52 protein-coding genes (2 of these 52 cut by a window edge) are annotated in these 56,663 nt (G+C 68.1%); 26 read left to right on the top strand and 26 right to left on the bottom strand.

The features are described from left to right. A protein-coding gene (locus tag AC30PD_RS18585; RefSeq protein WP_489537165.1) for a hypothetical protein crosses the window boundary here: on the bottom strand, positions 1–158 show its 5' end (the start). The gene continues 232 nt to the left of window position 1, outside the view; 158 of the gene's 390 nt are visible here — the first part of the coding sequence; its start codon is at positions 156–158; its stop codon lies beyond the left edge, outside the window. Positions 159–168: 10 nt separating this feature from the next. Next, entirely contained in the window at positions 169–1,533 is a 1,365-nt protein-coding gene (locus AC30PD_RS18580; RefSeq protein ID WP_489537164.1) for a hypothetical protein, read from the bottom strand. 222 nt (positions 1,534–1,755) lie between these two features. On the opposite strand from AC30PD_RS18580, the gene AC30PD_RS18575 reads away from it, so the two are divergent. Both AC30PD_RS18575 and AC30PD_RS18570 read left to right on the top strand, forming a co-directional pair. Continuing rightward, on the top strand, positions 1,756–2,289 hold the full coding sequence (locus AC30PD_RS18575; protein WP_489537163.1) for an SCO family protein: 534 nt from the start codon (positions 1,756–1,758) through the stop codon (positions 2,287–2,289). 10 nt (positions 2,290–2,299) lie between these two features. After that, complete coding sequence (locus AC30PD_RS18570; RefSeq protein ID WP_489537162.1) at positions 2,300–3,772, top strand: ATP-binding protein; 1,473 nt, start codon at positions 2,300–2,302, stop codon at positions 3,770–3,772. Here the strand turns inward: AC30PD_RS18570 and AC30PD_RS18565 are convergent. Beyond that, complete coding sequence (locus tag AC30PD_RS18565) at positions 3,717–4,394, bottom strand: response regulator (RefSeq protein WP_489537161.1); 678 nt, start codon at positions 4,392–4,394, stop codon at positions 3,717–3,719. The two genes, AC30PD_RS18570 and AC30PD_RS18565, sit on opposite strands and share 56 nt — an antisense overlap. A 309-nt stretch (positions 4,395–4,703) precedes the next feature. Here AC30PD_RS18565 and AC30PD_RS18560 point away from each other — a divergent pair, with 309 nt between their 5' ends. The 8 genes from AC30PD_RS18560 (at position 4,704) to AC30PD_RS18525 (ending at position 19,809) form a co-directional block, all read left to right on the top strand. After that, complete coding sequence (locus tag AC30PD_RS18560; protein ID WP_489537160.1) at positions 4,704–10,655, top strand: hypothetical protein; 5,952 nt, start codon at positions 4,704–4,706, stop codon at positions 10,653–10,655. 21 nt (positions 10,656–10,676) lie between these two features. Then, positions 10,677–11,939: a multicopper oxidase domain-containing protein gene (locus AC30PD_RS18555; protein WP_489537159.1), complete on the top strand. Its 1,263-nt coding sequence runs from the start codon at positions 10,677–10,679 to the stop codon at positions 11,937–11,939. A gap of 22 nt (positions 11,940–11,961) precedes the next feature. Beyond that, positions 11,962–13,371: a multicopper oxidase domain-containing protein gene (locus AC30PD_RS18550; RefSeq protein ID WP_489537158.1), complete on the top strand. Its 1,410-nt coding sequence runs from the start codon at positions 11,962–11,964 to the stop codon at positions 13,369–13,371. Between the two features lie 20 nt (positions 13,372–13,391). Beyond that, positions 13,392–15,572, top strand: coding sequence for an Ig-like domain-containing protein (locus tag AC30PD_RS18545; RefSeq protein ID WP_489537157.1), 2,181 nt, complete (start codon positions 13,392–13,394; stop codon positions 15,570–15,572). 141 nt (positions 15,573–15,713) lie between these two features. Beyond that, positions 15,714–16,214 (top strand): hypothetical protein, encoded by a 501-nt coding sequence (locus AC30PD_RS18540; RefSeq protein ID WP_489537156.1) that lies wholly within the window; start codon positions 15,714–15,716, stop codon positions 16,212–16,214. A 28-nt stretch (positions 16,215–16,242) separates the two neighbouring features. Further along, positions 16,243–17,649, top strand: coding sequence for a S8 family serine peptidase (locus tag AC30PD_RS18535; RefSeq protein WP_489537155.1), 1,407 nt, complete (start codon positions 16,243–16,245; stop codon positions 17,647–17,649). Next, complete coding sequence (locus AC30PD_RS18530; RefSeq protein ID WP_489537154.1) at positions 17,633–18,271, top strand: SCO family protein; 639 nt, start codon at positions 17,633–17,635, stop codon at positions 18,269–18,271. Before AC30PD_RS18535 ends, AC30PD_RS18530 begins: the two co-directional genes overlap by 17 nt. Positions 18,272–18,273: 2 nt before the next feature. Next, the gene (locus AC30PD_RS18525) at positions 18,274–19,809 is read left to right on the top strand and encodes a c-type cytochrome (RefSeq protein ID WP_489537553.1); all 1,536 of its coding nucleotides are present in this window, start codon (positions 18,274–18,276) and stop codon (positions 19,807–19,809) included. A 12-nt stretch (positions 19,810–19,821) separates the two neighbouring features. Here the strand turns inward: AC30PD_RS18525 and AC30PD_RS18520 are convergent, their stop codons facing one another. The 13 genes from AC30PD_RS18520 to AC30PD_RS18460 all read right to left on the bottom strand — a co-directional run bounded on the left by AC30PD_RS18520 (position 19,822) and on the right by AC30PD_RS18460 (position 30,737). Continuing rightward, positions 19,822–20,523, bottom strand: a complete 702-nt coding sequence (locus tag AC30PD_RS18520) for a response regulator (protein ID WP_489537153.1) — start codon at positions 20,521–20,523, stop codon at positions 19,822–19,824. After that, positions 20,520–21,068, bottom strand: a complete 549-nt coding sequence (locus tag AC30PD_RS18515; RefSeq protein WP_489537152.1) for a type II secretion system protein — start codon at positions 21,066–21,068, stop codon at positions 20,520–20,522. The genes AC30PD_RS18520 and AC30PD_RS18515 overlap by 4 nt, the downstream gene beginning before the upstream one ends. Further along, positions 21,065–21,553 (bottom strand): type IV pilin protein, encoded by a 489-nt coding sequence (locus AC30PD_RS18510; RefSeq protein WP_489537151.1) that lies wholly within the window; start codon positions 21,551–21,553, stop codon positions 21,065–21,067. Before AC30PD_RS18510 ends, AC30PD_RS18515 begins: the two co-directional genes overlap by 4 nt. A 5-nt stretch (positions 21,554–21,558) precedes the next feature. Then, positions 21,559–22,035: a prepilin-type N-terminal cleavage/methylation domain-containing protein gene (locus AC30PD_RS18505; RefSeq protein ID WP_489537150.1), complete on the bottom strand. Its 477-nt coding sequence runs from the start codon at positions 22,033–22,035 to the stop codon at positions 21,559–21,561. A gap of 10 nt (positions 22,036–22,045) precedes the next feature. Then, on the bottom strand, positions 22,046–24,268 hold the full coding sequence (locus tag AC30PD_RS18500; protein WP_489537149.1) for a secretin N-terminal domain-containing protein: 2,223 nt from the start codon (positions 24,266–24,268) through the stop codon (positions 22,046–22,048). Then, a complete protein-coding gene (locus tag AC30PD_RS18495) occupies positions 24,265–24,834 on the bottom strand; it encodes a hypothetical protein (RefSeq protein ID WP_489537148.1) in 570 nt (189 codons plus the stop codon). Before AC30PD_RS18495 ends, AC30PD_RS18500 begins: the two co-directional genes overlap by 4 nt. After that, a complete protein-coding gene (locus tag AC30PD_RS18490; protein WP_489537147.1) occupies positions 24,831–25,412 on the bottom strand; it encodes a hypothetical protein in 582 nt (193 codons plus the stop codon). The genes AC30PD_RS18495 and AC30PD_RS18490 overlap by 4 nt, the downstream gene beginning before the upstream one ends. Further along, positions 25,409–25,951, bottom strand: a complete 543-nt coding sequence (locus AC30PD_RS18485) for a hypothetical protein (protein ID WP_489537146.1) — start codon at positions 25,949–25,951, stop codon at positions 25,409–25,411. The genes AC30PD_RS18490 and AC30PD_RS18485 overlap by 4 nt, the downstream gene beginning before the upstream one ends. Further along, positions 25,948–26,709, bottom strand: a complete 762-nt coding sequence (locus AC30PD_RS18480) for a hypothetical protein (RefSeq protein ID WP_489537145.1) — start codon at positions 26,707–26,709, stop codon at positions 25,948–25,950. The genes AC30PD_RS18485 and AC30PD_RS18480 overlap by 4 nt, the downstream gene beginning before the upstream one ends. Further along, positions 26,687–28,414 (bottom strand): GspE/PulE family protein, encoded by a 1,728-nt coding sequence (locus AC30PD_RS18475; protein WP_489537144.1) that lies wholly within the window; start codon positions 28,412–28,414, stop codon positions 26,687–26,689. Before AC30PD_RS18475 ends, AC30PD_RS18480 begins: the two co-directional genes overlap by 23 nt. 16 nt (positions 28,415–28,430) lie before the next feature. Further along, entirely contained in the window at positions 28,431–29,540 is a 1,110-nt protein-coding gene (locus AC30PD_RS18470) for a type II secretion system F family protein (RefSeq protein ID WP_489537143.1), read from the bottom strand. 6 nt (positions 29,541–29,546) lie between these two features. Next, on the bottom strand, positions 29,547–30,014 hold the full coding sequence (gene gspG / locus AC30PD_RS18465) for a type II secretion system major pseudopilin GspG (protein ID WP_489537142.1): 468 nt from the start codon (positions 30,012–30,014) through the stop codon (positions 29,547–29,549). A gap of 162 nt (positions 30,015–30,176) precedes the next feature. Beyond that, a complete protein-coding gene (locus tag AC30PD_RS18460; protein WP_489537141.1) occupies positions 30,177–30,737 on the bottom strand; it encodes a lytic transglycosylase domain-containing protein in 561 nt (186 codons plus the stop codon). A 251-nt stretch (positions 30,738–30,988) separates the two neighbouring features. Between AC30PD_RS18460 and AC30PD_RS18455 the strand changes: the two genes are divergently transcribed. Both AC30PD_RS18455 and AC30PD_RS18450 read left to right on the top strand, forming a co-directional pair. Continuing rightward, a complete protein-coding gene (locus AC30PD_RS18455) occupies positions 30,989–31,657 on the top strand; it encodes a response regulator transcription factor (RefSeq protein ID WP_489537140.1) in 669 nt (222 codons plus the stop codon). Positions 31,658–31,818: 161 nt separating this feature from the next. Further along, on the top strand, positions 31,819–32,253 hold the full coding sequence (locus AC30PD_RS18450; protein WP_489537139.1) for a hypothetical protein: 435 nt from the start codon (positions 31,819–31,821) through the stop codon (positions 32,251–32,253). Here the strand turns inward: AC30PD_RS18450 and AC30PD_RS18445 are convergent. Both AC30PD_RS18445 and AC30PD_RS18440 read right to left on the bottom strand, forming a co-directional pair. After that, complete coding sequence (locus tag AC30PD_RS18445; protein ID WP_489537138.1) at positions 32,186–32,920, bottom strand: hypothetical protein; 735 nt, start codon at positions 32,918–32,920, stop codon at positions 32,186–32,188. The genes AC30PD_RS18450 and AC30PD_RS18445 overlap by 68 nt on opposite strands. A gap of 97 nt (positions 32,921–33,017) precedes the next feature. After that, positions 33,018–33,734, bottom strand: a complete 717-nt coding sequence (locus AC30PD_RS18440; protein WP_489537137.1) for a restriction endonuclease — start codon at positions 33,732–33,734, stop codon at positions 33,018–33,020. Between the two features lie 160 nt (positions 33,735–33,894). Here AC30PD_RS18440 and AC30PD_RS18435 point away from each other — a divergent pair, with 160 nt between their 5' ends. From AC30PD_RS18435 to AC30PD_RS18390, 10 genes are all read left to right on the top strand, one after another. Then, positions 33,895–34,524 (top strand): glycosyltransferase family protein, encoded by a 630-nt coding sequence (locus AC30PD_RS18435; RefSeq protein ID WP_489537136.1) that lies wholly within the window; start codon positions 33,895–33,897, stop codon positions 34,522–34,524. A gap of 105 nt (positions 34,525–34,629) precedes the next feature. Next, on the top strand, positions 34,630–35,058 hold the full coding sequence (gene mrtJ, locus AC30PD_RS18430; RefSeq protein ID WP_489537135.1) for a JDVT-CTERM system glutamic-type intramembrane protease MrtJ: 429 nt from the start codon (positions 34,630–34,632) through the stop codon (positions 35,056–35,058). Between the two features lie 26 nt (positions 35,059–35,084). Then, a complete protein-coding gene (locus tag AC30PD_RS18425) occupies positions 35,085–38,165 on the top strand; it encodes a beta strand repeat-containing protein (RefSeq protein WP_489537134.1) in 3,081 nt (1,026 codons plus the stop codon). Positions 38,166–38,199: 34 nt separating this feature from the next. Beyond that, the gene (locus AC30PD_RS18420; protein WP_489537133.1) at positions 38,200–38,709 is read left to right on the top strand and encodes a TlpA family protein disulfide reductase; all 510 of its coding nucleotides are present in this window, start codon (positions 38,200–38,202) and stop codon (positions 38,707–38,709) included. A 37-nt stretch (positions 38,710–38,746) separates the two neighbouring features. After that, positions 38,747–38,980 (top strand): DUF4266 domain-containing protein, encoded by a 234-nt coding sequence (locus AC30PD_RS18415; RefSeq protein WP_489537132.1) that lies wholly within the window; start codon positions 38,747–38,749, stop codon positions 38,978–38,980. Continuing rightward, on the top strand, positions 38,967–40,166 hold the full coding sequence (locus AC30PD_RS18410) for a DUF3570 domain-containing protein (protein ID WP_489537131.1): 1,200 nt from the start codon (positions 38,967–38,969) through the stop codon (positions 40,164–40,166). The genes AC30PD_RS18415 and AC30PD_RS18410 overlap by 14 nt, the downstream gene beginning before the upstream one ends. Before the next feature lie 3 nt (positions 40,167–40,169). Beyond that, complete coding sequence (locus AC30PD_RS18405; RefSeq protein ID WP_489537130.1) at positions 40,170–41,117, top strand: FAD:protein FMN transferase; 948 nt, start codon at positions 40,170–40,172, stop codon at positions 41,115–41,117. Between the two features lie 28 nt (positions 41,118–41,145). Beyond that, a complete protein-coding gene (gene dsbD, locus AC30PD_RS18400; protein WP_489537129.1) occupies positions 41,146–43,029 on the top strand; it encodes a protein-disulfide reductase DsbD in 1,884 nt (627 codons plus the stop codon). Continuing rightward, the gene (trxB, locus tag AC30PD_RS18395) at positions 43,026–43,970 is read left to right on the top strand and encodes a thioredoxin-disulfide reductase (RefSeq protein WP_489537128.1); all 945 of its coding nucleotides are present in this window, start codon (positions 43,026–43,028) and stop codon (positions 43,968–43,970) included. Before dsbD ends, trxB begins: the two co-directional genes overlap by 4 nt. A gap of 52 nt (positions 43,971–44,022) precedes the next feature. Beyond that, positions 44,023–44,751: a hypothetical protein gene (locus AC30PD_RS18390; protein ID WP_489537127.1), complete on the top strand. Its 729-nt coding sequence runs from the start codon at positions 44,023–44,025 to the stop codon at positions 44,749–44,751. A gap of 38 nt (positions 44,752–44,789) precedes the next feature. Here the strand turns inward: AC30PD_RS18390 and AC30PD_RS18385 are convergent, their stop codons facing one another. The 3 genes from AC30PD_RS18385 to recG all read right to left on the bottom strand — a co-directional run bounded on the left by AC30PD_RS18385 (position 44,790) and on the right by recG (position 49,081). After that, the gene (locus tag AC30PD_RS18385; protein WP_489537126.1) at positions 44,790–45,992 is read right to left on the bottom strand and encodes a DUF5666 domain-containing protein; all 1,203 of its coding nucleotides are present in this window, start codon (positions 45,990–45,992) and stop codon (positions 44,790–44,792) included. A gap of 1 nt (position 45,993) precedes the next feature. Next, positions 45,994–46,845, bottom strand: a complete 852-nt coding sequence (locus AC30PD_RS18380) for a DUF6502 family protein (RefSeq protein WP_489537125.1) — start codon at positions 46,843–46,845, stop codon at positions 45,994–45,996. A 169-nt stretch (positions 46,846–47,014) separates the two neighbouring features. Continuing rightward, positions 47,015–49,081, bottom strand: a complete 2,067-nt coding sequence (recG, locus tag AC30PD_RS18375; RefSeq protein ID WP_489537124.1) for an ATP-dependent DNA helicase RecG — start codon at positions 49,079–49,081, stop codon at positions 47,015–47,017. A 50-nt stretch (positions 49,082–49,131) separates the two neighbouring features. On the opposite strand from recG, the gene queA reads away from it, so the two are divergent. From queA to AC30PD_RS18360, 3 genes are all read left to right on the top strand, one after another. Next, the gene (gene queA / locus AC30PD_RS18370) at positions 49,132–50,169 is read left to right on the top strand and encodes a tRNA preQ1(34) S-adenosylmethionine ribosyltransferase-isomerase QueA (RefSeq protein ID WP_489537123.1); all 1,038 of its coding nucleotides are present in this window, start codon (positions 49,132–49,134) and stop codon (positions 50,167–50,169) included. Positions 50,170–50,192: 23 nt separating this feature from the next. Beyond that, entirely contained in the window at positions 50,193–51,320 is a 1,128-nt protein-coding gene (tgt, locus tag AC30PD_RS18365; protein ID WP_489537122.1) for a tRNA guanosine(34) transglycosylase Tgt, read from the top strand. A 105-nt stretch (positions 51,321–51,425) separates the two neighbouring features. Then, positions 51,426–51,848 (top strand): CBS domain-containing protein, encoded by a 423-nt coding sequence (locus tag AC30PD_RS18360; RefSeq protein ID WP_489537121.1) that lies wholly within the window; start codon positions 51,426–51,428, stop codon positions 51,846–51,848. 52 nt (positions 51,849–51,900) lie between these two features. Here the strand turns inward: AC30PD_RS18360 and AC30PD_RS18355 are convergent, their stop codons facing one another. From AC30PD_RS18355 to AC30PD_RS18340, 4 genes are read right to left on the bottom strand one after another with little or no spacing between them, the layout of a single operon-like run. After that, a complete protein-coding gene (locus AC30PD_RS18355) occupies positions 51,901–53,787 on the bottom strand; it encodes an MFS transporter (protein ID WP_489537120.1) in 1,887 nt (628 codons plus the stop codon). A 39-nt stretch (positions 53,788–53,826) separates the two neighbouring features. Further along, entirely contained in the window at positions 53,827–54,603 is a 777-nt protein-coding gene (locus tag AC30PD_RS18350) for a DUF2145 domain-containing protein (RefSeq protein WP_489537119.1), read from the bottom strand. Further along, positions 54,600–55,019, bottom strand: coding sequence for a hypothetical protein (locus AC30PD_RS18345; protein ID WP_489537118.1), 420 nt, complete (start codon positions 55,017–55,019; stop codon positions 54,600–54,602). Before AC30PD_RS18345 ends, AC30PD_RS18350 begins: the two co-directional genes overlap by 4 nt. Further along, the gene (locus tag AC30PD_RS18340) at positions 55,016–55,441 is read right to left on the bottom strand and encodes a YiaA/YiaB family inner membrane protein (protein ID WP_489537117.1); all 426 of its coding nucleotides are present in this window, start codon (positions 55,439–55,441) and stop codon (positions 55,016–55,018) included. The genes AC30PD_RS18345 and AC30PD_RS18340 overlap by 4 nt, the downstream gene beginning before the upstream one ends. A 154-nt stretch (positions 55,442–55,595) precedes the next feature. Here AC30PD_RS18340 and AC30PD_RS18335 point away from each other — a divergent pair, with 154 nt between their 5' ends. Then, positions 55,596–56,336, top strand: a complete 741-nt coding sequence (locus tag AC30PD_RS18335) for a helix-turn-helix domain-containing protein (RefSeq protein WP_489537116.1) — start codon at positions 55,596–55,598, stop codon at positions 56,334–56,336. A 15-nt stretch (positions 56,337–56,351) separates the two neighbouring features. Here the strand turns inward: AC30PD_RS18335 and AC30PD_RS18330 are convergent, their stop codons facing one another. Beyond that, positions 56,352–56,663: the 3' end of a 23S rRNA (adenine(2030)-N(6))-methyltransferase RlmJ gene (locus AC30PD_RS18330; protein ID WP_489537115.1), read on the bottom strand. Its footprint extends 531 nt past the window's final position; 312 of the gene's 843 nt are visible here — the last part of the coding sequence; its start codon lies beyond the right edge, outside the window; the stop codon is at positions 56,352–56,354.

Below are 56,663 nucleotides of genomic sequence, written 5' to 3'. Positions count from 1 at the left end.
AGCTTGAGCGTCCCGGCGAACTGCTTTTCACCCAGAAAGACATCGCGGATCTCTTCGCTGCTGAGGCTCACGCTCGGGTGCGCGATCACTTCGCCTGCGATCGCACTGCCATGAGCCAGCATGGCGATCGACAGGCACGCGAAGACAAAGCGTTTCATCGCCCGCCGCTCAGAAGGCGATCGAGTACTGCAGCGAAGCGCGCCGGAAGCTGGCACCCGGCCACGAGGTCGACACTCCGTTCTCGTCGAGCAGCAGCGCTGGCGCCTCCTTGGTGTGGCTCAGCTCGAACTTCAGCGACGACCGGGAGCCCAGTGCATAGCGCGCCCCGACCACACTTCGCCGGTAGGACTTGCCTGCAAGCTGGGTCCGGAAGTAGTTGTCCTGAGAGTCCAGCGACGCCTGCTCGTAGCGCACGAATGGCGTCAGCGAACCGTAGGTGCGGCCGACATGAACGAACCAGGCCCGGCTCGACCGAGCGGCACCGCCCGCCTGCTCGGTGTTCCTGAAGCCGTAGTACTCGCCGATGGCTTCCCAGTCGTCGGCGTCATAGCCGAAGTAGGCACCACCCATGCGCAGACGGGTCTGGCCGAGCGTGGCACCGGAATTCGCATTCGCGGTCACGGTGGAGCCGAAGCCGTGTAGGCCGGTCGTCAGCCCGCCGAGAGGCCCGGCCAGTTGGTACCCCAGGTTGAAGCCGAGCATCTTGCCGCTGCTGTCGTCGGTGAACGTGTTCGGGTCGAGGCGGCCGTTGTTGATGCGCGGCCCGTTGCTCAGGTAGCTGTCATAGGTGAGCTTTCCGCCACCGAGCCGGGTCTTGCCACTGGCCCAGAGGCCGACGGAGTGCGCCGGGATGATGCCGCCCTTGTCTTCGAATTCCACGAACCGGGGGCGGTAGATCGATGTCTGCAGGTTGGCCCCGTGGTGGTACGAGGTGTTCCACAGCCCGATGGGCGTGTGGAAGCGCCCGGCCCACACCGTGAGAGCGTCGCTCACGGTGTAGCCCAGTTGAAGGCGCTCTATCTCGACTTCGCCCTTGCCGTCGCGCTCGAACTCGAAGGCAATCTCTGCCAGGGCCTTGACGCGGTCGCCGAACTGCGGCGTCAGATACAGGTCCAGCGTTCCGACGCTGAACCCGCGCAGCTTCTGCGTGTCGGCGCCGCTCGACCAGCCGGCGCCAACGTCGGCAAAACCGTGCAGCGGCAAGCCGGTGTCCTGCTCACGCTTGCTCAGGCCCGCGGATATCTGCGTGACACTTTCCTGCAGGAGCACGATGTCCTTGGACTGCTCGACGTGTGCTGCGATGGGCTCGCGTTCGGCGGTGGTCGCTGCCTGGCTCTTTGCGCGACGCTCGAGTTCGGCCACGCGCGCGGCCAGCGTCTCGATCAGCTGCACGCTGCGCTCCAGGCGCTTCTCGAGCGCCTTGATCTTGTCGGCCTGGTCGTCGGCGTGTGCGGGCGGTGCCAGCAGAAGACAAGCGGCGGCCACTGCACCTGTCGGCACCAGGAGTCTGGTGAACCAGTGTCTGCTCATCATCGCAAGTCCCCTTCGGAGTCGATCCGGGCCGAACGGCGGTCGGCGTGGCCCGACAAGTCTAGCGAGACCGTCTTGATTTCGGGGCACCGAAACCCGCGGGCGGGGCTGTTCGAGCGGAGCAGCTTGCCGTATCTTTCACGCGTTCGCGCTCGCGTCGCTTGCCGCCGATGCGGCGTCACTCGCCAATTGCGTTAGGCTTTGTCAAGAACCCGCCCTGCCGTCATGCACCCGATTCGCCTGCTTTGCGCCGCAGCCGCCATCGTCATCATTGGTGGCTGGTCGGACAGCGCGCGTGCGCAGGATCTCTACCGCACCGAGGGGCGCTGGCTCGATGACCAGTCGCATTCCTTCAGGCTCGAGCAACTGCGCGGAACGCCCACGGTGGTGACGATGGCGTACGGCGCCTGTCGGCGAGTCTGTTCGACCAGCCTGCGCGTGCTCGAGCAATTGCAGGCGCTGGCCGACGAGCGCCATGCCACGATCAACGTCGTCGTCATCGGGCTCGACCCCAGCCAGGACCGGCCTGCCGACTGGGCCGGGTACCGCGCCGCGCGAAAACTGAACCGCGCGAACTGGCAGTTTCTCTCTGGCGACGAAGCGTCGACGCGCCGCATCGCGAACCGGCTCGGCGTGCGCTACTGGCGCTATGGCGAGCACACCATGCACGATTTCAAGGTCGTGCTGCTGTCGGCCGAAGGCGCGCCCGTTCGAAGCATCGACAGCTTCGATCAGGAACTGGCCGTGCTCTTGCCCTGAGGCGCTCACCATGATCGACCGGGTCTACTCGTGGTCTCTGCGCTGGCGCATGGCGCTGATCGCCGCTTTTGCGATGCTCGCTTCGCTGCTGTTCGGCGGCGTGGCGATCTACTCGGCTGCCAGCATCCAGGAAAACCAGATGCTCGATTCGCGGCTCGAACATCTGGCCGCGACCGTGCTGTCTTTCGTCGAAGAAGAGCTGAACGAAGAAGACGCCTCCGGGGCGATGAAGTACCACAACCTCAAGACGCGGCCGACCGCCGCGCTGCTGTACCGCTACCAGGTGTGGTCACGCGACGGTGCGCTGCTGATGCGCACCCACGAAGCCGCTTCAGACAGGCCGCTGATGTCGCTGTCGCGGCTGGGCTTCGACACCGTCGAGCTCAAGGGTGAGGAATACCGCGCTTTCTCGCTGCCCACGAAAGACCGCAAGTTCGTGATCCAGGTGGCCGAGAACATCGAAGAACGCTGGTCGCAGACCGGGCTCATGACAGCGTACTACGTGGGCTTCCTGCTCATCCCCTTCGCACTGGTGTTCGGCGCCACGTGGGTGCTGTTGCGTCGCTCGCTCGGATCGATCGACACCATGGCCAACCAGCTGCGGCACCGCAACCCGCTCGACCTGACCCCGCTGAGACTCGACGCCCCCCCGAAAGAGCTGATGCCGATCCTGGGGTCGATCGACACCTTGTTCCTGCGCGTCGGCCATGCACTGTCGGCCGAGCGCCGCTTCACGTCGGTGGCCGCGCACGAGATGCGCACGCCGCTGGCCGGCCTGCGGGCCTGGGCGCAGCTGGCCAGCTCGGCACGCAACGACGACGAGTTGCAGGAAGCGCTGCAAATGCTGCGTACCGGTGTCGACCGCGCCTCGCACATGCTCGATCAGCTGCTCGATCTGGCGCGCATCGAGGGCGTGCCCACCGACTCTGGCTTCGTCGCGGAGCTCGTGAACATCCCCGACACCTACCAGAAGGTGATGCAGGACCTGGGGCCACGGTTGGCGGCCAAGGCGGTCATGCTCGGCACGCGCTTTTCAGTAACGAGCCTGTCCGGGCACGGCTTTGCGTTCTCGGTCCTGATGCGCAACCTGGTCGCCAACGCCGTGCTCTACAGCCCCGCCGGTGGCCTGGTCGAGGTCCAGACCTGGTCGCAGGGCCACAGCATCGTGTTGACCGTCGACGATGCCGGCCCGGGCATTCCGGCCGCCGACCGCGAGCGCGCTTTCGAGCGCTTCAATCGGCTGGGCCAGACCCACACCCAGAGCGAAGGCGTGGGTCTGGGCTTGTCGATCGTGCTCTCGGTGGTCGAACTGCACGGCGCGAAGATCCGACTTCTGGAGTCGCCGCTCGGCGGGCTCCGCGTCGAGGTGCTGTTCCGCGCCCTGCCTGCGCGCAGCGTGCAGGCGCCGGCCGAAACGCCCGAGCTCTCTACTCGGTCGGCGGTTCGGCCCCCAGCTGATAACCCAAGCCCCGCACGGTCCTGATCAGCGTCGGATCGAACTTGCGCCGCAGGTGGTGGATGTACACCTCGACCGCATTGCTCTCGATCTCGTCGCCCCAGCCGTAGAGCGTCTCTTCGAGGCGCTCGCGCGACAGGATCTGGTTCTTCTTACGCACCAGCGTCTCGAGCAGCCAGAACTCGCGGTTCGTGAGGGGCACCAGCTGGCCCTTCCAGGTGGCGGTGCGGCGCGCCGGCTGCAGCCGCAGCGGCCCATGCGACAACACGTCGCTGCCGCTCTGCGCCTGCTGCACCCGACGCATGATCGCGCGCAGCCGGGCGTTGACTTCGTCGAGATCGACCGGCTTGACGAGATAGTCGTCGGCGCCCAGTTCAAGCAGGCGCAGCCGGTCCAGAAGGCCGCCGCTGGCGGTGATCACCACCACCGAGAGGCCGGCACTGCGATCGCGGATCTGGGCCAGGCAGGCCTCGCCGCTGCCGCCCGGCAGGTTCAGGTCGAGCAGCACGCAGTCGTATTCGGCCGAGCGCATCGAGCCCACGAGCTCGGTGGCGGTCTGGATCCAGTCGACGGCATAGCCAGCGCGCAGCAGTGATTTCTGCAGCGCGCCACCGAACAGAACGTCGTCTTCAACCAGGAGCAGTCGCATGGTGTGGGGCCGGGGTGCAAGACCCGGCGCTGGAATGGCCCGGGCTTCTGGCACCGGTTCGTGGCGCCTCGACAAGGCAATTGTCCAAGGCCAGGGCGAGCGTACCTTCGCCACGATTAAGGACCGATAAGACGCGCGGGTTACAGCCTGTTGCAGCACCCCGCGACTCGGGGGGCATGGGGTGGCTCCCTACCGTTTGATGCGGGTCAGCGCCCCGATTCCTCGCGCTGTCGCCTTTCTAAAGTGGCGCCGAAGGTAAAGAAGCCGGCCGCCCTTTGGCCCGGCTGCTCCGGGGCTACAGGGGGAATCATGGAATCACCGACCGTTCGTGGAATTTGGAACCGCACCTGCACCGGCCTCGTCGCCCGCGTGTTGATGGCTGTGGCCGGTGCCGGGTTGGCGACGGCCGCCGAGGCCGTCGAGATCAAGGTCAAGGGACCAGGCGCCACGGAGTGGGTCAGTGGCTTCCGGTACACGATCCAGGAAGATCCGACCTTCGAGGTTGTGCCCGACGTGACCGGACTGTCGGGCAACCCGGACACCGACCCGACCCTCGCGCTGGCCTTCCACCGCAGCCACGCCAAGATCGTCAAGGTCGGCCATGCGATTGGCGACACGGTCAACGTAACCGACCTCGACTCCAGCAAGCGCTACTTCGTCACGGTGATGCCCGACAACCCCGGGTTCAACGATCCCAACAACCCGCCGACCGGCTACACGATGAACGGTGTGCCGATACGCGCCGGTGCCGGCACGGTCATCGTGCCCGTCAACAAGCTGCCTTTCAAGACCGCACAGATCTCGGTCTTCGTGTTCGAGGACAACTCTCCCGTCAACGGCGCAGCCGATTCCCCCGGCGAGCAGGAGCCGGCGTTGTGCGGCTGGGAAGTGCAGCTGTTCGAAGCCGGCGGCACCTATGGCGCATCGGGTGGCCGCGTGGGCACCGACACCTTCGGCAACTGGCTGGGCACCGAATACGCGTTCGAGTCCGGCACCGGCGCCCCCATCTACGACAGCAACGGGGCGCTGGCGATCGCGAAGCCCGGCTCCAACCAGCTCTGGACCGACCGCAACGGCGTGGTGCGGATCAAGAACCTCTCTCCGGCCAAGTACACGATCTATTCGGTGGCACCGCGCGAGATGCCGAGCGCCAAGCGCTGCAACTTTGCCGATGCCAACGGGCGCGACACCAACATCCCGATCTGGGTTCGCACGGCCAGCCAGCGCACCCACCGCAATGCGAACGGCGACCTGGACCAGATGGTCTGGGACAGCGCCTATGAGATCCCGGTCGGCCCGCTCGTGCCCGACCAGTCCAAGTGGCACCAGACCACCACGATCGAAGGCACCTGGGGCGTCGACGCGTGGGTGAAGGCCGGCGAGCCGACGTTCTTCAAGGAATTCGGGCCCCCGGGCCACCACGTCTGGCACGGCTTCATCCGCCGTTTCAAGGACACATCGGCGACGGGCCTGCTGGACAGCGGCGGAGCGACCGTCACCGGCAAGGTGGTCAGCACGCACATGTCACGCCCGCCCGGCATCAAGTTCTTCTCGGGGGCCCCGATGACGGCATGCTGGGTGGCGATCAACGAGATCGTCACCGGCACGGGCCTGGGTCGCACGCTCTATGCCAATGCGTGCTCGGAAACGCCCGACACGAGCGCCGGCAACACCGACGGCACGTTCAGGATCTCCGGCCTGCGGCGAGGGCAACGCTATCAGCTGTCGGTGTGGGACGAACCGCTCGACAACGTGATCGCGAACTACGAGTTCTCGGTGCCCGCGAGCGGTGACGTGGCCCTCGGTGACGTGCCTGTCTTCAGCTGGTTCAGCAAGCTCGAAGGCAAGGTCTTCTACGACAAGGACGCTACAGGCTTCCCGTTCACCTCTGACGGAATAGCCAAGCCGGGCATTCCGGGCTCGGTCGTCAACATCCGCTTCCGCGACGGCTCGATCTACCAGAGCACCGCCACGGACGACGAAGGCCACTACGAGTTCCCGGAGTTCTTCCCGTTCTTCAACTGGATGGTCGCGGAGACCGACTTCACGCGCTTCAAGGCGACGGGCGCGACCATCATTGCCGACAACGGTGGCGCGGTCGTGAACCCCGCCGCGCTCGGCATGCCCGAAGGCCTGTGGCCCAACTCCACCCTGACGCCACAAGCCCAGCCCGAGAACAGCAATCTGCCCTACCGCATCTTCGGCGGCACGACCGACCCGCTCGCGCCGAGCTCGGCCAATCTGCTGCAGAACCTGCAAGGTTTCCTCGGCCAGACCAACGTCATCCACTGGGGCAAGAAGGAATACGCACCTGGCGTGGCCAACGATCACGGCGGCATCACCGGGGTCATTCACTACGCGTCGACACGCTCCGAGTTCGACCCCAAGTTCGCCACGGCCGAGAACAACGAGCCGGGGATCCCGAGCGTCGAAGTGCGCTTGTACCAGCTCAACGCGGCGAACAAGGTGGTCTCGCCGACACGCGGTGTGATCGAACCCTCTGAAGCCGGCGAGGGCGATGCCATCCAGGTCGTCGTCTCCGACAGCTTCGACAAGTCGATGCCCGAAGACTGCGTCGACCCCAAGCCCTACACCGACCGTGCCGGCTACTCCTTCGCCACGAAGGCGGGCCACAGCAAGTGCTACGACGGCATGCGCATCTGGAACCAGGTGCGTGACGGCGTGTTCGACGGTGGCTGGGCCTTCGTCGACCGTTGCCCGGTCGGCGCCAAGGTGGTCGTGCTGCGAGACGCCGCCGGCGAATACGCGGGCACGAGCTGCGAAGCGGTCAATGGCAGCGCCGAGGTGGCTGCGATTGCACTGCCGCCCGGCCGCTACATGACCGAAGGTGTCGCGCCCTATGGCTACGAGCACCAGAAAGAAGAAGACAAGAACGTCGACTTCGGCGACCTGCTTTCGCCCGGCACGCTGGCCAATCCGGCGGAATGCCTCGGCTCGCGCAGCGAGGGCATCACGTACGACGACGCGGGCAACCCGGTGCCGATCCCGCTGCTCGTGCCGTCCGAGCTCGACACCTTCCCCGGCGTCGAGATCCCCGAGCGCTTCCGCGACGGCGCCAGGCCGCGCCCCTATTGCAACAAGAAGCTGGTGGTCGTGGCCCCGGGCATGAACCCGTATTCCGACTTCCACATGTTCGCCAAGGCGCCGATCGCCGGCCACATCGTCGGCATGATCCTGGACGACCTCGCCAACGAGTTCGACCCGTACGCACCGAGTTTCGGCGAGAAGTACGCGCCGCCCTTCATGCCGATCTCGATCCGCGACTACGCCGGCAACGAGATCAACCGCGTCTACTCCGACCGCTACGGCACCTACAACGCGATGGTCCCGTCGACCTTCGCCTACAACGTGCCGCTGCCTTCGGGCGTGGCCCCGAACATGGTCAACGTGTGCCTGAACGCACCGACCATGAAGGACCCTGTCACTGGCGCCACCGTGCTCGACCCGCACTACAACCCGCAGTACAGCCAGTACTGCTACACCTTCCAGTACCTGCCGGGCAAGACCACCTACCTCGACACCCCGGTGCTGCCGATCGCGGCTTTCGCCGGCCCGTCGCAGTACGCGCTGGACTGCGAAGCCCCGGACGTGACGCCCGGCATTAAGATGGTGACCGGCACCACGCTGATCAACGGCATCGAACCCGGCCCCTGGGTACCCTCTGCAGGCAGCACGGTGCGCGTCGTCTCGCAAGGCCCGACGCTGGTGAGCAACCCGGCCTACGACCAGACCAACCTCGGCACGCCGGGCACGGCCGACGTGGCACCGAAGACCTTCACCCGCAACTTCGGCTTCGGCGACACCAAGGGCTTCGGCAAGCTGCTGGTCAACGGCGTTGAAGTTCCGACGCTGAGCTGGAACAACACCGAGATCACGTTCGCGGCCCCTGCGGCCGGCGGCACGATCGAGGTCGTCCACAACAACCAGAACAAGAGCGCGCGCGGTGTCACCTTGCACGTTGGAGCGCCCCGGCCGGGCATGTCCCAGCCGATCACCGTGGGGCAGTCGGCGGGCTACGCGTACCAGACCATCCAGTCGGCCATCGACGCGGCGGCCGACGGCGACCTGATCACCGTCGCTCCCGGCGTGTACGAAGAGTCGCCTATCGTCTGGAAGCGCGTGCGTGTGCAGGGCTACGGCGCCCCGGTGTCCATCGTCAACGCCTCTACCGGCGCCGAGTACCTGCGCCAGCAGGCCTGGCGCGAGAAGGTCTGCAACCTCGTCTTCGTCCAGGGCATGCGCGACGCGCTGGTCGAAGGCCAGACCCTGCCGGCCGACCTGGCAGCCTGCCTCTCCGGCGACTCCGTCGACAACGCCCCGCTGCTGTTCGCCACCGAGGAATCTTCTGGCTTCTTCGTGCTGCAACATGCGGCCGCAGCGGCCGCCAACAACCGCGCTTTCGCAGCCACGACATTGAAGCCGCTGCAGATCGACGGCTTCACTGTGACCGGCGCCGACACCGGCGGCGGCATCGTCGCCAACGGCCACGCGGTGCAACTCCAGATCTCGAACAACCGCATCACGGGCAACCAGGGCCTCTACAACGGCGGCATCCGCATCGGCCACGCCGACCTGTTGGTCAACGTGCCTGCCGGCAACGGCGACACGATGGATGCCCCCGGTGGCTCCAACAGCCCGCTGGTCAACATCCACCACAACGAGATCTTCAAGAACGGCAACCTCGCAGGCGAAAACGCCGGCGGCGGCGGTGGCATCTCGATCTACACCGGCACGCCGGGCTATCGGGTCGCGCAGAACCAGGTCTGCGGCAACTTCTCCACGGGCGACGGTGGCGGCATGGTGCACTACGGCCGCAGCGGCACGCTGAGCGTCACGACCAACGTCAACAACCCGCCGGCGAACTTCGTCTCGCAGGACAACCGCACCCAGAACGGCAACACGCTGAACTACGCGGCCATGGTCTACGACAACCAGTTCCGCTTCAACCAGTCGTTCTCCCAAGCCAAGACCGTGCAGGGTGGCGGGCTGGCGATCGTCGGTGTCCCCGACCCGGTGGCCAACAACGGCCTGTCGTCGGGAACGGGCAACGTCGTCGTGGCCAACAACACCTTCCAGGGCAACCTCGCTGGCGCCGGCGACGGCGGTGGCATCGCCCTGGTGGGCGTGAACGGCACCGAGGTGCAGAACGCCAACGGCAACGTTCCCGGCAACACGAACAACTGGTTCCGCGTCGACATCGTCAACAACCTGATCGTCAACAACGGCGCGGGCGTGGCGGGTGGCGGCATCTCGCTGCTCGACTCGGGCAACGTGTTCATCACCAACAACACCATCGCGCTGAACGACAGCTACGCCACCGCGGCACGCGCCTTCGGCAACCAGGGCGACCCGACACAAGCCGCCAATGGCACCACGCCGCTGAGCCGCATCGCGTTGTCGTCGTTGCAGCCCGGCGCCGGCATCGCGGCCTACGGGCACTCGGCGCCGCTGCGCGCGGTGCTCGGAAGCAGCGGGCCGCAGGCGCAGCGCTACTTCTCGAACGCGACCATCCTCGACACCGTCGTGTTGGCGAACCACCGCTTCCAGTGGCGCGTCAACTACAACGAGCCGCAAGACCAGGGCGCTTGCCAGTACGACGCATCGACGGGCATCAACCCCTGCTTCGGTCTCGGGCACATGGTGGGCACGACGCTGACCGCGGGACCGGCACCGATCACCGATGTCGGCAACGACATCGCGGTCATCGGCAGCACGCAGCCCAACTCGAAGCTGGCGCCGAGATATTCCGTGTTCACTTCGCTGAACAGTACCAACGGCGGCGACGGCACGAGCTTCGCAAACGGTCACAACAATCGCCAGGGTACAGCCTCTGACTTCGCGAGCTGGTACGTCAACGGCCAGAACGGCGCCCTGAAACAACTGGTGTTCGCGGTCGAGCAATCGATCGTGAAGGGCGCGCCCATCGGCGAGGTGCAAGAGCCGACGACCGCCACGACGGCCGCAGCCTTCGACGAAGGTGGCAACTTCATCGATGTGCGCTTCGGCCCGCTGACCCGCGGCACCTGCACCGGCATCACCACCTTCAACAGTGCGGCGTGCACCCAGGCGTGGACCGACTTCGGGATCTACAACCCGACCGCCGCCACCACCGGGCCGTTCCGGCTCGGCCAGGCGGTCGCGAACAGCACGAGCAACCTGGTGAATGCACTGCTGCAGCGCGACCGCAACGGTGTGCAGCGCCTGGGAAGCAACTGGATTCGTGGCGCGCTCGCGCAGTAACCGGCAGGGAGAAACAGCATCATGAAACTCGACAAGTTCATCGCCGCCCTGGCCCTGGCACTGGGCACCCCCGCCGCGATGGCCGGCGTCTTTGCGCAGTGCCCGTTCAACACCAGCGTTGCCGGTGGCGCGAACGGATACCAGGGCATCGACACCGACCCCGGCACGGGCCTGAAGCACTACTGGCGCAACGTCGGCACCGGTGCCACGCTGCACCGCCAGGTGTGTCTGCACGTGGTCGCCGGCGACGGTTGGATGGTGCTGGGCAACGGCGACCAGGCCTACGGGTTCGGTTTCTCACCGGCCATCGGCACCGACGAAGAGGTCATGGTCAACGGCACGTCCAATGCGAAGTTCTCGGCGCCGTCGATCACCTTCAAGCAAGGTGACGAGATCTGGTTCTCGCTCACCAACGCCGGCATGATCATCCGGCCCGACCTGTTCGACCAGCACTCGGTCCACTGGCACGGTTACCCGAACGCATCGACCATCTTCGACGGCGTGCCCAACGCCTCGGCCACCGTCAACATGGGGTCGACCTTCACCTACTACTACAAGGCCAACGATCCAGGCACCTACATGTGGCACTGCCACGTCGAGGCGACCGAGCACATGGAAATGGGCATGTACGGTGTGCTCAACGTGCTGCCGAAGCAGAACGCCGGCCCGCCCATCGGCGGGTACTCGACCTTCGCCTACAACGACGGCGACGGCTCCACCGGCTACAACCGCGAGTTCTCGTTGCAGCTCGGCGCGGTCGACTCCAACTTCCACAAGCTGCACGAGCTGGTGCAGCCGCTGCCCTTCCTCGAGCTGAAAGGTGACTTCACCCAGCTGAACGGGCGGGGCTACCCGATGACCACCTTCGAAGGCGCGCTCACGCCGAGCGGCGCGATGCCGAAAGCGCCCGATGCGCCCGACCTCTCGCAGCAACAGCACTCGGTGGTGCGTGCCAGGGTGGGCGACCGCGTGCTCCTGCGTGTCACAAACCTCGCCGTCGACGGCTACTACACCCTCACCGCACTGGGCCTGCCCATGAAGCTGGTCGGCAGCGGCGCGCAGATCGCACGCGGGCCTTCGGGTCTGGCAACCGACAGCTGGGCGCACGGTACGGCGTCGGTCACGCTCGGTGGCGGCGACGGTGTCGACCTGCTGGTCGACACCGCCGGTCTCGCGCCCGGCACCTACTACCTGTACACGAGCAACCTGAACTTCCTGAGCAACGGGGCCAACGAGGACCGTGGCGGTCTGATGACCACCTTCGTGCTGCAGGCAGCGAACTGAGCCAAACGGGAGAACCAACATCATGAGGCCGAACCATCACTTGCACCGCGCCTTGCGCTGGCTGGCGGGCGCTTCCCTATCGCTGGGCGCGCTGGGCGCGCACGCGGCGATCGAAGGCCTGAGCGGGGCTTCTGCCGGCAGCACGCGCACGTTCACGCTGTTCGCTGCCGACGGGTACGTGGTCGCCGCCGACGGTGTGCAGATCTACAACTGGGGCTACGGCGCGCCGGTGGCCAATGGCGGCACCGGGCTGATGCAGTACAGCGGCCCGACCCTCAAGGTGCAGCAGGGCGAAACGGTGACGGTGATCTTCACCAACAACCTGCCCACCAAGACCTCCATTCTCTTTCCAGGGCAGACCGTGACCGCCGCGGGCGGCAGCGCCGGCGTGCTGGCCCAGGAGGCCGGGCCGGGCCAATCGGTGACCTACACCTTCACCGCCAGCCAGCCCGGCACGTATCAATACCAGAGCGGCACCCAGCCGGGCCTGCAGGCCGAAATGGGTCTGGTCGGCGCACTGATCGTGTACCCGACCGGCCCCGGCGCACCCACCAGCGGCGCCACGAAGTGGGCCTACAACCACGTCGGCACGGCCTACCAGCGCGAGTCGCTGTTCGTGGTCACCGAGATCGACAGCGACATCCACGCTGCCGTCGACGAACAGATCAAGACGCGCCGCGCGGCCGGCGATGCGTGCTTCAACGAAAGCGCCGGCTGTGTGTTCAGTGCCGACATGTCGGCACGCTTCCCGAAGTACTGGTTCATCAACGGCCGCACCTCACCCGACGTGTTCGCGAAGAACTTTGTCGGCGAGCTGCCGCACCAGCCCTACAACTCGGTACCGCGCCTGCACCCGGGCGAGAAGATCCTGTTGCGCATGGTCGGCGCAGGCAGCGACCTGCACCCGATGCACCACCACGGCAACAACTCGTGGGGGATCGCGCGTGATGGCCGCATGCTGTCGAGCGACCCGCTGACGAAGGGGCCGGACCTGGCGCTCTCGGACTACACCATCAAGGTGGTGCCGGGCCAGACGCAAGACGCGATCTGGACCTGGACCGGCGCCGGCCTGGGCTGGGACATCTATGGCCAGGTGTGCGGCGGCGCGGGCCAGCCGACCTGCGCGTCGATCTACACCGACCCGCGCCTGCTGCACCAGACCGCAGCCGACCGCGGCAAGAAGATCCCGGTGTCGCTGCCCTCGGAGTTCGAGCTCGCGTTCGGCGAGTTCTACAGCGGCAGCCCCTATCTCGGTGACTTCGGTGCGCGGCCGGTGGGCACGGGCCAGGCCAACACCACCGGGGGCTTCTTTCACATGTTCCATTCGCACAACGAGCGCGAGATCGTCAACGGTGGCGTCTTCCCTGGCGGAATGATGACCATGCTGGTGATCGAGCCCTTCTCGGTGACGATTGAATCGGGTCAGCCTTGATCGGGCGGCAGGGAGTGTTCATGAACATCACTAATACGTCCCGCAGCCACCCGACGGTGCTGCTGCAATCCGCCGCGGCAGTGCTGCTGGCCCTCGGTGCTGCACAGGCCACGGCGCACAGCGTGGTGCTCTGCGCCGAGCCCTACACGCAAGCCGTGCCCGGAAATGCACTGCTTCCGATGTGGGGCTACCGGCAAGTGGGCAGCGTGGCGGCTTGCGACACCGGGACCGGCGTAGCAACAGCGTCGCCCGGGCCGTTGATCACGGTCCCGGCCGGCGACAGCACGCTGGCCATCACGGTGGTCAACCGGCTGAGCGTGCCGACCTCGATCGTGCTGGCGGCCCAGTCGTTGCCGTCCGACGGTGGCCCGGCCGTGATGGCCGCCGATGTCGTCGGCCCCACCTGCGTTCCAACGCCGACAGCAGCGTCAACGGCGGCGGCCCACCCGCAGAACTGCCGCGTGCGTTCATTCACGGGCGAAACCGACCCGGGTGCGAACCGCACCTACACCTTCATCAACATCCGCCCCGGCACCTACCTCTACCAGAGCGGAACCCATCCGCAGGTGCAGGTGCAGATGGGCCTGTTCGGCATGGCCCGACAAGACGCGACGGTGCTCGGCGCCAGCGGGCGCCAGCTGTTCGCCGGTGCCAATGCGGGCTTCGACGTCGACGTGCCGGTGGTGTTGTCTGAAATCGACCCCGAGCAGCACATCCGCATCGCGGCCACGCTCGGCAGTGCCGACCCGACGAGCTGGAAATCAGGCAACAACAGCACGCTCAACTACGTGCCGAAGTTCTTCCTGATCAACGGCAAGATGTTCGATGCGGCCAACCCGGACGCCAGCGATCTGCCCGTGACCAACGCGGCCAGCGGCGCACGGGTGGTGCTGCGCATTGCCAACGCCGGCCTGCAGTCGCGCAGCCTCGTGCTCAACAGCGGCACCTGGAAGCTGCAGACCGAAGACGGCTACCCCTACCGTGTGCCCCGTGAACAGGCCACCGTGCTCCTGCCTGCAGGCAAGACCACCGATGCACTGCTGATCTCGAGCGCCCCGGCCAGCGGCATCGGCCGCAGCATCGCCATCTTCGACCGCCGCGGCGGCACCGACAACGGTGATGGTTCTGCGCTCGGCGGGCAGGTGGCACGACTCGCGCAGTCCGCGCCGGTCGGGCCGCAATTGCAGGCGGTCGCCAACCAAGTGGCGAACGAAGGCAGCAACTGGACCCTGCAGCTGGTGGGCACCGGTGCGACCTCGTACGCACTCACCGGTGCGCCGACCGACTCGGCGTGGAGTTTCAACCCGGTCACCGGCGCCCTGGCATGGACGCCGGTACCCACGGGGACACCTGCGAACACCAGCTACGCGCTGAGCGCCGCCGCGTCTGATGGCACCTTGACCTCACCGGCACAGAATTTCTCGCTGCGCATCAACCATGCACCGCTGCTCACGCCGCCGGCAGCGCAGGCGGTCAACACGAGCAGTGTGAACATCGCCTTGCTCGCCACGGCCACCGACATCGACCTCGACACGCTGACGCCTGTGCTCACCTCGTCGCCCGCCGCCGGCACGGCGGTCATGAACGCGAACGGAACGCTGACCTACACACGCCCAGCGTCCACGGCAACCACGCCGAACGCCGCAGGCACCTACAGCTACAGCTACCGCGTGGGCGATCCCTTCGGGCTGAGCTCACCGGTCGTTTCGGGCAGCTTGAACGTGGCGGCCAACATGCGGCCGCTGGCGAACAACCTTGGCACGCCGGCCACCGCGGGTTACTCGATCATCCTGAAGACGGGTCTGGGTCAGGCATTGGTCGCGTTCCAGCTGGCCGACCCGTCGCCGTTGAAGATTCCCTACGGCAGCCTGGTCACGGCGAGCGATGCCGATGGCAACGTGCTGCCCGCGTCGTTCACGGTCACTGGCGTCACGAAAGTCGACCCCGTCAGCGGCGTAGTCGTCGCTCGCACCGGCGCGCTGGGCGCCGGGCTGGGGGGCGCCGAGGCAACCGCCGTGTTGTCGGCCGACGCTTCGACGATCACGTTCACGCCGCGCCGCTCGGTGCTCCAGACCCTGGTGTTCACGGGCGGCATCGACAGCAGCACCAACTCGCGCGGTACCTACCGCATCAGCTACACGGTGCGCGACAACGAAGGGCTGACCTCGACACCGGGGAACATCTTCGTCCGGGTGCCCTGATCGATGCGCGTGCGCTGCGGTTGGCCGCGGCCCGCGCTCGACCTTAATGGCCGGTAAGCGAACACACCCGAGAGACGTTCACCCACGGGATCGTCGATGGGCCTTGGCGGTGCCACCATCACTGCGAAGGAGTTCAAGACGATGATCGATCCTCTGCAGCAAGGCCAACGCCGGCAAGCGCTTCGAGCAGGTCTCGTGCTCGGCCTGGCGAGCATCGGCATCGATGCAGTGGCCCAGACCGCGGCGCCGGCCGAGAGCGCAGCACCGGCCCCCGGCATCGTCGCCGAGCCCGTCGTGCGCACGCTCGGTGAACTGGGGGTGGAGCTCGTCGGTGTGCGCCTCTCGGGTTCCGATTTCCTGATCGACCTGCGGTACCGCATCAAGGACGTGAGCAAGGCGCAGGCCCTGGTCGAACGAAAGGTGCAACCGGTGCTCGTGAACGAGGCGACCGGCGACCGCTTCTACATTCCGCAGGCACCCAAGGTCGGTGCCCTCAAGCAGTCCGCCACGTCCAAGCAGCCGGCGATCCTCGACCGGGTGTATTTCATGTTGTTCGCAAATCCGGACCGCAAGCTCAAGTCCGGGGAAAAGGTGACCTTGTATGCAGGCGATTCGGTGGTCAAGGGCATCGTGGTCCAGTAGAACGAGGCTGGCATTCGCTGCCGCACTGTTGTGCGGTGGCGCGCAGGCGGCGACGGTCGAGCCCGAGCTGGCGGCGCGCCTGGCGCGCGACGCCGGCGTGCAGCGCTACCCGGTGATCCTGCGGCTGGTTCAGCAGCCTGACGCCGCGGCCCTGTCGCAGCGTGTGGCCTCGATGCCGCAGGGGCAACGCGGTGGCACGCTGCTCGAAGCACTGAAGGCATTTGCCGCGCCTCAACAGGCCGCATTGCTGCGTGAGCTGAGTGCCCGCAAGGCCGAGAACGTGGTGCCGCTGGTCACGGTCAATGCCGTGGCGGCGCACCTGCCGGCACGAGACATCCGCGAGCTGTCGCAACGCAGCGACGTGGCATCGATCCGCTACGACCTGGGCCTGCTCGCGCCCTCGCGTCGCGTGATCGCCGACCCGTGCCGGCCCGAGCGTCCGACACCTCGCCAGCGCCTGCCGAAGTCTTGCCGCGACGAACCCCGTGCGGCCGAGGTGGCCCGTGCGGCTGCGTTCGATTCGAAGCTGCCGGCCTCGGCGACGGTGAATGCGCTCGGGGCGGTGGGCGCCTGGCAGAGCGGCATCACCGGCAAGGGCGTGACGGTGGCAGTCGTCGACACCGGCGTCGACCCGGGCCACCCCGACCTGGCGGCAAGTTTTCGCGGTGGTGGGTCTGACTGGTTCGATCCGCACGGCGAGTACAAACGCCCGCTGGATCGGCAGGGTCATGGCACGCAGATCACCGGCCTGGTGGTCGGCACCGGCGCCAGCGGGCAGACGCTCGGCGTCGCACCGCAAGCCAAGTGGATCGCCGCCCGCCTCTACAACAACCGCAACGTCGGCCGGCTCTCCGAAGTGCATCGCGTGATGGCCTGGCTGCTCGACCCCGACGGCAACCCGGCCACCGCTGACGCGCCGCAGGTGGTGCTCAATGCCTGGGGGCTGGGCGACAGACCCGGAACATGCGACCCCGAATTCGTGCCCGATCTGCGCTGGCTTCGGGCCGCGGGCATGCACGTGGTGTTCGCTGCCGGCAACGGCGGCCCGACCGACAACTCGAGCGTGAGCCCGGCCAACAACGCGGGCGTGCTGTCGGTGGGCGCGCTCGATGCCGCGGGGCAGCAGTCCCTCTTCACGAGCCGCGGCGTTTCGGCCTGCGATGCGCGGCCCTACCCCGACGTCGCTGCGCCCGGTGAATCGGTGCGCACCACCGACCTGTCGGCGGGTGGCATCGCCACCACCACGCTGGGCACGGGCACCTCGTTCTCGGCGGCGCTGGTGGCAGGCCAGTTGGCGCTGCTGGTGCAGGCCCGCCCCGAAATGACCGTGGCCGACCGCGAGGCGCTGCTGCGGCAGGCCCCGGGCGATGCGCAGCCGCCCCTGGCGCGTGCGCTGGGCACGTCGGCAGGACCGGCACGTGACCGCCTTCCTTGATCGGCCAATGCAGAGCGCACAGCACGACCCCGGCCGCCGCAGTGCGCTGCGCGCGCTGATCGCCGGCCAGCTCTGCGTCGCCGGCGTGTGGCTGCGGCCGGCACGCGCCCGTGCCGCGACTGAACAGCTGCAGGTGCTGCGTCCGAAACTCGCGCCACTGCCCGCGGTCGCGATCACCACGATGCAGGGCCAGGCGCGCTCGCTCGAGACCGAGCTGGCCAACGTGGTGCCGCTGGTGCTCAACTTCGTCTTCACGACCTGCTCGTCTTCGTGCTCGGTTCAGACGGCCATGCTCGCGCAGGTGCAGCGCACCCTGACCGCGCGCGGGCGAAAGCTGCAGCTCGCCAGCATCACCATCGACCCCGACAACGACACGCCGGAACAACTGCGCCGCTTTGCAAGCCAGTTCAACGTGACCGACGGGTGGCAGTTCTACACCGGGCGCTTCGACAACCTGCTGCGGGTCCAGAAACACTTCGACGTGTACCGCGGCAGCAAGGCCTCGCACCCGCCCGTGCTGTTGCTGCGCCGCCATGCGCGAGCGCCGTGGGTGCGTGTCGAAGGGTTCCCGGAACCCGCGGAGCTGGTCACGCTGATCGAAGCCCTGCCCACGGGCGCGTGAGCATGGCCGCGCCGGGCACGTGGTGGCGCTGGCTTGCGCTTGCGCTGGCCGGCCTGGCCTCGGCCGCGCAGGGGGCCGACGCACAACGTGGGCGCGATCTCTACGAAGGCCGCTTGCCTCTGGCCGTGACGGCGACGGGCGCCACGCCCCGAAGCGCCTGCGCTGCGTGTCATCGACCCAGCGGCATGGGCACGTTCGAAGGGGGCCTCGCCGTGCCGCCGGTCACCGGCCCGACGCTGTTCAAGGCGTTCGACCCCGACACCGCTCGCTTCTTCGCTGCCTCTGCCCGGCTTCGGGTTCGCCCGGCCTACGACGAGGCCGCACTCGGCCGGCTCCTGCGAACCGGCGTCACGCCCGATGGCATGACGCTGGCGGCGGCCATGCCCCGCTATGCCATCGGCGAAGCAGACCTGGCGGATCTCGCGGCGCACCTGGCCGGGTTGTCGAGCCGGCCGCCGGCCGGCATCGACGACGAGACCATTCGCCTGGCCACCGTCACCACACCCGATGCCGACCCGGCGCGCCGCGCCGCGATGCTGGCCACGCTGCAGCGCTTTGTCGAAAAGAAGAACGGCCAATCGCGACACGAAGCCGAGCGCGTCGAACAGTCCCATCGCACGCGCGAGATGATCATGGCGCGCAAGTTTCGGCGCTGGCACCTCGAACACTGGGCGCTGCAGGGTGCGCCCGACACCTGGCCCGCCCAACTCGATGCGTGGCAGGCCAGGAGCCCCGTGTATGCGCTCGTGGGCGGGGCCGGCCGCGCGCAGTGGGAGCCGGTCGACCGCTTCTGCGAACGCCAGCGCCTGCCCTGCCTGCTGCCGCTCGTGGACGGACCGGGCAGCGCCGGCGCGGACGGGTTCTACAACCTGCACTTTCATGCCGGCATCGAGCTCGATGCCTCGCTGGCGGCACGCGCCCTGAAGGCCCAAGGGGTGGACCAGTTCGAACTTCTTGCACGCGATGCCGATGCGGCGCTCGCCGCGCGCGTACGCCAATCCCTCGCGAAAGCCGGCCTGCGCGAGTCGGCACCGGGCGCGGCGCGCGGTGCGGCCCTCGTGTCGCTGCTCGCCCCCTCAGCACATGCGGCGTGGCTGCGCGCAACGCGGCCGGCCGCGCCGGTGGTCTGGCTGGCCGGCAGCCACGCGCTCGGCGTCGCCGAGCTCGACGCGGCCCTGCCCCTCACCGCGCAAGGCCTGGTCGTCACGCCGATGCAGACGGGCGCGAGGCTCGACCGGCAGTTGCAGCGCGCACGCGGCTGGCTGCGCGCCCAGGGCCTGGGCGAGTTGCCGATCGACGTGGCCGGCAGCACGCTGCAGGCCGCCATGGTGCTCGGCGAAGGCCTGGCCCACGCCGACTTCAACTTCACGCAGGAGTACCTGCTCGAGCTGCTCGAGCATTCGCTCGAAAACATGGTGCCCTGGAGCCCGTTCCCGCGGCTGGCCCTCGGGCCCGGACAACGCGTCGCTTCGAAAGGGAGCTGGGTCGGCGTCGTCCGCCAGGGCCAGATCGACTGGCAGTGGCAACCCGGGCCGTGAGGCGGGCCTCGTTCAGGCCGCCATGTCGGATTCGAGCGCGGTCATTCCGCGCACCTGGCTGGACGGTCGCCGCACCAGACCGAGGTCGACAGCCAGCAGCGCCAGTTCTACCGCAGAGTTCAGCTTGAGCTTTCGCATCAGGTTGGCACGGTGCTTCTCGACCGTCTTGGCGCTCAGGTTCAGGTAGGCGGCGGCCGACCGGTTGGTGCCACCTTCGGCGATGAGCTTGAAGATGGTGCGCTCACGGCTCGACAGCGTGTCCCAGGGGTCGGTCTCGCGCCCCGCCTTGCCCGGGTTCAACACGCCGTCGAGCAACAGGCTGGCGAGTTCCTGGCCGAGGAAGCGCCGGCCGGCCAGCACCGTCTTGACGGCCAGCATCATCTCTTCGGGGGCGCAGTCTTTTTTCAGGCAACCGACGCAGCCGGCGCGCAGGGCCTCGCCGGCGTAGATCTCCGATTCGTACTCGCTGAACGCCAGCACCTTCTGCTGCGGCAGGCGGCGCCGGATCTGCGCGGTGGCATCGATGCCGCTGGTGCCGGGCAACGACAGGTCCATCAGCACCAGGTCGGGCTGCAACTGAATGGTCATGAGCACGGCTTCACGGCCTTCACAGGCCTCGCCGACGACGCTGTAGTCCGGGTTCGCTGCGAGCAGCGCACGCAGGCCGTGCCGCAGCAAGGGGTGGTCTTCGGCGATCAGGATGCGGTATGTCATGGCGATGCGGAGTGGGTTGAGGCCGGTGGCGCCGCTGGGCGAGTGGGTGCCGGCACGGCAGGGCCGGGCCCGGCGCGTGGCACGAACATGAAGCGCCAGTCGGAATACTGGTTGGCGCCTTCGAACGATTCGAGCCCGGCGGCGAAGCCGCTGCGCTGCAGCGGCGCGGTTCCGGACTGGCTGTACACGCCGGTGATCTGGTTGCCGCGCCGCAGCGTGCCCCACGGCACCTCGGGTTGTGTCGGGTCGGGATAGAGCCGCCGCAGGTGCCGCACCGGCTGCGGGAAGCGCGAGTCCCGCAGCAACTCTGCGAGCGAGACTGGCAAGTGTTTGACGGGCCCGGGTGATGCGCGGTAGTAAGACTCGAGGGCTTGGCGATACTGCTGGCCCACCCACAACAACTCGGCTTCGCGCTCGCGCTGGCTCACTCTCGCAGCCGACTCCGCGAACTGGGTCGCCGCCGCGCCCCCGAGCGCGAGCAACACCACCAGGCCCATCAGCACGACGCCGCGCGAGTGCGCCTGCCGCTGCGGTGTTCGCTTCATCGTGCTGGCTCCGGCGCCGAGGCGGCTGCGGTCGCGCTGCTCACGCTCTGCACACCACCTTCCTGCGCGACCATGTTGGGCAAGGTGTCGACGGGTTCCGTCGCCCCGGGCAGCCGCCGCGGCTCGCCGCGGGAATCGGTCTGCGTGCTCTGGACGTCGATCACACCGCCCTTGGCAGAGTCTTTCGGCGCCACCACGACCCAGTTCGGCGCTTCGGTGAACGGATCGACCGGGATCGCGCGCAGGTACCGCTGCGTGACGAGGTCTTCGAGCGTGTCGGGGTAGCGCCCCCGATCGCCGTAGAACTTGTCGAGCGCCTCGCGCATCGTCGCCAGGTTCTGCTGCAGCACCTGCTCGCGGCCACGCTCCAGCGTGGCCATGTACTGCGGCAACGCCAGCGAGAGCAGCAGGCCGAGCATGGCCATCACGATCACGAGCTCGATCATGGTGAACCCGCGTGAAGCGGTGCGGTGCGGGGTGGGCATGGTGTTCACCATTCGCGGTAGGCGATGCCGTTCATGCCGGTGCCCGGGGCGAGCGAATACACGTCGAACACGTCGTCACCCTCGCGCGGGTCGTCGCCCGCACTGGCGTAGCTGCGCCGGCCCCAGGTGGCCTCGGCAGGTGCCGCACGGTCCTGGAACATCGGGTCGCGTGGCAGGCGGCGCAGGAAGTAGATGCGGCCGCCTTTCGGGTCCTGCGCGTTGGGCACGCCCGTCACGAGCAGCTCAAGCGTCGGCGGGTAACCCGAGTCGCCGGCACGGCGCGCGATCTGCCCGGTTTCGACAGCGCGGCGGTATTGGTCGAGGCCGTCGCGTATGTCGCGCAGCGCACGGTGCAGTGCCTGCTCGCGGCTGCGCTGCACCGCGGTCTCGGCGACCGGCGCGGCCAGCAAGGCGAGCAGCCCCAGCAACGCGAGCGTCACCACGAGCTCGATCAGCGTGAAGCCGCGTTCGTGTGGGTGCATCTCGATCGCCTCAACCCTGGTCGGCCACGGGCGCCGGCGGCGGCGGTGCCGTGCCCGGAGGAGCGCTCGGCGTCGCCGGTGACATCGCCCGACCGGGCTGGATCGATGCCGGCGCGACGCCGCGGCGTGGCGAAGGCGTCGGGGCCGGCGCCGTGCCCGTGCCCGCGCCGCCCGCCACCGACGGTGCAGCGCCACCCGGCGCGCTGCCGGTGCCACTCACATCGGCGCCGAGGCCCGTGCCGCCTGCGGCCCCTGGCGTGCCGGTCGAGACCTTCGGGTCCGGAAGATCCATGGGCGGGCGCCCGGAATTCAGGATCGAGCTGCCACCCGCGCCACCCGCCTTGGGCCCGGTGGCCGGCGCGGGTGCAGGCCCGGCCGCCGTTGCGCCGTTGGGCGAAGCCGGTGCCAGTGCGGGCATCTCGGTGCCCGCGCCGCCGCGCGCTGCACCGATCGGGTCGAGCCGCAGCGGCTTCTCGCGCACCACGCTTTCGGTACCCGACCACACCTCGCCGATACGCGCCTCGGGCAGGGTCTGCGGGCGGATGATGCGCGGCGTGATCGACAACACGATCTCGCTCTTGGTCGAAGCGCCGTTGTTCGACGAGAACAGGCGCCCCGCGATCGGCACCTGGCCGAGGCCGGGCACCTTGCTCGCGGTGCTGCGGTCCTGGTCGTTGATGAGCCCGGCCAGCACCTGGGTCTCGCCGTCCTTCAGGCGCAATGAGGTCTGCGCGCTGCGCGTGCCGATCTGGTAGGCCACACCCGATTCGGTGGTGATGGTCTTGGCGATGTTGCTGACTTCGAGGTTGATCTTGATGCCCACGTCGCCGTCGGCATAGACCTGCGGCTCGACCTCCAGCTTGATGCCGACATCGATGTACTGGATCGAGCCGGTGATCACCGAGTTCTGCCCCGCCTGCTGAGGCGAGATGAGGTTGGTGATGACGGGCACCTTGTCGCCGACCAGGATCTTGGCCTTCTCCTTGTTGCGGGCGCGGATGCGCGGGCTGGCCAGGATGTTGGTCTCGGTGTCCTGCAGCATCAGGTTCAGGCTGATGCCCAGCGGCGAAGCCAGCAGGTCGTTGCGCGTGATGCCTTTCAGGTCGCCGAGCGTGAGCGCGTTCTTCGGCGTGGCCAGCCCGAACGCTTCGGGCCACTTGATGCCAAGGTTCGAGAGCCGGTCGGCAGACACTTCGAGCACCTGCACCTCGAGCATCACCTCGGGGTCGGGCACGTCGTTCGCGGCCACCAGTTTCTCGGCCACCGCGATCGCGTCGGCCGTGTCGCGCATCACCAGGGTGTTGCTGCGCGCATCGGTGACGATGTCCTTGGTCTTGAGCAGCGACTTGATCATGTTCGCCACGTAGGCGGCGTCGATGTTGCTGAGCTGAAAGCTGCGCACTTTCAGTTCGTTGTATTCCTTCTGCTTCGCCGCCGTCGAGGGGTAGACGAACAGCGTGTTCTGGTTGAGCACGCGCTTCTCCAGCTGGTTCTGCAGCAGGATCAGGTCGATCGTGTCTTCGACCGAAGCGTCCTTCACGTAGATGGTCGTCTTCAGGTCGCTCTTCACGTCGCGGTCGAGGATGATGTTGACGCTGGCCGTGCGCGAGAGCGCCTCGAACACCATCTTCAGGTTGGCATCGCGGAACTGCAGGGTCACGGGCCGGCGGAACGCGCTCGTGGCCATCTGCTGGCGCTCGCGCGCCGCGCGCTCGGCCTCGTTGCGCTCCTCGAGCGTTCGCAGCTGTGCAGCCAAGGCCGCGTTGCCAGGCATGTCTTTCAAGCCCCGGCGCAGCAGGTCGAGTGCGGATTCGGTCTGGCCCGCCTTCTGGCTGCGCTCGGCCTGCTGGAGCACGCTGTCGGCACGGCGCTGCTCCTGCACCAGCTGGGCGCCGCGCTGGGCCCGTTCGTTGGCGTCGTCGAGCGCCAGGGCCTCGCGGTAGCGCTGCGCCGCCTCGTCGAGCCGGCCGGCGGCGCGCGCATCGTCGGCCTTGTTCAGCACGCCCTGCGTTGCCAGCGCCCGCTGGGTCAGAAAGTCGATGCGGTAGCGTGCATTGCCCGGGTCCATCTCGGCCGCCTTGCGCAGGCTCTGCAGCGCCGGCCCGACTTTGCCTTCGGTGATCTGCTGCATGCCGTCGTCGTGCAGTTTCTGCGCCGCGCAGCCGGCGAGCAGCAGCGCGGCGGCGAGGGCCAACCAGCGGTGGCGCGGGCGCCGGAGTTCGAAGCTGATCACGATTTGCCTCCCTGCACGTCGAGCCGCAGCGTGACGTTGTTCTGGATGTGGGTGAAGATCAGTTCCTGCGCCGAGATGGCGTCAAGACGGAAGCCGCCTTCGAGGACGTCGCCGGCGCTGGCGATCAACAGCTTGTCGCCGATCGAGAGAAAGACACGCGGCTTCACGGCACCCTTGTCGTCGAGCAGCCCGACGAAGCGGTAAGGCAGCACCGGCGGTGGTGGCGGTGGCGGCGGCGCGGGCGGGGGCGGCGCCATCACCGGCGGCGGCGGTGGTGGCGGCGGGGGCGGGGGTTCCCAATCGCGCGGCGCGAAAGCGTCGGTCCCCGGCTCGCCGTCGAGCTTGGGCCGCAGTGTCGTCCGTGACTCGGTCGTGCGGGTCTCGGCCGTTCTCGGCGCCGGGGCGCCGGGCGCCGCGTCCGCTCGCGGGCGGGGCGCTGGTGTGCGCGCTGCGGTCTTCGCCAACTCCACGCCGCCCTGCGCCGAAGCCGGGTTGCGCAGCACGATCCACGCCGACCACAATCCCACGGCGGCGGCGCTTCCAAACAGGATCGGGCGGCGCTTCACGGCTGGCCCTGGCGGTAGAAGAGAACGAGCCGCGCCGTCGCCTGCAGCTGTGTCGACTTGGCATTCGGCCGCTCGATCTGCAGGCTCTCCAATGCCGAATGCGGCAACTCGTTCAACACCTCGGCCACGTACCGGCGCAGAGCCGAGTAGCTGCCGGTCAGGGGCAAGGTGGCGCTCAGTCGGGTGACCTCGCTGCCGCCGGCGCCGGCCTGCGTGTAGTCGGCCCGTTCGAGCCCGAGACCGATTCGCTGCGCGGTTTCGACCAGCATCGCGACATCGCGGCCCCGCTGGCGTTCGCTCGGCAATTCCTGCAGCGCAGGAATGCCCAGGGCCGCCGGATCGATGGCCGGGCCTGCGGCCGCAGCGGCCGCGAGCGCCTGCTGGCGTGTGGCAAGGCGTTGCTGCTCACCCGCCAGGACCGGGTCGACCTGCCAGCGCACGAGGGCGACGAGGGCGAGCAGCGCCAGGGCCACGAATGCCGGGCGCCCGAGGTGACGGTGCCAGAACACGGCCAGCTGGTTGCGCCGGGGGGCCTGGCTCGACCACCAGGCGGCGCCGCGCAGTCGAAGTTCTTTCACGACAACTCCTTCAGGGCGCCGGCGGCCTTGCGCCAGCCCGCCTGCACGGTGAATCGCAAGGGTTGGCCGGGCGCATCGCGCTCGGCCTGGTGCGCGGTGAGCAACACCTGCGTCAGCCGCGGGTCGGCCTCGAGCGTCTGCACGTAGTCGAACAGGGCCTTGGTGTTGCGTGCCTGCCCGGTCACCCGCACCAGGCCCGCGCGTGCGTCGGGCTCGAGCTTGAGCAGGGCCACGTCGACACCGCCATGCTCTTCGAAACTCGCCAGCAAGTCGGACCAGGGCGCCCTCAGTTCGGCCGCGACCGACTGAACTTGCGAGACGCGCAGCCGCTCCGCTTCGGTCAACTTGCGGGGCGGCGGCGGCACAAGGCGCGCCGCGCGCTGGTTCAGCAGTGCCGTCTCTTGCCGATTGGCCTGCTCGACCCGCCAGCTCGACGCTGCGGACACGAGCAGCGCAGCCGAGGCGAGCAGCACCAGCACCACGCCCGCCCAGGGCCAGGGCTTCGTGGACAGGAAGTTCACCTGCGCGATCGGCTTCATGCGGGCACCGCGTCGGTGGGGTTGCGGGGCGACAGCAGCGTCCAGCGGTGGGCAGCGGCGAGCCGCAACCAATCGTCGTGCTGGGCCTGCGATTGGCACAGCATCAACAGGCGGTCGGTCTTGCGCGCCTCGCCCGCGCCCTGGAACGCCAGCAGCCGCTGTTCGATGCAGCTCTGCGCATGCGGGTCGCAGCGCTCCCAGGCCAGCTCGACCGGCGCGCCGTGTGCGACGCGAAGCAGCGTCACGCCTTCCTCGCGCAACACCGCCACGACACCGTGGTCGGCCACGCGCTGCGCAATCGCGGCCAGGTCGTCGAGCAGCGCCAGGCCCACCTGGTGCAGCACCAGACCGGCGCTGCCGAGCTGCTGCCGCCATGCGGTGAGGTCGCGGGTCTCGATCGCCGCAGCCAGCCACCACTGGCCGCCCGGCAAGGCAACCACCTGCACCTCGAGATCCTGCCGGCCGAGGGCGGCTGCGAAATGGTCCGCACCACGCTCGCGCGCGCGCTGCCAGGTGGTGTCGGCGGGCAGCAGGGCCAGGTAGGCGTGCTCGTCCGGCACCAGAAGGCGCACGTGTTTCGGCGGCTCGGCCAGCCCCTGATCACGAAGGGCCTGCAGCAGCGCCGGCACGGCTTCGGCCAGCGGAGCCCGCGCGCTGGCACGCGCCGTCACCTGCCGGCGCCAGGCACCGAGCACCTGCGCGGTGCTTTGCTCGCGGCCGAGCCGGATCACGAGTTCACTCTTCCACAGCGGTGACACGGTTGGCCTCCTCCAGCGTTGTCTTTCCGGCGGCCACGAGGTCGAGTGCGGCGTCGCGCAGCGTGCGCAAGCCACGCTCGCGTGCGGCCTGGCGCAACACCGAAGGGCTCGCGCGCTCGGCGATCAGGCTGCGCAGGCCGACGTCCATGGCCAGTGCCTGCGCGATCGCGCGACGGCCCTTGTAGCCGGTGCCCCGGCAATGCGCGCAGCCCACACCCTTGCAAAAGTTCCAGGCCGACGCTTCGGGTGGGAGGCTGCTCGCCTCGAGCAGGTCGGCGTCGGGCTGCTGCGGCTGGCTGCACTGCGGGCAGATGATGCGCAGCAGCCGCTGCGCGACCACGCCATTCAGCGCGGAGACGAGGTTGTACGGGTCGATGCCCATCGTCGACAGCCGCCCGATCACGTCGAACACGTTGTTGGCGTGCACGGTGGCAAAGACCTGGTGGCCTGTGAGCGCGGCCTGGATCGCGATCTGCGCGGTTTCGGCGTCGCGCATCTCGCCGACCATGATCTTGTCGGGGTCGTGGCGCAGGATCGAACGCAGGCCCCGCGCGAAGGTCAGCCCCTTCGCTTCGTTGACCGGAATCTGCAGCACATCGGGCAACTGGTATTCGACCGGGTCTTCGATCGTGATGATCTTGTCGAGCCCGGTGTTCACCTCGGAGATCACGGCGTAGAGCGTGGTCGTCTTGCCGCTGCCGGTCGGGCCGGTGACGAGCAACAGGCCGTAGGGCATCTTGCCGAGCCGGCGAATGAAACGTGCGTTGTCGGCATCGAAGCCCAGGTGCTCGATGCCGAGCGATTCTTCGGCCGAGATCTGGTAGCGGTCGAGCACGCGCAGCACCGCGTCTTCACCGTACAGGTTGGGCATGATCGACACGCGCACGTCGATCGCACGGCCATTCAGCGCGAGCTTCAGGCGGCCGTCCTGCGGCACACGGCGCTCGGAGATGTCGAGGTCGGCCAGCACCTTGATGCGCGAGACGACGCGGTCGGCGAACTCGCGGCCTTCGGGCCGCGCCACCGCCTGCAGCACCCCGTCGAGCCGGTACTTCACCGCCAGGCCCTTGGCGGTGCATTCGAGGTGGATGTCGCTCGCCTGTGCCTTGAGCGCGTCGTAGAGCGTGCTGTTGACGAAGCGCACCACCGGGCTCTCGTCGTTGCTGATGCCGGCGAGCGAGAGCTTGAGCACGTCGTTCGCCGCATCGGCGTCGAGCTCCGCGCCGCCCGCCACGGCCGACGCGCCGTCGAGCGCGCGGGTCTCGCGTTCGAGCCGCGCGTAGAACGCGGTCACGTCGTTGGCGCCGGCCACGTGCCAGCTCGTGGCCGGGTGGCCCGCAGCACGGATGCGCGACTCGAGCCACAGGCGCGTGGCGTTGTCGAAAGGGTCGGCCAGGACCACGTGGCGGATGTCGGCCACGTCTCGCAGCACCACGCACAGGCGCTGCTGACCGGCGGCGAAAGAAACGATGTCGAGGTCGGCCTGCGCCGGCGACCAGCGCGTCAGGTCGCACAGCGACATGCCGCTGCCCTCGCTGAGCCAGCGCTTGAGCGCCACGTCTCGCACTTCGGGCCTTTCGTGCGCGAGCAGTTTGCGTGCCGCTGCAAAACGCGCGCCGAGGCGCTCGATCATCGCGCTCGCCTGACGTGCCGAATCGTGGTCGACCTCGTCGAGTTCGGGTGGTGGCAGTGTTTGTTCGCTCATGGCCGGTGACTGCCCTTCAGTGAATGCTGCTGGCCATCTGGAAGATCGGCACGTACATCAGCACGACGATGCCGCCGACGACGCCACCGATCGCCAGCATCAGCACCGGTTCGATCAAACGACCCAGCCGCTCCAGCCCGCGTTCGAGCAACGCGTCGTGCACGTCGCCGATGCGGTCGAGCGCGGCGTGCAGCTGGCCGGTCTCTTCGGCCACGCGCAGCACGCGCCAGCCGAGCGTGTCGATCAGGCCGGAATCGTGCAGCGACTGCGCCAGCGCCGCACCGGCCGTGGCCGACGCGAGTGCGCGATCGAGGCGCGCGCGGTCGACGGGGATCACGAGCTCGCGGCACATGCCGAGCGCCTTCAGTGCCGGCACGCCGGAGCGCACCAGCATCGCCGCGCTGCGGGCCAGCTGCGACAGCCCGAAGCTGCGCACGTACGGCCGCATCCAGGGCAGGCGCACGGCCTGCTGCAGCGCCCAGGGGCCGAGCTGGCCGAGGCGCGCGTGGCGCCAGACCACGAAAGCAAGTGCTGCGAGCGCCGCAGCCACGCCGAGCCACAGCGGCAACTGCACACCGTTGAGCGCCAGGCCCAGCGTGATCAGCAGGCGCGACATCGGAGCGATGTCCTGGGTCGAATTCTCGAGGACGATCGCGAAACGCGGCACCACGTAGACCAGCAGGAACAGCACGACCACGGCCGTCACGCCCACCAGCAGTGTCGGGTACACGCAGGCCGAGACGAGCCGGCCGCGCAGCGTGCGCAAGCGCGCGGCGTTGGCGGCATAACGCTGCAGGCTGTCGCCCAGATCGCCGGTGAGCTCGCTGGCGCGCGCACAGGCCAGCAGCGGCACGCCGAAAGCGCCGGTGGCCTGCATCGAACGCGACAGGGTCTCGCCCTGCTCGAGCGACTTCAGCATCGCGCGCACCGGCTCGGCAGAAGCACCTGCGCCGGTTTCCGAGAGCGTGCGCAGCGACTCGAGCAGGCTGAGGCCCGAGCGCAGCATCAGGCTCAGGTCGTGCGCGAACTGCTCTTCGTCGATGCGGCGCACGGCCGGCACGCCCGCCGTCGACGATGAAGTCGCAGCAGTCGGCGCGGCCCGCGCTGCGGAGGTCTGGGTGCTCATGCCGGCTTACCAGGAAGTCACGTCGGCGGACTCGCCTTCGCCGCCGGGCTGCCCATCGGCACCCAGGCTCACGAGGTCATAGTCACCGTGGGCGCCAGGGCGCAGGTAGACGTAGGGGTGGCCCCAGGGGTCGGGCGGGATGTCCCGCTTCAGGTACGGCCCCTGCCAGCGCGCCTCTTGCTGCGGCAGCTTGCGCAGCGCGGCCAAGCCCTGTTCGGTGCTCGGGTAGTGGCCGTTATCGAGCCGGTACTGGTCGAGCGCTTGCCCGAACGATTCGATCTGGGCCCGCGCGACCTTGGCGTTCGACTTGCCGATCTGCGCGAAGTACTGCGGCGCGACGATGCCCGCGAGCAAGCCGATGATCACCAGCACCACCAGCAGTTCGAGCAGCGTGAAACCGCGCGACCCGACGCCTGTGTTTCGTGACCTGGCCAGACGCGCGACAGCGCCTGCCCTTCCCGACGACCCGCCCATGGATTACCCCTTGTGAGCGCCGACATCACGCGCTCGCAGCACGCTTTGTCGGCTGCAATCGATTCTTGGGGTAGGGCTTAACCGTCGCTTAAGGTTGGTGCACCCTTCCGGCGATAGGGCCCCCCCGAACCGGGGTGAGTGACGCGCCGCGACGCGGGCTGCTCAGCGCTCGGCCGCGCGGCCGGCGTAGGCGAGCACCTTCGCCACGTACTGTTGCGTCTCGGGATAGGCCGGTATGCGGCGCCCCGCGCGAAGCACTGCACCTTCGCCTGCGTTGTAAGCCGCCAGTGCGAGCGAGCGGTCGTTCTCGAACAGGGCCATCAGCTGGCTCAGGTACGCGGCGCCACCGTGCAGGTTGTCTTGCACCGCGAAGACATCGCCCACACCGAAGCGTCTGGCGGTGTCGGGCATGAGTTGCATGAGCCCCTTAGCGCCTTTCGGCGACACCGCGCGCGGGTCGAAGCCGGACTCGACCGCCACCACTGCCGTCAGCAGCGCTGGCGACACCGAATGCCGGCGCGCCGCTTCGAGAATGGCAGCTTCGAGCGCCTTGGGTGTGGGCAACGGCCGCTGCGTGGATGCGCCGGCGATGGCCGGGCGCGCCGGTGCGTCGGGCGGGTCGCCGGCGATCAGCAGCACCGGGCTGCTGTCGGACGAAAAGTTGGTGAGCACCGTGGTGCCTGAGGCGTCGGTGCCGGCATAGATCTGGGCGTGCGCCGCCAAGCACGTCGCCATCGCGGCGATCGCCGCGCAGGCGGCGGCGCGGCGCGGCGAGACCCCGGGAAGCGGCGAAACTCGAAGATGCTTCATGATGCGCGTCAATTTGAAAGCAAGCGGCGCTGAAGCCCAACGGGGAACGATCCCCGCTGCAAAGGTAGGGTGCTTCCGATACGTGGCGGTGTGGCGGCGGGTGAAGCCATCGCCCGCGCTGCGCGCTCGATCCGCCGCACACGGGTTTGAACAAGGGAGAACGGATGCGTTTGCTGCTCGCCGAGGACGATGCTGCGCTCGGTCGCGCCACGTGCCTGTACATGATGCGCGACGGTCACCCGGTCGACTGGGTCACGACCGGCAACCAGCTGCTGGAACTGAGCGGCAAGTTCGAGTACGACTGCGTGATCCTCGACCTCGGCCTGCCCGAGTTGAGCGGCAACGATTGCCTGGCCAACATGCGCGCCCACAACAACGCCACACCGGTGATCGTGACCACCGCGCAGGGCGCGCGCGATCACCGCGTCAAGCTGCTCGACATCGGCGCCGACGACTACCTCGTGAAACCCTACGACCTGGCCGAACTCTCGGCGCGCATCAAGGCGATCGTGCGGCGCAGCCGACCCATCGAAGCCATCGGTGAAGCCAGCCGCACCTTCGGCCCGCTCACGCTGATGCCGGCCAGCAACTCGGTGCTCTGGCACGGCGCACCGGTGGTCTTGATGGCCAAGGAATTCCGCGTTCTCGAAGCGCTGTTGCGGCGGCACGGCCGGGTGGTGACGCGTCAGCAGCTCGAAGCCGAGGTCTACGGCTGGAACGAGAGCGTGGGCAGCAACTCGGTCGAAGTGCACATTCATCACCTGCGACGCAAGCTCTCGGCCGAACTGATCACGACGGTGCGCGGGGTCGGCTACCAGATCAATTCGGTCTGAGCGCGCCACCCCACGCTTGCGGGCCCGCTTGCCGACCCTTCCGGCGCACAAGTTCACACCCCGCAGCGTGGCCGGCACGCCGCATTAAGCCTTGCGCAAGCTGCCCGGGCCAAAGTGGAGCCTTGTGAAAAAACATGGCCCTGGCCTCCGCAGGTGTTCCGATGATCGACGCCGTCATGCGCCTGCTCCGGCCCGCCAACGCGGGCAAGCCGATGCGCGCACCGCTCACCGACAGCGACCGGGTGATGCTCAGTGCCACCCATCTCTGGCTGCGTCGTGTGCCGCCCCGCATCCACCCCAAGCACCTGTGCCGCTACCACCCGCGTCTTGCGAACCGCCTGGCCGAGTGCTGGGGCGACCGCGGCCGGGTCGGCCAATTCATGGACGACCTGCTGACAGACCGGCGGGGTGGCCGCAAGGGCTTGTCGACGCGAGTGAAGACCGAACTGTTGTGTCTGGAGCGGTTCCACTCGCAGCACACGACCCCGCGGGCAATCCTGAACCGCGGACGCGGGCTCGCCCAGCCGCTCAGGGCGGCCCGCCCGGCGCCAGCGGGCTGCGTGGCTCCGCTCGCGCGGCCGGATGAGCGCGTGTGACGATCAGGTTCGACACGAGGTAGAGCGCGTTCAGCAGCCGGATGCCGCGCTCGATGTCCATGCCGGGCCAGGTGGCGAGGGCCCGCAATGAACTCGGTTCCCGGCGCAGGCGTTCGCTGGCGGCGCCGAGCGCACCGGGCGCCACGAGGTTCTCGGTGCGCAAGCTGCGGGCAACCCGGTAGGCCGCCGTGCCGGCGATGGCTGGCAACAGGGCGTGGCGCGAGGGCCCGTTCAGCGCGACGGCCCACAACATCGGGGCCAATGGCCGGAACAGGCTGGCGTCGCCGACGCGCTCATGCATGGTGTGCCCCGGCGGCCGAATCGCCGCAGGCTCGACCGCGAGCACGCGCAGCTGCTGAAACTGGGCCTCTGTGCAGCCGAGCAGGTCGGCGGGTGAGTGGTACAGCATGTCCGCCGGAAACACCGTCAGCGGCCACACCAGACCCTGGTGGCCCAGGCAGACCAGCGCAGGTTCGGCGTGGCGCCGGCACGCGGCCAGCACGTCGATCAATTGGGTGCTGTCGCTCTGCCGTCGCGAATCGCGGAGTTCCGCGAGCAGCGTCGGCGAGAGCACCGTCTGCCGCCCGAGCACGCCGCCTTCGGCCAAGGCCATCTGTTCGCGCATGCGGCGGTAGTCGTCGAGGGGCAACAGTCTGGAAGCGTCCATGTCGGTCGTCCTTTTTCTTCAGCTTCTGAGCCGCCGCAGCCTTGCAGCAGGGCTCAGCACATGTAACAAGTGCACATTTGAATGTACAAACCCGGCGTCAATGGCGGCTGCCCGAATCGGTCGAACGGCTGTTTCCAAAGCCGGTGCTGGTGCCGCTCTCGCGAAACCGGCTCGAGTCCCAGCCGCTGGCGCGCAGCATGCGAATGAGCTTTTCGCCACTGACGACATCGAGGCCGTGTGTGGCTGCGAGAGACGCCGCGCCGCGCGTCAGGCGACCGAAGGTCAGCAGTTGCCCGGAGTGCGCGGAGCGCTCGGCGATCTCGTCGACGAAAGCCTGCACGATCTCGTAGCCGACCTCGACCGTTTTCCATTCCGTGTAGTGAACCAGCGTGGTGGCATCCTTCGAGTCGACCACCGCCAGGCGCGGCGGCAAGCCAGGCTGGCCCCTCAGGAGCACGGTTCGCAATCCACGGTGTGTGTAGTGGCCCTCGACCAGCTGTTCGAACTGCAGCCAGCCCAGGCGACGAATCCACGCCTCTTCGTCGCTGTTCCGATCGACGCTGCCCGTGGCGAGAACAGCGAGTGCCCGGATCGCGAACCACACCGAGAGCACGGCGCAGGCGGCCGACAAGGCCCACGGCAACAACTCCTGCACAAGCGGCGCCGCGCGCGTCTGCCGAACCAGGTCGCTGACAGGCGACTCGGCTGCGAGCCAACGGCCGGCCCAGTAGCCTGGCAGCATCAGGACAAGCCACAGCAGCGACCATTGCCCGCTGCGAATCATTCGCCGCGCGGCACCCGATCGAATAGTCATTGCAACATGTTGCTGCCGCGGTCTTAAGTCACGCTTAGGCGGCGCCTCTACGCACTCAGCCCGGCCTGCTGCGCAAAGCGCGCCATACGCAACGCGTCTGAAACAAATTCGGCGTGCGGCTTAAGGTTGGCAAAAGGCGACGCTGCCTACGATGCCTGTCATGTGGCAAGGCTTCGACAGTGACAGTGGCACGACGCAGGTGCGTGCAGTGGCGCCGGCCGACGACGCTCCCTGGGGCCACGCTTCGGGCTGGGCGCAGTTGTACGGTCAGCGGCGCACCGTGTCGTGCGTCGTGCTGGGGCTGGAGCAGGCCACGGGATTGGCCGAGACCTTCAACTCGTTGAGCGACGCGCTCACCGAGGCCGGCTACCCGTGGGAAGTGCTGATGATGGATCCGATGACCAGCCTGCGCCTCTCGGGCCTGCTGGTGGATTGGAGCAGGAGGCCGGGCTTCCACAGAGTCGCCCTACCGGCGGCGACGACGCCCGCCAGCGCCCTGACGCAAGCCCTCACGTGGGCGCGCGGCGACGCGGTGTTGCTGATGGAAGCACTGGGCGGTGAGCTGTCGGTGCCCATCCCCGAGATGGTCTCGCGCTGGTCCGACGGCCTGGAGGTGGTTCGCTCCCGATGGACCGGCATCGACCACCTGCGCAGCCGGCGCAGGGAAAGCACCGTGCTTTCGCAGGCAAGTTCCGCCGAGCAGGTGCTCGGCGAAGAAGCGCTGCTGCTCGACCGGCGCTTGGTCGACAGCCTGCTCGGCAGCGCGGCGTCAACGCCAGCGCGCCCCTGAAAAGCGCGCGCCGGCCGGCGCGCAAGGCAAACGCATCGAAACAAATATGAAGCACTTCTAAGGATGCTTGCGGTTAAAGTTCTGTGCAACTTGCACATTTCTGGAATGCTCCCTCCATCCTTCACTGCCGCGCTCGCCGCGCCCCGCTCGACCAGTGCCCGCCGCGCGACGGCAGGCCTGGTGGCGATCACGCTCGCCGGCGCCTGGGCCATGGCCCCGACCGACGCGGTGTGGTTGTTGGTGGTCGCGCCGGTGCTCGAAGAGACCGTCTTTCGCGCCGGCCTGCAGGAAGAGCTGTTGCGCAGCGCACGCCTGCGTGCCGCTGCGGGTGCGGTCTCGGCCAACGTGTTCACGGCGTTCGCGTTCGCATCAGTTCATCTGGCGCTGCAGCCGGGCCTTCTGGCTGCGCTGACCGTGCTGCCGGCCTTGTTCATCGGCGCGGTCTACCAGCGCCAGCGCCGACTCGTGCCGTGCATCGCGATGCACGCCCTCTTCAACGCGCTCTGGCTCCTGTGGGCCGGCCTGGCGCACTGACCCCACTTCCGACGACCCACACCGCCATGAAACTCATTGCACTCAAACGACTGATCGGCGCGGCCCTGCTGGGGTTTCTGGCGTCGTTCGGCGCGCACGCCGACAACCCCGTGACGGGGGCCACCCTGTTCAGCAACTGCACCGGATCGGGTTGCCACAACACCTCGACGCCGCTGACCAGCAACGCCTCCAAGATCTACAACGCCAGAAACGCCCGCAACTGGATCCAGAGCAACATCAACAGCAACAACAGCGGCATGGGCCGGTTGAACACGCTGACGGCCCAGCAGGTGGCAGACATCGCCGCCTACCTCGGCAACTGGCCTTCGACACTGACCTTCCCGTCGACCGCGGTGGGCAGCACCGCCGCCACCCAGACCGTCACCATTGCCGCGAGCCTGAAGAGCGGCTATGCCATCAGCGCCCTGAGCGTGGCCACCTCGGGTGACTTCGCTCGCGCGGGCGGCACTTGCGGCACGGCGGTCACGGTCGGCACCACCTGCACCGTGATCGTGTCGTTCACGCCCACAGCGGCGGGCGCACGCTCCGGTACCCTGAGCCTCACCCACGCCACCACGCTCACGCCGATCACCATCGCGTTGAGCGGCACCGGCTCCGGCACGGCCACGCCCGCCCCGGTGGCCAGCATCACGCCGGCCTCCTTGACCTTGGCGTCGACCGCCATCGGTGCCACCAGCGCAGCGCAGAACGTGACCGTGAGCAACACGGGCACGGCCGCGCTGGCGTTGTCGGCCATCACTTCGAGCAACACCGCCGACTTCATCATCGCCGGCGGCACCTGCGCGGCCGGCGGCAGCGTGGCGGCTGGTGCCAGTTGCACCGTCTCGGTCGCCTTCAAACCCGCAGCCGGCACAGCCGGTGCGCGCAGCGGCACGCTGTCGATCACGCACGACGCCGCCGGCAGCCCCGGCAGCGTGAGCCTGAGCGGCACGGCCACGGCCGCCGCAGCACCCGTCGCCTCGCTGACCGGCTCGCTCGCCTTCGGCAGTGTCAACGTGGGCACGGCGAGCACCGCGCAGACGGCGACCCTGTCGAACACCGGCACCGCCGCCTTGACCCTGGGCACGCTGAGCACCGGGAGCACCGAATTCACCGTCACCGGCGGCACCTGCGCTGCCGGCGGCACCGTCGCGGCGGCGGGCAGCTGCACAGTGATCATCGGCTTCACCCCGTCCGCTGCCGGTGCGCGCAGCGCCACACTGGTCGTGACGCACAACGCCAACGGCGCACAGAGCAGCACGGCGCTCTCGGGCACCGGCGTCGCGCTGAGCCCGGTGATCGGCGTGTCGCCCACCACGCTGAGCTTCAGCCAGACCATCGCGACCACCTCGACGGCGCAGACCATCACGGTCAGCAACAGCGGCAACGCACCGCTGGCAATCAGCGCCCTGACGCTCGCGGGGGCTCAGGCGGCCGAGTTCCAGATCGCCACCGGCACCACCTGCACCGCCGGTGGCAGCGTGGCAGCCAACGCGTCGTGCGTGGTGAAACTCACCTTCACACCCACGGTGGCCGGTGCGCGAAGCGCCAGCCTGTCGATCGCCCACAACGCTTCGGGCTCGCCGAGCACCGTCACGCTCAACGGCACTGGCACCGCCACCGCGCAGCCGGCGATATCGCTCAACGCCGCAACGCTGGCCTTCGCGTCGCAGACGCTCGGCAGCAGCAGTGCAGCGCAAAGCGTCGTCGTGAGCAACAGCGGCGCTGCAGCCCTGACCTTCAGCAGCCTCACGCTGACCGGCACGGCCGCGGCCGACTTCACCCGCGCCGGCACCTGCACGCCCACCGGCACGCTCGCGGCCGGTGCCACCTGCACGGTCAGCTTCGTCTTCACGCCGGGTGCCGTTGGCGCGCGCAGCGCCACCCTGACGCTGGCCTCGAACGCCAGCAACGGCAGCGCCGTGCTGAGTCTGAGTGGCACCGGCGCCGCCGTGGCGACCCCGAGCATCGGCCTGGCACCCGGTTCACTCGCCTTCGGCAATCAGACGGTCTCGGCCGCCTCGACCGCACGCACCGTGACGCTGAGCAACAGTGGCTCGGGGTCGCTCTCGCTCACGTCCATCACGGCCAGCAGCGGCTTCGGGGTGACGCACAACTGCGGCAGCAGCGTGGCGGCGGGCGCAAGCTGCACGCTGTCGGTCACGTTCACGCCGTCGGCCACAGGCGCCGCGACCGGTACCGTCAGCGTGGCGTCGAACGCCACCGGGTCGCCGAACGTCGTGAGCCTGAGCGGAACCGGCGTCGCGGCATCGCCGGTGCTCGCGTGGTCGCCCGTGTCCACGGCCCTCTCGTTCGCCGATACCAGCGTGGGCGGCAGCCCGGCCACGCAATCGCTGACGTTGACCAACCAGGGCCCGGGTTCGGTCACCCTGCAGCAACTCACACTGGCCGGCGCACAGGCGGCCGACTTCTCGCTGGGCACCGGCACCTGCGCGATCAACACCACGATCGCTCAAGGTGCCAGCTGCAGCATTGGCATCGCCTTCCAGCCGGGCGCCGTCGGTGCCCGTGGCGCGACCCTGCAGGTGGCGTCTTCGGGCACCAACCCGCCCGACGTGTCCTTGTCGGGCAACGGCACCGCCATGGCACAACCGGCGATCGGCGTCGTGCCGGGCACCTTGAACTTCGTGGTCTCGGCCACCGGCACGGCCGTTTCTTCGCAAACCCTGACGCTGCAGAACACCGGCAGCGCCGTGCTGCAGGTGACCAGCGTGGCCGTGGCCTCGGGCTCGTTCACGTTGAGCCCGGCCGCAACCAACGGCTGCGCCACTGCACCGTTCGACCTGATGCCCGGGCAGAGCTGCATGCTGGCCGTCGGCTGGTCGAGTTCGGCGGCCGGAACGGAAACCGGCACGGTCGAGATCACCACCACGGCCGCCACCGCGCCCATGCAGGTCGCCCTGCAAGCGGTGCGCGAAGCGCCCGCAGCCAGCTTGACGGTGAGCAATGCCGGCGAAGGCGGCTGCTCGATCTCGCGCGGCCACACGCTCACCGACCCCACCCTCTGGTTTCTGGCACTCACCGCCGCCGGCGTTCTGTGGCGGCGCCGCGCGCGCGCCGCCGTGGTCGTCGCATCGAACAACTGAACCATCACCTCGCTCGACTTTCATGAAGGACACGATGAACACCTCCCGTTTGCTCACTTCCCTGCGCGTGACCGCTTTGTGCGTCGCCACGCTCGCCGCACCCGCCGCGTGGTCGGTCGAGACCGGCGCACCCGCTCCCGACCTGAACCTGCCGGGCCTCAAAGAGGCCGTCGACCTGGCCAAGCTCAAGGGCAAGGTCGTCTACGTCGACTTCTGGGCTTCGTGGTGCGGGCCTTGCAAACAGTCGTTCCCGTGGATGAACGACATGCAGGCCAAGTACGAGAGCCAGGGCCTGCAGATCGTCGGTGTGAACCTCGACGCCAAGCGTGACGACGCCGACAAGTTCCTGGCCCTCACCCCCGCCAAGTTCACCCTGGCGTTCGACGCCAAGGCCGAGAGCGCCAAACGCTACGGCGTGAAAAGCATGCCGACTTCGGTGCTGATCGGCCGCGACGGCAAGGTGCTGGCCGTGCACAACGGCTTCAAGGAAGAAGAGCGCAAAGAGCTCGAAGGCCGCTTCAGCGCCGCGCTGGCCGCGAAGTGAAGCGCGCCCCGTCCCACTCGACTCCAAGGACACACCGATGAAACCACTCCGCTCTGCGCTGCGTACCGGCGCGGCCCTGCTCGTGATCGCCAGCGTCACGGGTTGCGCTTTCGCTCCGCCGCAGCCCTGGGAAAAGGGCCTGCTCGCCAAGCCCGAAATGACGATGTCGGCCGACCCGCTCGACCAGCGCTTCGTGCAGCACATCTACGGCAGCAAGGAAAACGCCTCGGGCGGCTACGGCGTGGGCGGAGGTGGCTGTGGCTGCAACTGACATCCAACCCGCTGCACAGCAGGCGGGCGCTAGCCCGAAGCGCATCGGCGCGATCGTGGCTGCGGCGCTGGCGCTGCCGGGCGTGGTCGGAACCGCGCACGCCGAGAACGCGCCCGAGCACGGCCAGGTCAGCGTCAAGTACCTGGAATACAAGGATTCGCAACCCGGTCTCGATCGCATCAAGGTCAAGGCGCCGTCGATCTACATCCTCGCCCCCGTCAACTCGCAGTGGTCGATCGAAGGTTCGGCCGTGGCCGATGCGGTTTCGGGCGCCTCGCCGCGCTATCACACGGCCGTGTCGGGGGCCTCGAAGATGAGCGACGAACGCACGGCTGCCGATGTGAAGATCACGCACTACGCCGAGCGCAGTGCCTACTCGGTCGGCCTAAGCGGTTCGAAGGAACACGACTACCGCTCCAACGCGCTGTCGTTCGACGCGAGCTTCGCGAGCGACGACAACAACCGCACCTGGAACATCGGCCTGGGCTATGCCAGCGACCGAGTCGGTTCCAGCAATGACGCGACCCGCAACCAGCGCAAGCGGACCGCGGAATTGATGGTCGGCGTGACGCAGGCCCTGAGCTCGACCGACATCGTCCAGTTCAACCTCACGTTCTCGAGCGGCCGCTGCGTCGACGACCCGGTGGGCGTGTCGAGCTGCTATTCCGACCCGTACAAGGAACCCGATCTGCGGCCCCACAAGCGCGACCAGTCGATCCTGCTGGCGCGCTGGAACCACCACTTCGAAGACCTCGGCGCAACGCTGCGATCGAGCTACCGCTACTACAGCGACACCTACGGCATCAAGGCGCACACGCTGGGCGCCGAGTGGGTGCAGCCGGTCGGCTCGATGCTGACCGTGACACCGTCGGTGCGCTTGTACAGCCAGAGCTCCGCCAAGTTCTACTTCGACCCGGTCTACGACCCTGACGTCGGGGCGCCCTACCCGCCGGGCTTCTTCACCAACCCGCCGGAGTTCGCTTCTGCCGACCAGCGGCTCTCCGCATTCGGTGGCGTGACGGTGGGCCTGAAGCTGGGCGTGCAGTTCACCCCCGACTGGTCGGCCGACCTGAAGGCCGAGCGCTACGAGCAGCGCTCGAAATGGCGCGTCGGCGGCGCCGGCTCGCCGGGGCTCGACCCGTTCAGCGCGAGCTTCTTCCAGGTCGGCATCAACAAGCGTTTCTGACCGATGTTCCTGTCGCCCGCACTCCGCCCGAAGCTCGCCGTGCCGAAAGCCCCGTCGCCACCCTCGGACAGCTTTCGCTTCGAAGCGATGGCGAGCGCTTGCGAGGTGCACCTGGCCGGCGCGGCGCCGCGGCAGATGCGTGAGGCTGCGCAGGCAGCCATCGACGAAGTGCGCCGCATCGAACACAAGTACTCGCGCTACCGCGCCGACAGTGTCGTCTCGCAAATCAATGCGTCCGCGGGCAGCGACGCCTTGCTCGAGGTCGACGACGAGACGGCGCATCTGCTGGGCTTTGCGGCGCAGTTGTTCGAAGCGAGCGGTGGCTTGTTCGACATCACCTCGGGTGTGTTGCGCCGGGCCTGGAACTTTCGCAGCGGCGGTGTGCCCTCGCCCGAGGCGGTGAGTGCCGTGCTGGGCCTGGTCGGCTGGCAGCGGGTCGTCTGGACAGGCCACACGCTGACATTGCCGAACCCCGGCATGGAGATCGACTTCGGCGGCTTTGGCAAGGAATATGCGGCCGATCGCGCCCACGCCGTGCTGGCCGAGCACGGCGCGCGCCATGGCTACGTGAACCTCGGTGGCGACATTCGCGTGCTCGGTGCGCAGCCCGACGGCTCGCCATGGCGCATCGGCATCCAGCACCCGCGCGCCGCCGACCGCCTGATCGCCAGCCTCGAAGTGAGCGAAGGCGCGCTGGCCACCAGCGGTGACTACGAACGCTTCTTCGAGCAGGGCGGCCGCCGCTACTGCCACATCCTCGACCCCCGCAGCGGCTGGCCGGTCGACACCTGGCAGTCGATCAGTGTGTTCGCGCCGGTGTGCCTGGCCGCCGGCGCGATGAGCACGATCGCGATGCTCAAGCGTGAAGCTGCCCTCGAATTCCTGCGCGAGCAGGGTGCCGCCTTTCTGGCGATCGATGCCCAAGGGCAGCGGTTCCAGGAAGTCGCATGACCTTTTTCCGTTTTCAGGAGCCTTTCCGGTGAACCTCTTCTCTTTCAAACACGGCTCGTCCTTCTGGCGGCGCGCCTTCGCAGGCGCCGCGCTGGCCGCCCTCGGCGCGTTTGCGCACGCCGGCGACAAGGACTATCTCGAACCCGAGCAAGCCTTCAGGGGCAGCACGCGAACGGTCGACGACAAAGCGCTCGAGCTTCGCTTCGAAGTCGCACCCGGCTACCACCTCTACCGCGAACGCATCACGATCGAGTTGGAGTCGGGATCGGCCAAGCTCGCGCCGGTGGTGTTGCCGGCCGGCAAGGTCGAGTTCGATGAAACCTTCCAGAAGAACGTCGAGACCCTGCGCGACGCCGTCGTCGTTACGCTGCCCATGGCGTCGGTGAGCGGTGACTTCCGCGTGCGCGTCGACTACCAGGGCTGCGCCGACAAGGGCCTGTGCTACTCGCCCCAGACCTCGTACATCGACGCCAACGTGGCCAACGGCAAGATCGAACGCACCGTGTGGCGCGTCGACGAAAGCGTGCTGGCCACGGCCAACCCCGCCGTCACCACGACGCCGGCTATCGCGACCGTCGCGGTCGCTGCCCCCGCCGTGGCGGCACCGGTCTCCGAGAGCGCGCGTGTCGAGTCGGCGCTGAAGTCGGGCAGCCTGCTCACCATCGGCGGCGTGTTCCTGCTGGCTGGCCTGCTGCTGGCGTTCACCCCCTGTGTGCTGCCGATGGTGCCGATCCTGTCGTCGATCATCGTCGGCCAGGGCGCGCCCGTGTCGCGCATGCGGGGCTTCACAATGGCGCTGGCCTATTCGCTGGGGATGGCGCTGGTCTACACCGCCTTCGGCGTGGTCGCGGGCCTGCTCGGCGAAGGCCTGGCTGCCGCGCTGCAGAACCCCTGGGTGCTAGGCGCCTTTGCGCTGATGCTCGCCACGCTGTCGCTGTCGATGTTCGGCGTGTTCGAGTTGCAGATGCCGAGCTTCATCCAGAGCCGGGTCACCGAAACCTCGGGGCGGCTGCCGGGCGGCAAGTTCGCTGGCGTGTTCGTGATGGGCGGCCTGTCGGCACTCATCGTCGGCCCCTGCGTGGCGGCGCCGCTGGCGGGTGCGCTGGTGTTCATCAGCCAGACCAAGGACGTGGTGATCGGCGGCCTCGCGCTCTTCAGCCTGGCCATGGGCATGAGCGTGCCGCTGTTGCTGGTCGGGCTGTCGGCCGGTTCGCTGCTGCCCAAGGCCGGCGGCTGGATGGAAGGCGTGAAGACCTTCTTCGGCGTGATGCTGCTAGGCGTGGCGCTGTGGATCGTCTCTCCGGTGCTGCCCGGCTGGGCGCTGATGATCATCATCGGCGCCGGCCTGCTGGTCGGCGCGGTATACCTGAAGTTGTTCGACCGGGTGGGCGAGAGCGCCCCGGGTCGACAACGGCTCTCCCAAGGCCTGGCGCTGGTGCTGGCCGTGCTGGGCACGACGCAGGTGGTGGGCGCGCTCTCTGGCGGCGACAACCCGCTGCAGCCGCTGCGTCACTTTGCGCGCGGCGGTGAAGCCACCGCGGTGGCTGCGGCCAAGACCAGCGACTTCCGCCGGGTGCGCAGCGTCGCAGAGCTCGACTCGATCCTCAAGACCGCGGGCCGCCCTGTGCTGCTCGACTTCTACGCCGACTGGTGTGTTTCGTGCAAGGAGATGGAGCACATGACCTTCAGCGACCCCGAAGTGCGCAAGCGCATGGCCGGTGCCGTGATGCTGCAGGCCGACGTGACTGCCAACACGGCCGACGACAAGGCACTGCTCAAGCGCTTCGGCCTGTTCGGGCCACCCGGGATCCTGTTCTTCGACGCCAGCAGCAAGGAACTCGCCGAAGCGCGCGTCATCGGCTTCCTGCCGCCCAAACGATTTGCCGCTTCGCTGACGGTGGCCGGGCTGTGACGGCCCGCCACGCGCAAGTCCTCATCCTCGGTTCTGGCCCAGCCGGTTACTCGGCTGCGGTGTATGCCGCCCGCGCCAACCTCAAACCGGTGCTGATCACCGGCATCGCGCAGGGCGGGCAACTGATGACGACCACCGAGGTCGACAACTGGCCTGCCGACGTCGACGGCGTGCAAGGCCCCGAGCTGATGCAGCGCTTTCAGAAGCACGCCGAACGGTTCAACACGGAAATCATCTTCGACCACATCAACGCGGTCGACTTCAGCCGCCGCCCGTTCACGCTGAAAGGCGACTCGGGCCAGTACACCTGCGACGCGCTGATCCTCGCCACCGGCGCCAGCGCCCAGTACCTCGGCCTGCCCTCCGAAGAAGCCTTCATGGGTCGAGGCGTGAGCGGCTGCGCCACCTGCGACGGGTTCTTCTACCGTGACGCCGTGGTCTGCGTCGTCGGCGGGGGCAACACCGCGGTCGAAGAGGCGCTGTACTTGTCGAACATCGCCAGCAAGGTGCACCTGGTGCACCGGCGCGACAAGTTCCGCGCCGAGCCGATCATGGTCGACAAGCTGCACGAGCGCGTGGCGGCCGGCAAGATGGAATTGCACCTGTGGCACACCCTCGACGAGGTCCTGGGTGACGCCTCCGGTGTGACCGGGGTGAGACTCAAAAGCGCGCAGGGCGGCGGCGCGAAAGAGCTCGCGCTGAAGGGCTGTTTCATCGCCATCGGCCACAAGCCCAACACCGACATCTTCAAGGGCCAGCTGGAGATGAAGGACGGCTACATCGTCACCAAGAGCGGCCTGGCCGGCATGGCCACGATGACCAGCGTGCCGGGCGTCTTCGCCGCCGGCGACGTGCAGGACCACGTGTATCGCCAGGCCATCACGAGCGCCGGCACCGGATGCATGGCGGCGCTCGACGCGCAGCGCTTCCTGGAGCAGTAGGCGGGGCAGCGTCGCGCTGCTCCCTCACCCGCGTCGACGCGGCAGCCCGGCGATGAGCGCACTCACTCCACGTTCCCACCGTACGAGCGTCTTCGCCAAGACGCTCGCGAGCGCGGCTTCGTTCGCTTCCGGCACAAGCGGCCAGCCGGCCGACGTGCCGATCAGCACCTACAGCTCGACGCTGAGCCCTTCCCTGCGGTCCGACCTTCAACGCTTCGCCGACGACCCCGCACAGAATGGTCTGCTCGCAGCCCTGGCCGCCAGCGTGCGGCATGCGCGACCGCTGTCATTGCATGTCCGCAGCGGCGGTGGCGAGGGCCTGTTGTCGGTGTTTCCGCGCGAGCAGCTGTTTCGCAGCTTCATGGATCTGAGTGCGATGCCGCTGCATGAGTTCGTCAGCTTGCGTCTGCAGCATGTCGATCCGGCCGCGCCACTCGACCCCCTTGCTTCGGGCTCGCTGCGCGTGCGCCGGCTCGAACCGCTCGGCCCGCTGCTGTGGCGTGTGGCGACGGGCGGGCCCACGGCCGAGCTGTTGCCCGAGATCGCGGGCCCGGCACGCTACCGCCTGTCGCTCGGCTTCTCGCCCAGGGGCTTGCCCATCGACCCGGTGGCGCTGCCGATTCTCCGGTGTCTGCGCGAGCAGCCTGCGACGCTGCAGGAACTGGCGGATGCCACGGCCCTCGGGCCCGACGGCGCGCGCCGTTTGCTGAACGCGCTCTACCTGCAGTCGGGCCTGATGATCACGCGTTCACTGCCGACGCGCCGGTTCGGACGCCACTGAGCCTCACGCTCGTTGGCGGTGCGAACGAGCGCGCCCGCTCAACGCTCGACGTGGATCGATGTGGCCGCGAGCTGCGTGCCGTCGGCCGACGTCGTGCCTTTGACCGACACCTTCCGCCCAGCCACGATGTCGGCGGCCGTGCTGCTGTCGAATCGGGTGGTAGCCGAGTAGACGACGGTGACACCGCGGACCACGAATGTCTTGTTGGCGGCGTCGGGCGCGCTGATCAGCCCTTCAACTTCGAAGTCGCCGCGCTCTTCGTCGCCTTCGAGTTCCACCTTGGTGGCAACGAGCACGCCGTTGCGGATGCTGCCATGGACCTCGACACGCGCGCCGAGCACGATGCCGCTCCTGCCGTTCGGGAAGCTGGCGTTGGCAGCGTCGACCGGCAGCCCGTTCAGCGAGAAGTCGCTGCTCGAGGTGATGGCCGTGATCCGGCCGTCGACTTCGGCGGCTTCGCGGTCGGCGGGGCGCACGATGTCGGTCGTCAGCGATGTGGCCTGCCACACGTCGGCGGTGCGGGTCGGTTTGAGCACCACGCGAACCTGCGCGCCGGGGGCGAGCGCCGTCTCGGGGTTGGCGGGCGCCACGCCGGCATAGCTGATCGTTGCACCGCCGATGGTGATGGTGCGCGCGGCCACCGACAGCGCGCCCACCACACCCCGCAGCTTGTAGTTGCTCGCTACCGCCTTGCGCTCGATGCGCGTAGCCACGTAGGCCCGTGCATTCGCGTCGAACTGCGCATAGACCTCGACCAGCGTGCCGGCGGCAAGCGTCGCGAGCCCGCCAGACCAACCCAGGTCGAACACCGTCGTCGCGGTCACACGAACCGATTGCCCAAGCACCACCAGCCTAGAGTTCTGAACATCGGTGCTGTCGACCAGCCCGATGATCTGGCTGCCGTAGCGCACCGTCTGCGCGGTGGCCGTGGGCACGGCACCCGAGGTGACCACGGTGGAAGCCACGACTTCAGCCAGCATGCCCAGCCGCAGGTCGTCACGGCTGTGCGTGAAGCCCTCATCGTCGACGATCGTCGCCGCACTTTCGTCGTAGTGCACGCCGTTGACCACGATCGAGCCGAAGCCGGTGATGGGGCCGGAGGAATACGTGGCCTGAGCCGAATACCCGTTGCCGGTGCCTCCACTGTCGACGCCCCCGCATGAGGCCAGCAGCAGCACGACGGCGGCGGAGAGCCATGCCGCGGATCGCTTTTCGAGTTGGAGCAGAAGGTCAACAAGCATGTCAGGGCTCCGCGGGCGCGGCCGGGGCTTCCGGCATCGCCTCGCTGTAGGAATAGAGGCCGATGCGCAAACGCTTGTCGGCGCGGCGCTTCTCAGCCTGGTCTCGTTCGATCAAGGACTCGAGCTCGGGTACCACGGCCGCCATCAGGGCGCGCCATTGCCCGTTGATCAGCCGAATCGCGGCCGCGAGCGACTCGTCGGAGAGTTCATCGGCAAAGATCGCCTGCTCGAAGTGGCGGCGTTCGTCGCCGAGCACATTGGCCACCGCGCCGCTGAGGTGGTCACCCACGTTCTCGCCGAGAAAGCCGAACAGCCTGCGCTCATCGTCGCGCGGCACGAACGTGTCTTGCTCGAGATGCACCATGTCGGTGTCCGGGTCGACCCGCGCCAGGCGCAGGCGGCACAGTTCATCAAGCATGCTGCGCGGGTGCACGTCGCGCGTGACCGACTGGGCCAGCGCCTCGAAACTGGGGGCTGGGCCCTGGCGCCGCAGCGGCCGCGGCTTGCCGCTCTTGTCGTGGTACTTCCGGCTGCCGACCCAGCGGGTGAAGATGGTGGTGGCGGGTGAGCGGCGCGTCGCGGCGGCGGCCGGCTCGTGCTGCGACAGGCGCGTCACTTCGCGCCGCGTGAGCCCGGTGGTGGTGCTGATGCGACTGATGTCGCGTGAACTGCCCGAGCCGGCGTGGGCGGCACGCGCCGCTTCCACGAAGACACGCTTGAAGAGTTCATCGGCCACGGCGAAGCGCATGCCACGCGCCACGGCCAGCCGCGCCAGCGGCGCGAGCAGGGCCTCGAACGCACCGCTCAACAGCGCTTCGCTCTCGGGCGTCGGCAGGCTCGCCGGGGCCTTCACTGGAGGTGGGTTGTTGGACAAGGTTCGAGCCATAGGACAGGCCTGGATAATAACTGTGCAAATCGCCCATGTGGGGCGGTTGAACCCTGCAAATTGGGGGGCTTCGACACGATTCTGCGTGAACCGGCATGCCCATGGATGCCGGGCGGCGCGTGCTCGCGCCTTCGCTTCAGGCCTTCAAGTATTCCGCCCGCCCGCCCAGCCAGCGCGACACGACCGCGAGTGCAGCCTGAGGGTGCCGGTCGAGCAGCAGCGACGCCGCAGCGCGTGCCTGGTGCACCAGCGCCTCGTCGGTCGCCAGGTCGGCAAACCGCAGCAAGGGCGCACCCGATTGCCGCGCGCCGAGAAACTCGCCCGGGCCGCGGATGTCGAGGTCGCGCCGCGCGATCTCGAAGCCGTCGTTCGTCTCCAGCATCGCCTTCAGGCGCGCTTTCGCGGTGTCGGACAAAGGCGAGGTGAAAAGCAGCACGCACACGCTCGCCGCCGTGCCACGCCCGACACGGCCGCGCAGCTGGTGAAGCTGCGACAGGCCGAAGCGCTCGGCGTGTTCGATCACCATCAGCGACGCGTTCGGCACGTCCACGCCCACCTCGATCACCGTGGTCGAGACCAGCACCGCCATCTCGCCGGCGTTGAACAGCGCCATCACCGCCGCCTTCTCGGCCGCCGGCATGCGCCCGTGCAGCAAGCCGACCAGGCGCCCGGGCAGCGCTTCGCTCAAGTGCGCGTGCGCGGCGGTGGCGTTCTGCAGGTCGAGCGTTTCCGATTCTTCGATCAGCGGGCAGACCCAGTACACCTGCTGCCCCTGCGCCGTGGCATCGCGGATGCGCCCGATCACCTCTTCGCGTTTCGCGTCGGAGAACAGTTTGGTGACGATCGGCGTGCGGCCCGGCGGCAGCTCGTCGATCGTGCTCACGTCGAGGTCGGCGAAGAGTGTCATCGCCAGCGTGCGCGGGATCGGCGTGGCGCTCATCATCAAGGTGTGCGGCTCGATCCCCGACGCCGCGAGCTTGGCGCGCAGCGCCAGCCGCTGCTGCACGCCGAAGCGGTGCTGCTCGTCGATGACCGCCAGGCCGAGTTTCCTGAACACCACCTGGTCCTGAATGACCGCGTGCGTGCCGACCACCAGCGCCGCCTCGCCCGAGGCCACCTGCTCGAGCATCTTCTGCCGCGCCTTGCCTTTGCGGCTGCCGGTCAGCCACGCCACCGTGATGCCCAGCGGCGCGAGCCAGCCGACGAGTTTGCGCAAGTGCTGCTCGGCGAGTATTTCGGTCGGCGCCATCAGCGCGCATTGCCAGCCGGCCTGGATGGTGATGGCCGCCGCGAGCGCGGCCACCACCGTCTTGCCCGAGCCGACATCGCCTTGCAGCAGGCGGTGCATGGGCACCTCGCGTTGCAGGTCGGTCGCGATCTCCTGGCCGACGCGGCGCTGCGCTTCGGTGAGTGAAAACGGCAAGGCCGCGAGCAGCCTGTCCTGCAGCCCGCGCGGCTGCACCTCGAAGCGCGGCGCACGCTGCAGCTCACGCTCACGCTTGGCCTGCAGTTGCGACAACTGCTGCGCCAGCAGCTCCTCGAACTTGAGCCGCTGCCAGGCCGGGTGGCTGCGGTCTTCGAGCGTGGCCAGGCTCACGTTCGGCGCCGGGTGGTGCAAGAAATCGAGCGCGGCACGCAGGCTCAGCATGCCTTCGGGCACGGCATGCACTGGCAACAGCTCGGCCAGATCGGCACGCGACAGGCCAGCGGCCACGGCTTTGCGCAGGTAGGCCTGCGGCAGTTGCGCGCTGGTCGAATAGACCGGCGTGAGCGCGGCCGGCAAGGGCGTGCCTTCCGCCACCACCTTCACGACCGGGTGCACCATCTCCAGCCCGAAGAAGCCACCACGCGCTTCGCCGCGCACACGCACGCGGGTGCCGATCGCAAGTGCCTTCTGCTGCGACGGGTAGAAGTTCAGGAAGCGCAGCACCAGGTCGTCGATGCCGTCGTGAACGCGCACGACGAGCTGGCGCCGGCCGCGTTGCTGCACTTCGTTGTGGCTCACCACGCCTTCGACTTGTGCGGTGCTGCCGTCGCGCAAGCTGCCGATCGGCACGATGGTGGTCTCGTCTTCGTAGCGGATCGGCAGGTGCAATGCCAGGTCGATGGGGCGCACCAGGCCAAGCTTTTCGAGCGCCCGCTGCGGGCCCGACTTGGGCTTGGCCGCGACACTCGGCGAGGCATTGGGAGTGGCGGTCACCATGGGAGAATTCTGCCTCCCTTGTTGGCACGGGCCGGTCCAGCCCTCAACCCATGACGCGCACCCACACCCTGAGCGATTTCGACTTCGCTCTGCCCCCCGAACTGATCGCCCAGCACCCTGCACCCGAACGCAGCGGCTCGCGTTTGCTCGACGGCACCGGGCTCTTGCCGGTGGACCGGGTTTTCCGCGACCTGCCGGGCCTGCTGCGCAGCGGCGACCTGCTGGTGTTCAACGACACGCGCGTCATCAAGGCCCGCCTGCTCGGTGCAAAGGCAAGCGGCGGCTCGGTCGAAGCGCTGGTTGAACGGGTGTTGCCCGGGTTCGAAGTGCTGATGCATCTGCGCGCCAGCAAGTCACCCAAGCCAGGCAGCAGTGTGCGCTTCGCGGATGCATTCGACGCCGAAGTGCTGGGGCGCGGCGGGCCGCAAGACGCGCTGTTCCACCTGCGTTTTCCGTCGGACCCGTTCGCCTTGCTCGAACAATACGGCCATGTGCCGCTGCCGCCCTACATCACGCACACCGACACGGCCGACGACGAAAGCCGCTACCAGACCGTGTTCGCCGCGAAGCCGGGCGCCGTGGCGGCGCCCACGGCGGCGTTGCACTTCGATGCGGCACTGCTCGCGCAGTTGGGCGAGCGCGGCGTCGGCACCGCGAACGTCACGCTGCACGTGGGCGCCGGCACCTTCCAGCCGGTGCGCACCGAGAATCTCGCCGAGCACACGATGCACAGCGAGTGGTTCGAGGTGAGTGAAAGCACGGTGCAGGCGATCGAGCGCTCCCGCGCGGCCGGCGGGCGCATCGTGGCCGTGGGCACGACCACGCTGCGGGCGCTCGAATCCGCAGCGCTCGGTGGTGCGCTGCAAAGCGGCAGCCGCGACACCGACATCTTCATCATGCCCGGCTTCGAGTTCCGCGTCGTCGACGTGCTCGTCACCAACTTTCACCTGCCCAAGAGCACGCTGATGATGCTGGTGAGCGCCTTCGCCGGCCACGCGCACGTGCGATCGCTCTACGCGCACGCGATCGCCGAGCGCTACCGCTTCTTCAGCTATGGCGACGCGATGCTGCTGGCACGACAGCGCTGAACCCGGCTGCGACAATTCAGACCATGCTCAGCTTCGAACTCCTCAAGACCGACGGCCTTGCGCGCCGTGGCCGCCTCACGCTCAACCACGGCGTGGTCGAAACGCCCATCTTCATGCCGGTGGGCACCTACGGCACCGTCAAGGGCGTGATGCCGTCGTCGCTCGAGGCGATGGGTGCGCAGATCATCCTGGGCAACACCTTTCACCTGTGGCTGCGGCCCGGGCTCGACGTCTTGCGCCAGTTCGGCGGGCTGCATCGCTTCGAAGCCTGGAACCGGCCGATCCTCACCGACAGCGGCGGCTTCCAGGTCTGGTCGCTCGGCGAGATGCGCAAGATCAGCGAAGAGGGCGTGAAGTTCGCGTCGCCCGTGAATGGCGACAAGCTCTTTCTCACGCCCGAGATCAGCATGCAGATCCAGCACGTGCTGAACAGCGACATCGTGATGCAGTTCGACGAGTGCACACCGTACGACGTGCAAGGCCACATCACGACCGAGAAGGAAGCGCGCGTCTCGATGGAACTGAGCCTGCGCTGGGCTGCGCGCTGCCTGGCCGAGCACACGACGCTCGAGAACCGGAACGCGCTGTTCGGCATCGTGCAGGGCGGCATGTTCGAGAACCTGCGCGAAGAGTCGCTGAACGCGCTCGTGGCGCTCGACCTGCCGGGTTACGCGATCGGCGGCGTCAGCGTGGGCGAGCCCAAGGCCGAGATGCAGCGCATCGTCGCCCACACACCGCACCGCCTGCCGGCGCACAAGCCGCGTTACCTGATGGGCGTGGGCACGCCCGAAGACCTGGTCGAAGGCGTGGCCGCGGGCGTCGACATGTTCGACTGCGTGATGCCCACGCGCAACGCGCGCAACGGCCACCTGTTCACCCGCTTCGGCGACCTGAAGATCCGCAACGCACGCCACAAGACCGACGAGCAGCCGCTCGATTCGACCTGCACGTGCCACACCTGCGGAAGTTTTTCGCGGGCTTACCTGCACCACCTCGACCGCTGCGGCGAGATGCTGGGGCCGATGCTTGCGAGCATCCACAACCTGCACTACTACGTGAACCTGATGCGCGAGGTGCGCGAGGCACTCGACGCGGGCACGTTCGAGGCCTTCGTGGCGCGGTTCCGGGCCGACCGCGCGCGCGGCGTGTAGCGGCCGCACGTCGGAGCTTTCTTACGCCCGGGGCAGCCGTCTCCCGATGGTGGGCGCGGGACCTGAATCGGTAGGCTCCAGCGTCACCAAACCCCGGAGCCCACCATGACCACGATCCACGACATCATGACGCGCAGCGTTGCCGTCGCGCAGCTCGACGAAACGCTTCAGATCGCGGCGCAGCGCATGCAAGACCTCGACGTGGGCGCTTTGCCGGTGCGCGACGGCGAAGCGATCGTCGGCATGGTCACCGACCGCGACATCACCGTGCGCGGCGTGGCTGCCGGCATGGCGCCGCGCGAAGCGCTCGTCGCCGATGTGATGACGCCCGAGCTGCGCTGGTGCAACGACACCGACTCGGTCGAAGACGTGATGGATCAGATGGGCAAAGCCCAGGTGCGCCGCCTCGCGGTGTTCGACGCCCGGCGCCAGATCGTCGGCATCGTCGCGCTGGGTGACCTGGCCACACGCCAGCCCACGCCGACCGACGACACGCTGCGCGAGATTTCGGAGCCCAACCTGCTCTGACCGGCGCCTGCGCCGGCATCGAAATCTCGCAGGTGGCGCTGCGCCTGACACGTCACGAAGTCAGCAGGCTCCCCACCCGTTCGCGCAAGGCAACCGGCGTGACCGCGGCCGGTGCGATCGCATCGCCCGCCACCAGCCCGACGCTGCTGAACAGCCCGCGGCGAAATGGTTTCGTCATGGCGGCACCATCGACACGCGAGAAGAACGAACCCCACAGGTTCTGCAGCGCGAGCGGCACCACGGGCACCGGGTGGGTCTCGAGCAGCTTCATCACGCCACCCTTGAATTCGCCGAGCGTGCCGTCTCGGGTGATCGCGCCCTCGGGGAAGATGCACAGCAGTTCGCCGTCGGCCAACACCGCGCGCGCCTTCTCGAACGCCAGCTCGTAAGTGCCGGCGTCTTCGCGCTGCGGCGCAATCGGGATCGCCTTGGCGAGCTTGAAGAACCAGCCGAGCAGCGGCATGCGGAAGATGTTGTGGTCCATGATGAAGCGGATCGGCCGCGGGCTCGCCGCCATCAGCAAGATGGGGTCGACGAAGCTCACGTGGTTGCACACCAGCAGTGCCGCACCTTGCGTGGGGATGTGTTCGTCGCCACGCACCTTGAAGCGGTAGACCACCCGCGTGACGATGAAAGCCACGAAGCGCAGCAGGTATTCAGGCACCAGCATGAAGATGTAGAACGCCACCACCGCGTTGAGCAGCCCGGTGATCAGGAACACCTGCGGAATCGTGAAGTTCGCGCTCAGCAGCGCGCCCACACCCAGCGAGCTCACGATCATGAACAGCGCGTTCAGGATGTTGTTGGCCGCGATGATGCGCGCGCGGTGGCTCGGCTGCGAGCGCAGCTGGATCAGCGCGTACATCGGCACGCTGTACAGGCCTGCGAACAGCGACAGCAGCGCCAGGTCGGCCATCACGCGCCAATGTGCCGGCGCCGCGAGGAACGCGCTCAGCGTGTAGCCGGCCGACGGGGCCAGGCCGCGCGACGCGAAGTAGAGGTCGATCGCGAACACGCTCATGCCGATCGCGCCCATCGGCACGAGGCCGATCTCGACATGGCGCTTGCTGAGCATCTCGCACAGCAGCGAGCCGATGCCGATGCCGATCGAGAACACCACCAGCAGCAGCGAAGCCACCTGCTCGTTGCCGTGCAGCACTTCCTTGGCGAAGGCCGGGAACAGCGACAGGAACACGGCACCGAAGAACCACATCCACGAGATGCCGAGCAGCGAACGGAACACCACGATGTTCTCGCGCGCCAGCTTGAGGTTGCGCCAGGTTTCGGTGATCGGGTTCCAGTTGATGCGCAAGCCCGGGTCGCTCGAAGGCGAGGCGGGGATGGCCTGCGCCGTGGCGCGGCCGATCAGGGCGACCACCACGCAGCCGATCGCCACGTAGTGCCGGCCGACGTCGGGGATCGCGACCAGCAGGCCGCCCGCCACCTGGCCCAGCAGGATCGCCACGAAGGTGCCCATCTCGACCATGCCGTTGCCACCGGTCAGCTCGCGCTCGCCCAGGTGCTGCGGCAGGTAGGCGAACTTCACCGGGCCGAAGATCGTGGAGTGCAGGCCCATCAGGAACACGCAGCCCAAGAGCACGATCACGTCGCTGGTCCAGAAGCCGTAGGCCGCGAGCAGCATGATCGCGATCTCGAGGTTCTTGACGAAGCGGATCACCTGCACCTTGTCGTACTTGTCGGTCGCCTGCCCCGAGGTGGCCGAGAACAGCAGAAACGGCAGGATGAAAAGCGCACCGATCACCAGACCCGCCAGGTTCGCCGGCAACCAGCTCACCTGCAGCTGGTAGGTGATCATCACCGTGAAGGCGAACTTGAACAGGTTGTCGTTACCGGCGCCGAGAAACTGGGTCCAGAAGAACGGGGCGAACCGGCGTTGTTTCAACAACGCGAACTGGTTCGGGTGAGCGTGCTCGTTCATGTCGTCCCTTGGTGTTTGTCTTGTGAGCCGAGGCGCAATTTAACGGATCACCTGCACCGGCCCGCCCAGGCCGCTGCGATTCAACCACGCGAACACCGAATCGACCGTGACCGTTTCGATGCGATCGCTGAAACGTTTGTCGTTCGGGTGGTCGTCGAAGGCCACGTTGGCGGTGCCCACGCGCGCGCCCAGCCGCTTGAAGGGCGAGATGTGCAAGGTGGTCGGCTGGTAACCCTGCAGCTTCAGCCAGGCCTGCGCGCGTTCGCGGGTGGAGGCCGCGGGCTCCTGCGTCATCGCCAGCGTTTCGATCGCCCACTGGTTCGACTGCTGGTAGGTCACGGCCCACGGGTAGGCGACCACGCTGTAGGCCGGCGTGTTGAGCTGCGCGACGCGGGCGTTGTCGGCCAAGGCCGGCAGCAGGCGCGCCTGCACCTCGGGCGTGGGCACGACGAGTGCGGCTTCAAAGCGGTACAGGTCGTCCATGAAGAATTCGCCCAGCCCCTGGCGGTAGACCGATGCGCGCGCGCTGCCGCACTGGTTGAGCTTGTGCACGACGCGCCAGCCGGCCGCCTCGCGGTACGCGAAACCGAGGTGCGAATAGCGCAGGCCGTATTCGTTGAGGTTCTGGCCGGCGCGTGCGAGCACCACCACCTGCGCGCCGCTCGCGTCGAGCTTTCTCAAGGTGCGCTCGGCCAGCGCCATCGAGCGTTCGACCGCGTCGGCCGTGGGCGGCTTGCTTTCGCAGCTGCGGCCGGCGTGGGCCGCCAGGCTGGCTGCCGAAAACGCCACGCACAACAGCACACGCAACGTCTTCACCGCGTCACCCGTTCGTTGTAGAGCAGGGCGGCGCCGATCTCGTTCGGAATGAAGGCGATCGCGGCGCCGGCGGCCGACAGCACCCAGCCGGTGCTCAGCACCGTGACCACGACGGCGGTGCCCGCGACCACCGACACGCCACCCGCCGCCTGCGCGCTCAAACGCAGCGTGCTGCGCGCGCCGTCGGAAGCGCGCTCGAGCACCCACACCGCACCGGTGGCCGAGGCCTCCACGGCCACGACCGTGAGCACCGCGCCGGCCGAGAGCACCACGGGGGCAGCGACCGACACCGCCACCGGCAGCGTCGAGAGCATGCTCGCTTCGACCGACTGCGCTTGCGCGGCGGTGAGGTTCAGCGCCAGCAGCGCGGCCAGGGTGGTGCTGGCAAGACAGTGGCGGACAAAGGTCGCTTTCATTTCAGTTCTCCTTGGGAAAATTGCAGTGCTTCGTGTGCATCACGCAGCGTCTTGGCCAGCGTGAACACCGCCGAGATCAGGAACAGCCAGCTCACGGCCAGAAAGGCCTTGTAGGTCGGGTTCACGTCCATGCGCCACAGGCCCCAGGCGGTGAGCGCCATCGCCAGCGCGAAGCCGCCCCACACGACCAGGCCCCACATCGGCGTGTCTGTCTTGTGCGTCTCGTTGTCACGCACGTACTTGGCCAGCGCGAACGCGGTCGAGAGGCAGAACATGTAGCCCATCACCATGAACGCGCGGTCGAGGTCTTGGCCGGGCAACCAGGCCAGGCCGCTGCCGCACAGCGTGACGGCGAGACCGAACGAGACCCACACCTGCAGCTTCCAGGCGCGGGTGTCTTGGCGGATCGGGGTGGAGTGCATGAAATCCTCGGTGAGTGGTTGGTTGAACACGGTTGAATCTTCGGCGCTGCCTAGCCGCCGCACCATCGCCCTGAGGAGCGTGGCAGCGCGCGCTGCCGGCGGTATCTCTGCGCAGTACCGTTTGCGATACTCGGTCGCCGCTCCGGGGAGACACATGAGCACCACACAAGACCTGATCACCGCGCTGAAGGCCGAGCTGAAAGCGGCCGACATCACCTATGCCGACCTGGCCGACGCACTCGGCATGTCGGAGTCGAGCATCAAGCGCATCCTGGCCAAGGGCGACATGCCGCTGTCACGCATCGACGAGATGCTGCGCGTGCTGAAGATGGACTTCGCCGAACTCGCGCGCAAGGTGGCCGACACGCAGCCGCTGCGCCGCGAACTCAGCGCCGAACAAGAAGCCGCCGTCGTGGCCGACCGCAAGCTGCTGCTGCTCGCCATCTGCGCTTTCAGCCAGTGGAGCTTCGAGCAGATCACGAGCACTTACGCGATCTCGGAAGCGGAATGCGTGAAGTACATGGTGCAGCTCGACCGGCTCGGCATCATCGAGCTGCGGCCGCTGAACCGCTACCGGCTCAAGGTGGCGAAGGGTTTTCGCTGGCGGCCCAACGGGCCGGTGATGCGGTATTTCCGCGAGCACGTGGTCGGCGACTACTACAGCGCCGGCTTCGACGGCGAAGGCGAGTTGTTGATGCTCGTACACGGCCAGGTGAGCGCGTCGCAGGCCACCAGCTTCGTCGAGCGGCTGCAGCGCGTCGGGCAAGACTTTGCGCAGCAGCACCTGACCGAACAGAAGCTGCCCGCCGAGCAGAAGCGCTCTTACACGCTGGTGGTGGGCATGCGCTCGTGGTTCTTCGGCGCCTTCACCGACCTGAAACGCGCGGCCGGCTGAGCCCGCGCCCGACGATCACGCGGCGCGCTGCTCCAGCAGGTAGTTGGCACCGTCGTACTGGCCCAGCACCTCGGTGAGGTAAGGCAGGATCGTCAGCAGCTCGTCGTGCAAGGTGAACGGCGGGTTGAAGATGAACACGCCGCTGCCGGCCAGGCCGAAACCCTGCTGGTCGGGCTGCTGCACCGTGAGCCGCGCGTGCAGCCAGCCTTTGGGCGCCAGCGCTTCGAGGCGCTTCGGCAGTTGCGCCGCTTCGAGCTTGCTGACCTGCGGGTACCAGACCATGTAGACGCCTTCGGCGAAGCGTTGCACGGCTTCGCGCAGCGAGGT

Source organism: Rhizobacter sp. (genome assembly GCF_032229685.1).
Taxonomy (GTDB): domain Bacteria; phylum Pseudomonadota; class Gammaproteobacteria; order Burkholderiales; family Burkholderiaceae_C; genus LMDS01.
This window is presented reverse-complemented; position numbering and strand designations above follow the sequence as displayed.

Bases quoted from the DNA above. Each gene is read 5' to 3' on its own strand.
- AC30PD_RS18580 (WP_489537164.1), bottom strand. From the start codon at position 1,533: ATGATGAGCAGACACTGGTTCACCAGACTCCTGGTGCCGACAGGTGCA.
- AC30PD_RS18575 (WP_489537163.1), top strand. From the start codon at position 1,756: ATGCACCCGATTCGCCTGCTTTGCGCCGCAGCCGCCATCGTCATCATT.
- AC30PD_RS18570 (WP_489537162.1), top strand. From the start codon at position 2,300: ATGATCGACCGGGTCTACTCGTGGTCTCTGCGCTGGCGCATGGCGCTG.
- AC30PD_RS18565 (WP_489537161.1), bottom strand. From the start codon at position 4,394: ATGCGACTGCTCCTGGTTGAAGACGACGTTCTGTTCGGTGGCGCGCTG.
- AC30PD_RS18560 (WP_489537160.1), top strand. From the start codon at position 4,704: ATGGAATCACCGACCGTTCGTGGAATTTGGAACCGCACCTGCACCGGC.
- AC30PD_RS18555 (WP_489537159.1), top strand. From the start codon at position 10,677: ATGAAACTCGACAAGTTCATCGCCGCCCTGGCCCTGGCACTGGGCACC.
- AC30PD_RS18550 (WP_489537158.1), top strand. From the start codon at position 11,962: ATGAGGCCGAACCATCACTTGCACCGCGCCTTGCGCTGGCTGGCGGGC.
- AC30PD_RS18545 (WP_489537157.1), top strand. From the start codon at position 13,392: ATGAACATCACTAATACGTCCCGCAGCCACCCGACGGTGCTGCTGCAA.
- AC30PD_RS18540 (WP_489537156.1), top strand. From the start codon at position 15,714: ATGATCGATCCTCTGCAGCAAGGCCAACGCCGGCAAGCGCTTCGAGCA.
- AC30PD_RS18525 (WP_489537553.1), top strand. From the start codon at position 18,274: ATGGCCGCGCCGGGCACGTGGTGGCGCTGGCTTGCGCTTGCGCTGGCC.
- AC30PD_RS18520 (WP_489537153.1), bottom strand. From the start codon at position 20,523: ATGACATACCGCATCCTGATCGCCGAAGACCACCCCTTGCTGCGGCAC.
- AC30PD_RS18515 (WP_489537152.1), bottom strand. From the start codon at position 21,068: ATGAAGCGAACACCGCAGCGGCAGGCGCACTCGCGCGGCGTCGTGCTG.
- AC30PD_RS18510 (WP_489537151.1), bottom strand. From the start codon at position 21,553: ATGCCCACCCCGCACCGCACCGCTTCACGCGGGTTCACCATGATCGAG.
- AC30PD_RS18505 (WP_489537150.1), bottom strand. From the start codon at position 22,035: ATGCACCCACACGAACGCGGCTTCACGCTGATCGAGCTCGTGGTGACG.
- AC30PD_RS18485 (WP_489537146.1), bottom strand. From the start codon at position 25,951: ATGAAGCCGATCGCGCAGGTGAACTTCCTGTCCACGAAGCCCTGGCCC.
- AC30PD_RS18475 (WP_489537144.1), bottom strand. From the start codon at position 28,414: ATGAGCGAACAAACACTGCCACCACCCGAACTCGACGAGGTCGACCAC.
- AC30PD_RS18470 (WP_489537143.1), bottom strand. From the start codon at position 29,540: ATGAGCACCCAGACCTCCGCAGCGCGGGCCGCGCCGACTGCTGCGACT.
- gspG (WP_489537142.1), bottom strand. From the start codon at position 30,014: ATGGGCGGGTCGTCGGGAAGGGCAGGCGCTGTCGCGCGTCTGGCCAGG.
- AC30PD_RS18455 (WP_489537140.1), top strand. From the start codon at position 30,989: ATGCGTTTGCTGCTCGCCGAGGACGATGCTGCGCTCGGTCGCGCCACG.
- AC30PD_RS18450 (WP_489537139.1), top strand. From the start codon at position 31,819: ATGATCGACGCCGTCATGCGCCTGCTCCGGCCCGCCAACGCGGGCAAG.
- AC30PD_RS18445 (WP_489537138.1), bottom strand. From the start codon at position 32,920: ATGGACGCTTCCAGACTGTTGCCCCTCGACGACTACCGCCGCATGCGC.
- AC30PD_RS18440 (WP_489537137.1), bottom strand. From the start codon at position 33,734: ATGACTATTCGATCGGGTGCCGCGCGGCGAATGATTCGCAGCGGGCAA.
- AC30PD_RS18435 (WP_489537136.1), top strand. From the start codon at position 33,895: ATGTGGCAAGGCTTCGACAGTGACAGTGGCACGACGCAGGTGCGTGCA.
- mrtJ (WP_489537135.1), top strand. From the start codon at position 34,630: ATGCTCCCTCCATCCTTCACTGCCGCGCTCGCCGCGCCCCGCTCGACC.
- AC30PD_RS18425 (WP_489537134.1), top strand. From the start codon at position 35,085: ATGAAACTCATTGCACTCAAACGACTGATCGGCGCGGCCCTGCTGGGG.
- AC30PD_RS18420 (WP_489537133.1), top strand. From the start codon at position 38,200: ATGAACACCTCCCGTTTGCTCACTTCCCTGCGCGTGACCGCTTTGTGC.
- AC30PD_RS18415 (WP_489537132.1), top strand. From the start codon at position 38,747: ATGAAACCACTCCGCTCTGCGCTGCGTACCGGCGCGGCCCTGCTCGTG.
- AC30PD_RS18405 (WP_489537130.1), top strand. From the start codon at position 40,170: ATGTTCCTGTCGCCCGCACTCCGCCCGAAGCTCGCCGTGCCGAAAGCC.
- AC30PD_RS18390 (WP_489537127.1), top strand. From the start codon at position 44,023: ATGAGCGCACTCACTCCACGTTCCCACCGTACGAGCGTCTTCGCCAAG.
- AC30PD_RS18385 (WP_489537126.1), bottom strand. From the start codon at position 45,992: ATGCTTGTTGACCTTCTGCTCCAACTCGAAAAGCGATCCGCGGCATGG.
- recG (WP_489537124.1), bottom strand. From the start codon at position 49,081: ATGGTGACCGCCACTCCCAATGCCTCGCCGAGTGTCGCGGCCAAGCCC.
- queA (WP_489537123.1), top strand. From the start codon at position 49,132: ATGACGCGCACCCACACCCTGAGCGATTTCGACTTCGCTCTGCCCCCC.
- tgt (WP_489537122.1), top strand. From the start codon at position 50,193: ATGCTCAGCTTCGAACTCCTCAAGACCGACGGCCTTGCGCGCCGTGGC.
- AC30PD_RS18360 (WP_489537121.1), top strand. From the start codon at position 51,426: ATGACCACGATCCACGACATCATGACGCGCAGCGTTGCCGTCGCGCAG.
- AC30PD_RS18355 (WP_489537120.1), bottom strand. From the start codon at position 53,787: ATGAACGAGCACGCTCACCCGAACCAGTTCGCGTTGTTGAAACAACGC.
- AC30PD_RS18345 (WP_489537118.1), bottom strand. From the start codon at position 55,019: ATGAAAGCGACCTTTGTCCGCCACTGTCTTGCCAGCACCACCCTGGCC.
- AC30PD_RS18340 (WP_489537117.1), bottom strand. From the start codon at position 55,441: ATGCACTCCACCCCGATCCGCCAAGACACCCGCGCCTGGAAGCTGCAG.
- AC30PD_RS18335 (WP_489537116.1), top strand. From the start codon at position 55,596: ATGAGCACCACACAAGACCTGATCACCGCGCTGAAGGCCGAGCTGAAA.